Origin of the sequence: Halorubrum yunnanense, from assembly GCF_026586675.1 — an archaeon.
GTDB classification, from domain to species: domain Archaea; phylum Halobacteriota; class Halobacteria; order Halobacteriales; family Haloferacaceae; genus Halorubrum; species Halorubrum yunnanense.
In genome coordinates this window covers 174,203-222,676 of sequence record NZ_JAODIX010000030.1, presented here as the reverse complement: position 1 = coordinate 222,676, position 48,474 = coordinate 174,203, and the positions used below count along the sequence as shown (strand labels likewise).

Sequence of the window (48,474 nt, the reverse complement as noted above, 5' to 3'; positions counted from 1 at the left end):
TCGCACGGTCGCTCGCGGGCCTTCGGCCCGCTCACGGCGCGCGCCACCGCCATCCTTTTAAATCGGTTCTGATGATCGCTCCGCTCTCTCTGCGCTCCGCTCTCTCTGCGCTCCGCTCTCTCTGCGCTCCGCTCTCTCTGCGCTCCGCTCTCTCTGCGCTTGCGACGGCCGCTTTGGAATCTAAGCTTTCGACCCGTGTGGACCCCCGATCGCGAAGTAGAAAACCGCCTAAGGGTGGGACACGTAGTAACGAGTATGCCAACGAGAACAGCCCATCTGAACGTCACGGGGATGTCCTGCGCCAACTGCTCGGCGACGATCGAGGACGCCCTCACCGACCTCGAGGGGGTGATCTCGGCGAACGCCAACTACGCCACCGACGAGGGGTCGGTCGAGTACGACCCCGAGAAGGTGTCGCTCGGCGAGATCTACGCGGCGGTCGAGTCCGCGGGCTACGGGGCGGTCACCGAGACCGTCTCCGTCGCGATCACGGACATGTCCTGCGCGAACTGCGCGGAGACCAACGCCGACGCCCTCGAATCGACGCCCGGCGTGATCGCCGCCGAGGTCAACTACGCGACCGACGAGGCGCAGGTGCGGTACAACCCGGCGGACGCCTCGCGCGCCGACCTCTACGACGCGGTCGAGTCGGCGGGCTACTCGCCGGTCCGAGAGGGGACCGGCGGCGAGGACTCCGAGGAGTCCGACGCGGGCGACGCCGACCAAGACGCCCGCGACGCGGCCCGCGAGGCCGAGATCCGCAAGCAGCTCCGCCTGACCCTCTTCGGGGCGGCGCTCGCGGCGCCGCTGCTGCTGTTCATGGCCGACCACCTGCTGCTCGACGGGGCGCTCTTCCCGGAGACCGTCTTCGGCGTCCGGATCGGGTGGGTGCAGTTCCTGCTCGCGACGCCCGTTCAGGTCGTCCTGGGCCGCCCCTTCTACGAGAACTCCTACAAGGCGCTCGTGACGAACGGGCGCGCCAACATGGACGTGCTGATCGCGCTCGGCTCCACGACCGCGTACGCCTACTCGGTCGCGGTCCTCGCCGGGGTCGTCGCCGGGAGCCTCTACTTCGACACGGCGGCGCTCATCCTCGTGTTCATCACGCTCGGCAACTACCTCGAGGCCCGCTCGAAGGGGCAGGCCGGCGAGGCGCTCCGGAAGCTGCTGGAGATGGAGGCCGATCAGGCCACCCTCGTCGACGACGGGACCGAGCGGGAGGTCCCCGTCGACGAGGTCGAGGTCGGCGACCGGATGAAGGTCCGCCCGGGCGAGAAGGTCCCGACCGACGGCGTCGTCGTCGACGGCCAGAGCGCGGTCGACGAGTCGATGGTGACCGGCGAGTCGGTCCCCGTCGAGAAAGAGGAGGGCGACGAGGTGATCGGCTCGACGATAAACGAGAACGGCGTGCTCGTCGTCGAGGCGACCAAGGTCGGCGCTGACACCGCGCTCCAGGGGATCGTCCGCACGGTCAAAGAGGCGCAGTCGCGCCAGCCCGACATCCAGAACCTCGCCGACCGGATCTCCGCGTACTTCGTCCCGGCGGTCATCGTCAACGCGCTGCTGTGGGCGGCCGTCTGGTTCCTCTTCCCCGAGACGCTCGCCGGCTTCGTGAACGCGCTCCCGCTGTGGGGACTCGTCGCGGGCGGCCCGGCGGTCGCCGGCGGCGCGGTCTCGGTCTCCGAGTTCGCGCTCGTCGTGTTCGCCTCCTCCGTGCTCATCGCCTGCCCCTGCGCCCTCGGGCTGGCGACGCCCGCCGCCACGATGGTCGGCACCACGATCGGCGCCGGGCACGGCGTCCTGTTCAAGGGCGGCGACGTGCTCGAACGCGCGAAGGACGTCGACACCGTCGTCTTCGACAAGACCGGGACGCTCACCGAGGGGGAGATGGAGCTGACCGACGTGGTCGCGTTCGACTCCGACGGCGCCCTCGTCCCGGACGGCGGTGCGGCCCAGCAGCGAGAGTCCGGCGACGACGCCCCCGCGCCTTCGGACGCCGGCCGCGACGCCGAACGCGAGGTGCTCCGGCTCGCTGCGATCGCCGAGCGCGGCAGCGAACACCCCCTCGCCCGCGCTATCGTCGACGGCGCCGAGGAGCGGGGGCTGGAGATCCCCGAGGCGGACGACTTCGAGAACGTCCCCGGCCACGGCGTGCGCGCCGCGGTTGAGGGCGACGAGGTCCTGGTCGGCAACCGCAAGCTGCTGACCGACGAAGGGGTCGACGCCTCGGCGGCGGCCGAGACGATGGAGCGCCTCGAACGAGAGGGGAAGACGGCGATGCTCGTCGCTCGCGTGCCCGCTGGCACGGACGACGGCGAGCTGATCGGCGTCGTCGCCGACGCGGACACGGTCAAGTCCAGCGCCGCCGACGCCGTGGAGGCCCTCCGCGACCGCGGCGTCGACGTGATGATGATCACCGGCGACAACGAGCGCACCGCTCGCGCCGTCGCCGAGCAAGTGGGTATCGACCCCGAGAACGTCCGGGCTGGCGTCCTCCCAGAGGACAAGTCCGCCGCCGTCGAGGAGATTCAGGCGGACGGCCGGCAGGCGATGATGGTCGGCGACGGCGTCAACGACGCGCCGGCGCTCGCGGTCGCGCACGTCGGGACCGCCATCGGGAGCGGGACGGACGTGGCGATCGAGGCCGCGGACGTGACGCTGATGCGCGACGACCCGCTCGACGTGGTGAAGGCGATCCGGATCTCGGACGCCACCCTGCAAAAGATCAAACAGAACCTCGTGTGGGCGCTCGGCTACAACACGCTGATGATCCCGCTCGCCTCGCTCGGCCTGCTCCAGCCCGCACTGGCCGCCGGGGCGATGGCGCTCTCCAGCGTGAGCGTGCTGACGAACAGCCTGCTGTTCCGCCGGTACGAGCCTGACCGCGACTACCGGCTGCTGGGTCGGTTGCGGTAACCGTCGCTCCCGGGGGAATCACTCTCCCTTTTCAGAGGAGGCTCGCGAACCCCTTGTTGGCCCTCACCTCGCGGATAGCTATCTGTTCACTTCGATCGGCCAACCTCGCAAACCAGTTTCAGCGGTATTCGGACCGGTATGGAGGGAACGGCTCGAGAACTCGTCGGTCTGAGTTTTGCTTCCCGAAAGAGATTGTTCTCCCGCCGGCCGACGTTTGATATAGCGTTATAGAATTTATTTATTATGCGGCTACCCACTCGGCGGTCAACGGAAAGACGCGTCACCGGTGGACACGTCGGCTCTCGCTCCCATCTGCGATCGTGTTGCCGTCGATCGACCGGCTTTTTTCCCGGCCCGCCGTCGGATCGGGTATGGCCGACGAGTTTGACCCCGAGAAGTTCGAGGACAAGTACGCTCACTACTTCAACGAGCTCCAGCGGGCGTACAAGAACGCGTTCAACCACATGAACGAGCGCCACGACTCTCAGCTGATCCACGGGATCGACCAGACGATCCTCAACGAGTCCGAGCCGTTCTACGAGGACGGCGAGTTCCACGTCGAACTCCCCGAGAACCCGCGCGACCGGCTGGAGGGCGTGCTCGTCGACGACGAGACGTTCGAAGCGACGCTCGAGGAGTACGTCGACCGGATCGAGGCGGAGCTCCACCGGACGTTTCAGGTCGACCGGCCGGAGTAGCGACCGCCGGTTCCCCGTCCGAGACGCCGGTTCCCGCGGTTCGAGTCCGGTCGAACCAAAGGCATAAGCCCGCCGCCCGCCAACTCACTGGCATGAGCACGGAGACAGCCGACGGGGAAAACGAACTCCGCGAGCGGATTACGAACTTCCTGCGGCGAAACTTCCCACAGATCCAGATGCACGGCGGGAGCGCCGCCATCAACCACCTCGACCGCGAGAACGGCGAGGTCACGATCCAGCTCGGTGGCGCCTGCTCCGGCTGCGGTATCTCACCGATGACGATCCAGGCGATCAAGTCTCGGATGGTCAAAGAGATCCCGGAGATCGAGACCGTTCACGCAGACACGGGCGCGGGTTCGGGCGCTGACGGCGACCTCGGCGGCACCAGCAGCGGCGGCATGTCGCCGTCGTTCCCCGGCGAGACGACCGACGACGACGGCGACGACGAAGGCCCCCAGGCCCCGTTCTGAACCGACGCTCCGGCAGCTCTCGATTTTCCCGTTTTCACTCGTTTCCGACGCCGTAGCGGCGAGCCTCGCGGCTTTCGACGTAACGCCGATCCTCGACAATAAATCTAATATCGCTATATCGATTCCGGCTCGGAGCGGACGAGCACACCGCGACTGAAGCCTTTTTGCCCTCGGCGACCGTGGGCGACTCCTATGCACCACCGGGAAGTCGAGACGACGGCGGAGTACGTCGCCCGATTCGAGACCGGCGCCGACTGGCGCGAGGAGATCGAGGACCTCGCCCGCGCCGAGGACGTCGAGGCGGGCTGGTTCACGGCGCTCGGCGCCGTGCAGGACGCGGACGTCTGGTTCTACGACCAGGACGACACAGAGTACGAGTCGGTGACCTTCGACGAGCCGCTGGAGGTCGCCGCCTGCGTCGGGAACGTCTCGCTGCTCGACGGCGAGGTGTTCGCGCACACCCACGCCGTGCTGTCGCGGCCGAGCGGGCAGGCGCTCGCGGGCCACCTCGACTCCGCGACGGTCTGGGCGGGCGAGTGTCACCTGCGCGCGTTCGACGAGCCGCTGGAGCGGTCCCACGACGAGACGACCGACCTCGACTTATGGCTGTGAGGCGGGTCTCGCGGCGATGAGGCCCGACGACGAGCGTTACTTCGCTCGGATCGAAGACCGGCTCGACGAGGCGCTCGAGCTCGCGGAGACCGCGAAGGGGCAGGGGTACGACCCCGAGCCCGAGGTGGAGATCCCCGTCGCCCGCGACATGGCCGACCGGGTCGAGAACATCCTCGGCATCGACGGCGTCGCGGAGCGCGTCCGCGAGCTGGAAGCCGAGATGTCCCGTGAGGAGGCGGCGCTGGAGCTCGTCACCGACTTCGTCGAGGGGACGGTCGGCGACTACGACTCCCGCGCCGGCAAAGTTGAGGGCGCGGTCCGGACCGCGGTCGCCCTGCTCACGGAGGGAGTCGTCGCCGCGCCGATCGAGGGGATCGACCGCGTCGAGCTGCTGGAGAACGACGACGGCACCGAGTTCGTCAACGTCTACTACGCCGGTCCGATCCGGTCGGCGGGCGGGACCGCGCAGGCGCTGTCCGTGCTCGTCGCCGACTACGCCCGATCGCTTTTGGGCGTCGACGAGTACAAGCCGCGCGACGTGGAGGTCGAGCGCTACGCCGAGGAGATCGCCCTCTACGACACGGAGACCGGGCTCCAGTACACCCCGAAGGATAAGGAGTCGAAGTTCATCGCCGACCACATCCCGATCATGCTCGACGGCGAGGCGACGAGCGACGAGGAGGTCTCCGGCTTCCGGGACCTCGAACGGGTCGACACCAACTCCGCACGCGGCGGGATGTGCCTCGTCGCCGCCGAGGGGATTGCCCTGAAGGCGCCGAAGATCCAGCGGTACACCCGCGACCTCGACGAGGTCGACTGGCCGTGGCTTCAGGACCTCATCGACGGGACCATCGGGAAGGACGGGGCGGCGACGAGCGACGCGCCCGACGACGGCGACGACTCCGGAGACGCGGACGCCGGATCGGGTGACGGCGACGCGGGCGACACCGAGAGCGACGAGGGCAGCGCCGAGTCCGGGACGGACGGCCCCGACGGGCCGCTCCGCGCGGAGCCCTCCCAGAAGTTCCTCCGGGACCTGATCGCGGGCCGCCCGGTGTTCACGCACCCGAGCGAGGCGGGGGGGTTCCGGCTGCGGTACGGTCGCGCGCGAAACCACGGGTTCGCGACCGGCGGGGTTCACCCGGCGACGATGCACCTCGTCGACGACTTCCTCGCGGCCGGCACCCAGATCAAGACCGAGCGCCCGGGGAAGGCCCATGGGGTCGTCCCCGTCGACTCTATCGAGGGGCCGACGGTCCGGCTCGCGAACGGCGAGGTCCGCCGGATCGACGACCCGGAGGAAGCGAAAGCGGTCCGCAACGGCGTCGAGAAGGTGCTTGACCTGGGCGAGTACCTCGTCAACTACGGGGAGTTCGTCGAGAACAACCACCCGCTCGCGCCCGCCTCCTACGTGTACGAGTGGTGGGTCAAGGAGTTCGCGGCCGCCGGCGCCGACGTCCAGGCCCTGCGGGACGACCCCCACGTCGACCTCGAACACCCGGACGTCGACGAGGCGCTCGCGTGGGCGCGCGAGTACGACTGCCCGCTCCACCCGGAGTACACCTACCTCTGGCACGACGTGTCGGTCGCGGCGTTCGAGGCCCTCGCCGAGGCGGTCGCCGACGGCGACGTGGTCGAAGGGGTCCTCGCGATCGAGCGCACGGAGGCGACGCAGTCGGCCCTTGAGTCGCTGCTGGTCGAGCACACCGCCACGCCGGACGCCCTCCGGATCCCGACGTGGCGCCCGCTCGCGCGGTCGCTCGGGATCGACGACGGCCTCCGGCGGACGTGGGACGAGGCCGACCTCTCCGCGGCCGCCCGCGAGTGGGACGACGGCGACAACGCCGTGACGGCCGTCAACGAGGTCGCGCCCTTCCGGGTCCGCGAGCGCGCACCGACCCGGATCGGCAACCGGATGGGCCGCCCCGAGAAGTCGGAGAGCCGCGACCTCTCCCCGGCGGTCCACACCCTCTTCCCGATCAACGAGGCCGGCGGCCCCCAGCGCGACGTCGCCGAGGCCGCGAACGTGATGGATGACACGGGCCATCGCGGCCGGCTGGAGGTCGAGGTCTCGGACCGGGTCTGTCCAGACTGTGGCGAACACACCTACAAGGCGCGGTGTCCGGACTGCGAGGTCCACACCGAGCCGCACTACGAGTGCGGCGACTGCGGCACCGTCTGCGAGCCGGACGAGGCCGGCCGCGTCGAGTGCCCGCGCTGCGAGTGGGAGGTGCGGGCGGCGGCCCACCAGGAGGTCGACGTCAACGACGCGTACCGCTCCGCACTGGCGAACGTCGGCGAGCGCGAGGCGTCCTTCGAGATCCTCAAAGGGGTCCAGGGGCTCACCTCGCGGAACAAAACGCCCGAGCCGATGGAGAAGGGCGTCCTCCGTGCGAAGAACGGCGTCACGTCGTTCAAGGACGGGACCGTCAGGTACGACATGACCGACCTCCCGGTCACCTCCGTCCGGCCCGAGGAGCTCGATGTCACCGCAGATCACCTCCGCGAGATCGGCTACGAGACCGACATCGACGGCGAGCCGCTGCGCCACGACGACCAGCTCGTCGAACTCCGGGTGCAGGACATCGTCCTCTCGGACGGCGCCGCCGAGCACATGCTGCGGACCGCGGACTTCGTCGACGACCTCCTTGAACAGTTCTACGGCCTCCCCCGTTTCTACGAGGTGAACGAGCGCGACGACCTCGTCGGCGAGCTCGTCTTCGGGATGGCGCCCCACACGAGCGCGGCTACTGTCGGGAGAGTGGTCGGATTCACGTCGGCCGCGGTCGGATACGCTCATCCGTACTTTCACGCCGCGAAGCGTCGGAACTGCTTCCATCCGAAGACGGAAATCGAGTATCGAGACGACGCGGGTTGGCACCGCGAGACCATCGAGGAATTCGTCGAGGATCGGCTGGACGATCCGCGGACTGATGACTTCGGAACGCTCGTTGAGGAACTCGACGGCAACGTTGAGGTCCCTTCGATCGACGAACACGGAAACAAGTCGACACAGCCGGTGACTGCCGTCTCGAAACACCTGAGTCAGGACCATCTTGTCCAAGTCGAGACCCAGGACGGACGTTCGATCCGCGTGACGCCCGACCACACGATGCTGCGGGTAGTAGATGAGGAAGTCCAGAAGGTCGCCGCGAATGAGTTGGAGGTCGGCGATACGATTCCGGCGACTTCCCCCCAGCAGAACGTATCGATGGACGCCGCCGCTAGCACGGCGACGGATGGCGGCATCGAGACTGACGAGGTTACGTCGGTTTCGTTCCTCGAGAGCGACGTCGAGTATACTTACAATCTCACCGTCGCCGAGACGCACACGCTTGTGGCGAACGATTTGTCAGTTTCTCAATGTGATGGGGACGAGGATTGCGTCATGCTGCTCATGGACGGCCTTCTCAACTTCTCGAAAGAGTACCTTCCTGACCAACGCGGTGGGAGCGTCTCGGAAAACTCTCGACTCGTTGCTCGCGATCCGCAGGGACGGATCCGATACCTCACGTTCGACGAGTTTTGGAATGAACTCGAATCACCCATCGATGTCGACGGGAAGTTTAAAAAGCGAACATGCGTGCGTGAGGGGTGGCAGACGTACACATTCGACGAGAATCACGAGTCGAGCCTCCAGCCGATCGAGAAGGCGATCAGATACGGTGCTGACGACGACGAGACGCTTCTCAGAGTGGAGACGCAGTTCGGTCGCTCGCTCGATATCACCTCGAACCACAGTCTGTTCCGATACGACGATGGCATCGAAGAAGTGGCTGGTGACGACCTCGATGTCGGCGATCTCATTCTTGCACCGCAGCAGCTCGACGTCGAGACGCAGGCGGGAACGGTGGTCGATGTGGCCGAGTGTGTCGACGATCCGTACGTGTTCATCGACGACTCGGTCGAATCGTACCTCCGTGAGGTGTGGGACGAATCGGCCTGGGGGAGCGACGCGCGCGCTGCCTTCGACGGCGGACTCTCCTACCGCCTCTCGAAAGAGAAAGTCGCGCTCCGAACGCTCCGCGATATCGAGGGGGTATCACGAAACTGGCGTGCCGAGTTGAATCCACAGATCGGTCGAAAGGGTTCCTCAAGGGGAATCTCACGTCACATTCCGATGAATGACGACTTCTCGTGGCTCCTTGGACTGTTCGCCGCTGAGGGCTCGACGTCGTCCGTTCGACCGACGATCACCAATGCCGACGAGGAGATCGTTCGACGGACCGAGCGCATCATCAAAGACACGCTCGGCGTCGATCCGTCGGTACGATGGTCGAACAAGGCGTACGAAATTGGGTTCCCGGCCGTGTTCGAGGACGTCCTGTTTGAACTGGGATTCCGCGAGGAAGAATCGTCTGACTCGAGTGAGAAGGTCGTTCCCGAACCGATTCGACGCGGTGACCGATCGACGGTACAATCGTTCCTCCGTGGATTCATCGCCGGAGACGGGAGTGAAACGACCGATGACAACCAGACGACGATCGCGTTCCACACGACGAGTGAGGATCTTAAAGACGGGATCGTGTTCCTACTGCATCGACTCGGCGTCGTCGCTAACGTCTCGACACGCGATCGGGAACCGCCTCGGCAACGGATCTACACCGTCACCGTCTCTGGCGGTGCCTCGGACAATCCGCTTCGACGCGTCCTCGACGGCGAAGATCCGTACCAGCCGAAGAGCCTCACGGTCGGTATCCCCGGAGAACTCTTCGAAATTCGGCAGATGGAGATCCCAGACATCACCGATATCGTTCCGAAATATCTCAAGCGGCGTGAAAACATCAGTCTCGAAAAGCTCGAGTCGATCGTCGAGACGCTCGACGAACACGACCTCCCCACCGCCGCGCGTGAGAAGCTCGACGCGATCCGTCCGCTTGTCGACGGTGACCTCTCGTATCTCCGAGTTACCAATATCGATCGCGTCGACTACGACGGCCATCTCTACGACTTGCAAGTCGGCGGAGAACCGGTCTTCACAGCGAATTGGCTGTACGCTCACAACTCGATGGACGCGCCCCTCGTGATGTCCTCGCGGATCGACCCCTCCGAGATCGACGACGAGGCGCACAACATGGACATCGCGCGAGAGTACCCGCGGGAGTTCTACGAGGCGACGCTGGAGATGGCCGATCCGGAGTCGGTCGAGGACCTGATTCAGCTCGGCGAGGACACGCTCGGGACCGACGAGGAGTACCACGGCTTCGACCACACCCACGACACGACGGACATCGCGATGGGGCCGGACCTGTCGGCGTACAAGACGCTCGGGGACATGATGGAGAAGATGGACGCGCAGCTGGAGCTGGCCCGGAAGCTCCGCGCGGTCGACGAGACCGACGTGGCCGAGCGCGTCATCGAGTACCACTTCCTGCCGGACATCATCGGGAACCTCCGGGCGTTCTCGCGGCAGGAGACGCGGTGTCTCGACTGCGGGGAGAAGTACCGCCGGATGCCTCTCTCGGGCGACTGCCGCGAGTGCGGCGGCCGGGTGAACCTCACGGTCCACCAAGGGTCGGTGAACAAGTACGTCGACACGGCGATCGAGGTCGCGGACCGGTTCGGCTGTCGGCCCTACACGAAACAGCGGCTGAAGGTGTTAGAGGAGTCGCTCGAATCGATCTTCGAGGACGACACGAACAAGCAGTCCGGCATCGCGGACTTCATGTGACGCGTCGCGGCCGTAGTGCGCGTGCCGCCGCGGGGTGTGCCGCGACGGCGTGACCGGTCCGGCCGGGCAGGGGATCCCGGCGACGGACCGAGGTGGGATCTGACAGGCTCCTCCGAGTGACTTCCAAGCGGGTGTGCCTCTCGTCGAACGAGCCGGCTGGAAGTCATCCCCACTTGCGTCCTCGCGCTTTTGACCGTTCGGCATGATATATCATGCCATTAAAATAGCGACCGCCGCGGCGGTCGCTCCCTCACTCCTCGGCTCGCGCCGCCTCGACCACTCGCACGAACTCCCGGGCGGTCTCGGTGATCTCGTCGTAATCGCCGCGCTCGGCGGCGTCGTAGTCCACGAGCGCGCCGCCGGCGCCGACCGCGAACGCGCCGGCCTCGACGTAGTCGCCGGCGTTGTCGGGGGCGACGCCGCCGGTCGGCATCATCGGGATCTGGCCGAGCGGGCCCTTCATCGCGCCGAGGTGCGCCGGACCGACGGTCTTCGCGGGGAACACCTTCACGAAGTCGGCGCCGGCCTCGTAGCCGCGGACCGCCTCGGTCGGCGTCATCACGCCGGGCGCGGTGACGGCGCCGTAGCGGTTGCAGGTCTCGATCACGTCCTCGTGGAGGCTCGGCGAGACGACGAACTCGGCGCCGGCCATCAGGGTCGCCCGGGCGGTCTCGCTGTCGAGGACGGTGCCGGTGCCGACCACGACCTCGTCGCCGAACGAGCCCGTCACTTCCTCGAGTTTCCCGGCGACGTCGGGCGTGTCCGCGGTGATCTCGACGGCGGTGACCCCTCCCTCGCGGAGCGCCTCCGTGATCCCGATGAGTTGGTCGGCCTCGACCCCGCGCAGCACCGCGACGACGCCGGTGTCGGCGAGCCGCGAAAGCGTCTCGTTCATACGCGACGGTTCCCGAGCGGCTACTTAAATCCGTCCGGAGCCGCCGTGGTACGTGTCACCGTGGCTTAAATCGGATCGTGCGACCGATCGGCACAAAATCGCCGGCGATCCCGGGTAATCCCCGGTGAAACGGCCGCGGCGAAACACTACCCTTTTGACCCTGCTATCGGTAACAAACGGTATAATGGGCCGACGCAAGAAGATCGTTCAAGAGTGTGAACGGCTGATGGACTCTCCGGAGAACATCCGGAACATCGCCATCGCCGCCCACGTCGACCACGGCAAGACGACGCTCTCCGACAACCTGCTGGCCGGTGCCGGCATGATCTCCCAAGACACCGCGGGCGAGCAGCTCGCGATGGACACGAAGGAGGACGAGCAGGAGCGCGGCATCACCATCGACGCGGCGAACGTCTCGATGACCCACGAGTACGAGGACACAAACCACCTCGTCAACCTCATCGACACCCCGGGCCACGTGGACTTCGGGGGCGACGTCACCCGCGCCATGCGCGCGGTCGACGGCGCCTTAGTGGTCGTCGACGCCGTCGAGGGCGCGATGCCCCAGACCGAGACGGTGCTCCGGCAGGCGCTCCGGGAGGGCGTGAAGCCGGCGCTGTTCATCAACAAGGTCGACCGCCTCATCTCGGAGCTCCAAGAGGGGCCTCAGGAGATGCAGGAGCGACTGCTGTCGGTTATCTCCGACGTCAACGAGCTCATCCGCGGGATGGCCGAGAACATGGACGACATCCCCGAGGACTGGACCGTCTCCGTTGAGGACGGCACGGTCGGCTTCGGCTCCGCGCTGTACAAGTGGGGCGTCTCGATGCCGTCGATGCAGCGGACCGGCATGGACTTCGGCGACATCATGGAGCTCGAACAGAACGACGGGCGCGAGGAGCTCCACGAGCGGACGCCGCTCTCGGACGTCGTGCTCGACATGGTCTGCGAGCACTTCCCGAACCCGGTCGACGCCCAGCCCCGCCGCGTCCCGCGCATCTGGCGCGGCGACCCGGAGAGCGAGCTGGCCGACACGATGCGGATGGTCAACGAGGACGGCGAGGTCGTGTTCATGGTCACCGACATCTCCATGGACCCGCACGCGGGCGAGATCGCGACGGGCCGCGTCTTCTCCGGGACCTTGGAGAAGGGCCAGGAGCTGTACGTCTCCGGGACGGCCGGCAAAAACCGGATCCAGAGCGTCGGGCTCTTCATGGGGTCCGAGCGCGAGGAGGTGGATCGCGTCCCGGCGGGGAACATCGCCTCGGTCACCGGACTGCGTGACGCCATCGCCGGCTCCACGGTCTCCTCCGTGGAGATGACGCCGTTCGAGTCGATCGAACACATCTCCGAGCCGGTCATTACGAAGTCCGTCGAGGCGCAGAGCATGGACGACCTGCCGAAGCTCATCGAGACGCTCCAGCAGGTCGCCAAGGAGGACCCGACGATCCAGATCGAGATCAACGAGGACACGGGCGAGCACCTCATCAGCGGGCAGGGCGAGCTCCACCTCGAAGTGATTACCCAGCGGATCCGCGACAACCAGGGCATCCCGGTCATCACCGGCGAGCCGATCGTCGTCTTCCGCGAGCAGCCCCAGGAGGCCTCCCGCGAGGTCGAAGGGCAGTCGCCGAACCGCCACAACAAGTTCTACATCACCGTCGAGCCGATGTCGCAGGACATCGTCGACGCCATCCAGCTCGGCGAGGTCTCGATGGACATGCCCGAACTGGAACGCCGCGAGGCGCTTCAGGAGGCCGGCATGGACAAGGACACCTCGCAGAACGTCGAGGACATCCACCGGACGAACATCCTCATCGACGACACGAAGGGTATCCAGCACCTCAACGAGACGATGGAACTCGTCTTGGAGGGGCTACAGGACGCGCTCGACGACGGGCCGCTCGCCGCCGAGCCGGTGCAGGGGTCGCTGTTCCGCCTGCACGACGCGAAGCTCCACGAGGACACCATCCACCGCGGTCCCGCGCAGGTCATTCCCGCGACCCGCGACGCGGTCCACCGCTCGCTGATCGACGGCGAGGTCCGACTGCTGGAGCCGATCCAGGACGTCCGGATCGACGTGCCCTCGGAGCACATGGGCGCGGCGTCCGGCGAGATCCAGGGCCGCCGTGGCCGCGTCGACGACATGTACCAGGAGGGCGACCTCATGGTCGTCGAGGGCATCGCGCCCGTCGAGGAGATGATCGGCTTCTCCTCCGACATCCGCTCGGCCACCGAGGGCCGCGCCTCGTGGAACACCGAGAACGCGGGCTTCCGGGTCCTCGTCGACAACCTCCAGCGCGAGAAGATCATGGAGATCCGCGAGCGCAAGGGGATGAAGCTCGAACTGCCGCAGTCGATCGACTACTTCTGAGTCGACGACGCGGTCCGCGGTCTGCCGCGCCGTAGCGCCGCCTCTCGCGTTTTCTCTCTATCTCCTCCCCTTGATCCTCCCCACTAGCTCCCGTGCCATTGGTTCACACGCCGGGGAGCGAGGCAACGCCTGCCATCGCCGAAGGCTTATACCGGATCCCCCGACTCCTTTCGGGTATGCAGACGGGCACGATTCCCGCTCGGCGCATCGCGACGGAGCCAGCAAGCGACCGCTCCGCCCCGCCGACAGGACCGTGCCGAACCGCGACGACGGCGTCGGTCGAATCGGCCCCGACCTCGGTGTCGGCCGCCCTCGACGTCGACGCGGTCGGCCTCGTGGAGGTGGCGGCGTGAGCGACGCGCCCGACGGGATCGACGGTCGGTCCGACAACGTCGACGACCCCACTCCCGACGGCGGCCACGCCGCGGCGACGCCGTCGACGCACACGGTGCGGCTCGAGCTCGTCGACGAGCCCGGGCAGCTGCTCGCCGCGCTCCACCCGATCGCCGACAACGGCGGGAACCTCCTCTCGATCTACCACGAGCGCGGGAACAAGACCCCGCGCGGTCGGATCCCGGTCGAGGTCGACTTCGAGGCGACCCAGGACCGCTTCGAGGAGATCGTCGACGCGCTCCGGACTGAGGGCGTGAACGTGATGCAGGCTGGGACGGAGCGGTACGCCGAGGAGGTGACGCTGCTCCTGTTCGGCCACCTCATCGACACCGACCTCTCCGACACGCTCTCCCGGATCGAGGCGTGCGAGTCGGCGTCGGTCGCCGACGTGTCGCTGGCGGCGCCGCAGGGCACCGAGGAGGTGTCGAGCGCGCGGCTCCGTCTGGAGGCCCGCGCCGGCGAGACGGAGACCGCGCTCGCGGCCGTCCGGGAGCTGGCCGACGAGAAGGAACTGCGTCTCGTCGAGCCGCTCACGGGGGTGGAGGCGTGAGACTCGCCGTCATCGGCGCGGGCGCGGTCGGGCGTTCCGTCGTCGAGCTCGCGGGCGAGCACGGCCACGAGGTCGTCGCGGTCGCTGACTCCTCCTCGGCGGTCGTCGCTGACGGGGCGAACGGGCCAGACGGCCGGACCCCCGGCGTCGACCCCGACGCGGTGGTGGCTCGGAAAGCGGAGCGGGGGATTGTCGGCGACGGCGACCCCGAGGACGCGCTGGCGGCCGACTACGACGTCCTGGTCGAGGCGACGCCGACGACGCTGGGCGACGCCGATCCCGGCTTCTCGCACGTGACTCGCGCGCTGGAGCGCGACCGCCACGCCGTGCTCGCGAACAAGGGGCCGGTCGCGGAGCGGTTCGGCGACCTGCGGGCGGCCGTCGCCGACAGCGCGGGCGAGATCCGGTTCGAGGCGACCGTCGGCGGCGCCATCCCCGCGGTCTCGACCGTCGAGGACATCGAGCCGGGCCACGTCACGGCGGTCCGCGGCGTGCTCAACGGGACGGCGAACTTCATCCTCACTCGGATGGCCGCCGAGGGACTCGACTACGACCACGTGCTCGCCGAAGCGCAGGACCTCGGCGTCGCCGAGGCCGACCCCTCCTTCGACGTCGACGGGACCGACGCGGCGCTGAAGTGCGTCATCCTCGCGAACGTGCTCTCGTTCGGCGCGGTCGACGACCCGGCCGACGCCCGGGAGTTCACGCTCGACGACGCCGACGTCGAGGGGATCCGCGACGTGCCGGGCTCGACGCTCCGGCTCGCCGCCGAGGACGGCAGGACCGTCCGCCTCATCGGTGAGGCGACCGGCGAGACGGTCCGAGTCGCCCCGCGGCTCGTCCCCGAGAACGGGACGCTCGCGGTCTCCGGGACGCAGAACATCGTCCAGATCGAGACGACCCACGCCGGCCGGCTCAACATCTCGGGCCGCGGCGCCGGCGGGCCCGAGACCGCGAGCGCGGTGCTCGGCGACGTCGGCCGGCTGAAGTAGGTCGCCCCGCTCTCGGAGCGCGCGACTGCCACCTCGGCCGTGCGGCGCGATGGCGTGCCCCGCGTTGTCGAGAATCGCCCGACTGCGGCGCGATACTCTGTGGTCCGTATCGAAACCGTTTTAGTGGAATCGACCGAAACTTACTCACAGAGCGCCTTAGCGCGTGATTACCCCATGAGTGACAAACCGCACCAGAATCTGGCCATCATCGGCCACGTCGACCACGGCAAGAGTACGCTCGTGGGTCGCCTCCTCTTCGAGACGGGGAGCGTCCCCGAGCACGTAATCGAGCAGCACCGCGAGGAAGCCGAAGAGAAGGGCAAGGGCGGCTTCGAGTTCGCCTACGTGATGGACAACCTCGCCGAGGAGCGCGAGCGCGGCGTCACGATCGACATCGCCCACCAGGAGTTCGACACGGACACTTACTACTTCACCATCGTCGACTGCCCGGGCCACCGTGACTTCGTGAAGAACATGATCACGGGCGCCTCGCAGGCCGACAACGCAGTGCTCGTCGTCGCGGCCGACGACGGCGTCGCGCCCCAGACCCGAGAGCACGTGTTCCTGGCCCGCACGCTGGGCATCAACGAGCTCATCATCGGCGTCAACAAGATGGACCTGGTCGACTACCAGGAGTCCTCCTACAAGGAGGTTATCGGCGAGGTCGAGGACCTGCTCAACCAGGTCCGCTTCGCGACGGACGACACGACGTTCGTGCCCATCTCGGCGTTCGAGGGCGACAACGTCTCCGAGGCGTCCGAGAACACCCCGTGGTACGACGGGCCCACCCTGCTGGAGTCGCTCAACGACCTCCCGGAGACCGAGCCGCCGACGGACGCGCCGCTCCGGCTCCCCATCCAGGACGTCTACACCATCTCCGGCATCGGGACCGTCCCCGTAGGACGCGTCGAGACCGGTATCCTCAACACCGGCGACAACGTCTCCTTCCAGCCGTCCGACGTGGGCGGCGAGGTGAAGACGATCGAGATGCACCACGAGGAGGTGCCCGAGGCCGGCCCCGGCGACAACGTCGGATTCAACGTCCGCGGGCTCGGTAAGGACGACATCCGCCGCGGCGACGTTGTCGGTCCCGCCGAGGACCCGCCGAGCGTCGCCGAGACGTTCCAGGCGCAGGTCGTCGTCATGCAGCACCCGTCGGTCATCACGGCCGGCTACACGCCCGTCTTCCACGCCCACACGGCGCAGGTCGCCTGTACGATCGAGTCGATCGACCAGAAGATCGACCCCGCGTCGGGCGAGGTCGCCGAGGAGAACCCGGACTTCATCAAATCCGGCGACGCCGCGGTCGTCACCGTGCGCCCCCAGAAGCCGCTCAGCATCGAGCCGTCGAGCCAGATCCCGGAGCTCGGCAGCTTCGCCATCCGCGACATGGGTCAGACCATCGCGGCCGGCAAGGTGCTCGAAGTCAACGAGCGATAATCGATGCAGCAGGCACGCGTCCGCCTCGCCGGCACGAGCCCCGAGGACCTCGACGACATCTGCGACGACGTCCGCGAGATCGCGGACTCGACGGGGGTCGCCCTGTCGGGCCCGATCCCGCTGCCGACGAAGACGCTCGAGATCCCGTCGCGAAAGTCCCCGGACGGTGAGGGGACGGCGACGTGGGAGCACTGGGAGATGCGCGTCCACAAGCGTCTGATCGACATCGACGCCGACGAACGCGCCCTCCGCCAGCTCATGCGCGTCCAAGTGCCGAACGACGTCAGCATCGAGATCGTTCTGGAAGACTAAGCGCTAGGGCGCATCCCGCTCTCTTTGTTTTATTTACCGTCGCCAGCGGCGGCGCCGTCGCTCCGTTTTCACCGAACGTCCAGTACCCCCACGCGTCCCGCGAGGAGCCCGCTGAACGCGCCGGTCGCGTGGGCGATCAGGGCGACGCCCGGCGCCGCGGTCGTCGCGGTGAGCGCGACGGCGGCGAGCCCGAACAGCGCGAACTGCGCGCGCGGCGGGAGCTGCAGGCGGTCGAACAGCGTCGCGGTCACGACGTTGCCCGCGAGCAGGTAGCCGCCGAGCGCGAAGACCGCACCGCTCAGCCCCAACACGGCGGTTGGAGGACCGATGAGCCCGCCAAGCGTCACCTGCGCGGTCCCGGCGAGCGCTCCGGTCGCCACCACGAACGCGTGGAAGCGGAACCGGCTGGTCCGGCGTTCGACGAGCGGGCCGACGAGGAGCAGCGCGAGCCCGTTCGCCAGCAGGTGGCCGATCGACCCGTGCGCGTACACGCTGGTGACGACCGTCCACGGAGCGACGGACAGCGGGGTCGCCAGCGCGAAGGCTCCCGCGAGGCCGACGAGGCGCAGCGCACCCTGCGCGACCCCGACGAGCGACGCGACCGCGAGCGTTTCGAGGGTGGCACGCATCGCGTGACCGTTCGCGTCGGACCGACTTAAGCGCGGCCGGGTCACCGAGTCTCGGCAGTCGACTCCGGCGATCAGATGACGTCGTCGGGGGCGTGGGCGGCCGCCATCCGCTCGGCCTCAGCGGCGTACCGCTCGCGCTCGGCCGGATCGTCGACGCTCCCGACGTTCGCCGGCTCGGCGTCGACCGCGGCGGTGGTGTCCCGGACGTCGGAGAAGGAGGTGAGCGCGCGCTCCTTCCGGAAGTAGCGCTCGCCGTCGGGCGTGGCGTAGGTGAGGATCACCATGTTCTGCTCGTCGTCGGAGTAGGTGCGCTCGACGAGCCACATTCGGACGGTGTCGGCCATACGTGATATTTCGATAGACGCGCGAAAACGACTTTCGGCGGTTCGCGTCCGCCGAGAGCGCGGTGAACCGGTCCCCCGGCGGCGGTCCCCCCGGTGGCCGAACCGTCAGCGTTATATGTTTTAGGGCGACCTAAATCAACGTATGACCGTCGAACGGCGCCACGAACGCCCGCGTACCGATGCGACGGCCGGGCGGCTCCGACCGCTTCGGTGCGGAGGTCGACAGCTGTGACGGGGACCGACCTCGGGGCCCGGCTCCGCGCCGGGCTCTCGCGGGAGCGGCTCACCGCTCTCGGGACGCTCGTCGTCCTCGGCCTCGGCGCGGCGTACCTCGCCCGGGGCCTCGACACGGACGCGGTCCTCGCGGCCGTGACGGCGGCCGACCCGGCGCTTCTGACCGTCGCGCTCGGCGGCTACCTGCTCTCGTGGCCGGTCAGGGGGCGGCGGTACGGCGACGTACTCGCGGCCATGGACCGCCGCTGCCGGACCGGCTTCCTCACCGCGACCGTCTTCGCCAGCCAGACCGCGAACCTCGTCGTCCCGGCCCGCGCCGGCGACGGGGTCCGCGCGTACCTGCTCAAGGACCGGCGGGACGTGCCGTACCCGACAGGCGTCGCCTCGCTCGCGGTCGAGCGCGCGTTCGACCTCGTGGCCATCGGCGCGCTCGGGGGTGTCGCGCTCGCGTTCCTGCTCCTGACCGGTCGGTCGCCAGAGTCGGGCGAGTCGGTGGGCGCCGTCGCGCCGTCGACCGCGCTCGCGGCCGCGTCCGGCATCGCCGCCGTCGCCGTCGTCCTCTCGGTCGCGACCGTCGCGGTCGCCCGGAGCGACCGGCGATTCGGACCCGGGCTCTGGGCTCGGGTCGCGGGCCTCGGGCCGGACCGCTCCCGACTCGCGCGAGTCGTCGACGCCGCCGTCCGGTTCGGCGCGTCCGTCAGGGTCGTCGCCGCCGATCCGCGTCGCCTCGGAGCGGTGTTCCTCTGGAGCGTCCTGATCTGGGCGCTCGACGTCCTCACCGCCGTGCTCGTGCTCGCCGCGCTCACCGGCGGGGTCGGGGGGGCCGTCCCGACTCCGACGCTGCTCGTCGTCGGGACGCTCGCGGTCAGCGTCGGCAACCTCGCGAAGGTGCTCCCGCTCTCGCAGGGCGGCATCGGGCTGTACGAGGCGGCGTTCACCGGCCTCGTCGCGAGCGCGACGGGGCTCCCGGTCGAGACGGCGCTCGCGGCGGCGATCCTCGACCACGCGCTGAAGAACGCGGTCACGCTCGCCGGCGGCGGGGTCGCCGCGCTCGCGCTCGGAGTTTCGCCGACCGCCGGTCCCGCGGGGGACGGCGAGTCGACTCCCCCGGTGCAGGCCGACGGGGGGACCGTCGCCGGCGACGCCGGTGCGAGGGGCGCGGCCGGCGATACGGCGCCGAACGCCGCCGGAGAGAGCGAGTCGCCGCACTCCGGACCGTCAGACTTTCAGGCCAACCTAAAAACGTTGGAGTATGGAAGAACGCCGCCCAGACGCCGCAAGTGGGGACATCTGCGTGATCGTCCCCACGATCCGCGAATACGAGTGCCTGCGCGAGTACGTCGCGAACGCCCGGGAACACGGGTTCGACGTCTCCCGGCTCCACTTCGTGCTCGTCACCGAGGACTTCTGCGACGTCGACGAGATGCGCGCCATGCTCGACGACCTCGACGTCTCCGGCGAGGTCTTCGACGGCACCCGCCGCGAGGAGTGGTACGAGGCCAACGGGGTCGCAGAGTACGGCCACGTCGTCCCGGCCGCGAGCCACGCCGAGACGAGCTTCGGGCTCCTCTACATGTGGGCCGACGACGCCTTCGAGTACGGCCTCTTCATCGACGACGACACGCTCCCGCACGACGGCGAGGACTACTTCGGGCGCCACATGGAGAACCTCGCGTTCGAGGGGGCGATCGAATCGGTCAGCTCCGACGAGCAGTGGGTCAACGTCCTCTACCGGAACGCCGACGAGCACGGGCTCTACCCGCGCGGGTACCCCTACTCGGCGATGGACGAGACGGTTGAGACGGGCACCGCCGAGATCGAGGCCGGTGAGGTCGTCGCCTCGCAGGGGCTGTGGACGAATGTCCCCGACCTCGACGCGGTCCGGATCCTGATGGACGGCGACCTGGAGGGGCAGGCGCAGACGCGGACGACCGCCGACGACTTCGGCGACGACTTCGTCGCCGGCCGGGGCAACTACCTCACCGTCTGCTCGATGAACCTCGCGTTCCGCCGCGAGGTGATCCCCGCGTTCTACCAGCTCCCGATGGACGACAACGAGTGGGACGTGGGCCGGTTCGACGACATCTGGTCGGGACTCTTCCTCAAGCGCGCCTGCGACGTGCTGGACAAGCGGATCTACAACGGCGGCCCGCTGTGTGAACACAACAAGGCCCCGCGGTCGACGTTCGACGACCTCGCGAACGAGGTGGCGGGGCTGGAGCTGAACGAGCACGTCTGGGAGGTGATCGACGAGGCGGGGGCCGACGCGGACTCGTTCGAGGCGGCGTTCGCGTCGATGGCCGACGCGCTCGCGGCGGGCGACTTCTCCGAGTGGAACAACGGCGCGTTCCTCAACCACTGCGGCGAGTACATGCGCGACTGGCTCGACTGCCTCGACGCGATCCGCCGAACGCCGGCCCTCGCGGACGACTGAACCGACACGGTTAAAAGTATTTAGGCAAGCCTAAAACACATGACTCACCACCTGCCAGACGACGTGGATCGGCGGCGGTTCCTCGCGGCCACCGGCGCGCTCGGCCTCGCCGGGATCGCGGGCTGTACGGGCGACGAAACGAGCGACGGCGGCGACGGCACGGAATCGGTCGGACAGATCGGTTCCGGCCGCGCGGGGCGGGAGCTCCCGGGCGGTACCCGCATCGCCGAGATGCCCGACCTGGAGGGTGAGCTCACGGTGTACTCCGGGCGCGGCGAGTTCCTCGTCGGCGAGCTCGTCGAGTACATCGAAGGCCAGTACGACGGCTTCGAGCTGACGGTCCGGTACGCCGACTCCACCGACCTCGTCAACCAGATCGCCAACGAGGGCGACGGCTCGCCGGCCGACGTGTTCTACTCGGTGAACGCCGGGTCGCTCGGCGCGCTCGCCAACGGGGGGCGCACCCGAGAGCTCTCCTCGGAGCTCACCGACATGGTCCGCGAGGAGTTCCACACCGAGCAGTGGGTCGGGACGTCGGGCCGCGCCCGCACTGTCCCGTACAACACTGAGGCGTTCTCCGAGGACGACCTCCCGGACGACATCATGGCGTACCCGGAGGAGTTCGCCGGCAGCCTCGGCTGGGCGCCCTCCTACGGCTCCTGTCAGGCGTTCGTCACCGCGATGCGGCTCATCGAGGGCGACGAGGCGACGCTGGACTGGTTGGAGTCGGTCGCCGAGGCCGGAATCAGCAGCTACCCCGACGAGTTCGCCGCCTGTCAGGCGATCGCCGACGGGGAGATCGACGCGGCGTTCACGAACCACTACTACATCCAGCGCGTCCTCGACGGCAACCCGGAGGCGACGCTCGGCACCGCGTTCACCGAGGGCGACGCGGGCGCGGTGTTCAACGTCGCCGGCGCCGCGGTCGTCGACACGGCGAGCGACCCCACGCTCGCCGAGAACTTCGTCCGCCACCTGCTGTCGGCCGAGGCGCAGGACTACTTCGCCCGGACGACGTTCGAGTACCCGCTCATCCCGGACGTGGAGCCGATCGGCGACCTGCCCTCGATCGACGAGCTCGACGTCCCCGACATCGACCTGACGCAGCTGTCCGACCTGGAACCGACGATCGACCTCATGCGCGAGGCCGGCGTCGAGGTGTAGGTCCGCCTCGCAGACACCCGTGTCGCCCCCTTCGGCTCTCCGCCGTTTCCGCCGGCTCGCTCGTCGATCCGCGCGTCGACTCGCGAGCCGCGGCCGAGCCCGGATCGCCCGCGCGGACCGCCTGACGCTGGCGGCCGCCCTCGTCGCCGTCGCGGCCGGCGTCTTCACCTTCGCCGTCGCCGCGACGCTGTTCCGCTACCACTCGGTCAACCACGACGAGGGGGTGTACCTCACGCAGGCCGCGCTGCTGCTCTCCGGCCAGCTGGAGTTCCACGCCGGCGCGCTGGCCGACGCCGTCCACCCGTGGTTCTTCGTCGAGGACGACGGTCGACTCTACCCGAAGTACAACCCCGTTCCCGCCGCGATGTACGCGGTCTCTTTGGCGTTATTCGGCGAGCCGCGGGTGACGCTCGCGGTCGTCGCCGCCGGCAACGCGACGCTCGTCTACCTGCTCGGGTTGACCGTCTTCGATCGGCGGGTCGGCCTCGCGGCCGCCGTCTGCTTCGCCGCCTCACCGATGGCGCTGGTCACCTCCGCGGTGTTCCTCCCGTACGCGCCGACGACGTTCCTGAACCTGCTGTTTGCGGTCGCGTACCTCCGAGGCGTCCGCGATCGATCGCTCCCGCTCGCCGGGCTCGCGGGCGTCGCGATCGGGCTCGCCTTCTTCGCCCGGCCGTTCACGGCGGTGCTGTTCGCGGCGCCCTTCATTCTACACGCGCTCGGTCGGGTGGTTGTCGCGGTCCGGGACGCGGGGGTTCCGCCGTTCCCGCTCCCCGCCCCGGTCCGCCGCCACGGGCTCACCGCGCTTCTCGGGATCTTCTTCGTCGCCGTCACCCTCGCGTACAACCTCCGGCTGACCGGCGCGCCCCTCACCTTCCCGTACGAGGCGTTCGCACCGATGGATGGTCCCGGATTCGGCGAGCGCCGGATTCTCGGCCACAGCGAGGAGTACACCGTCGAGCTGGCGCTCCGATCGAACGGGTACGCGCTGTGGTACCTCGTCACGCGATGGGTGGTCGCAGGCCCGCTCGGCGCACTGCTCGCGCTCGCTGGCGGCGGGCTGGCCGCGGGGCGGTGGCTGTCGGGGCGGCGCGCGTTCGGGGTGAGAGACGGCGGCGACGACCGTGACGACGCGGCCGGCCGCCGCTTCGAACGCACGGCCGGCCGCCGCTTCGAACGCACGGCCGGCCTCCTGCTCGGCGGGGTCGTCGTCTCCGTCGTCGTCGGGAACCTCTTCTTCTGGGGGACGAACAACCTCCTCGGGACGCTGTCGGACCCGACTGACGGGCTGGTCGCGGGCTTCGGGCCGTTCTACCACTTCGACCTCCTCGTCCCGCTGTCGCTGTTCGGCGGCGTCGCCGTCGCCGCCGGCGGCCGGGGGCTCTCCCGGCTCCGGGACGGGCTCTCCTCTCGGGTCACGCCGGACACGGCGCGGGCGGTCGTCGTCGCGGTGGCGGCGCTCGCGATTCTCGGCGGGGCGCTCGGCGCGGCGGCCGCGGCCGAGGCGCCCCTCGACCGTCACTCGGCGCACGCCGACAAGTACGAGACGGCCTACGAGCCGATCGAGTCGGCCCAGTTCGACGACGATCTCGTGTTCGTCCCCACGCCGTACGGCGAGTGGCTCAACCACCCGTTCCAAGTGTTCCGGAACGAGCCCGGACTGGACGGTCCGGTCGTGTACGCGCTCGACCGCGACCCGGCCGAGGACTTCGCGGTGATCGACACGTACCCTGATCGCGACCTCCGGCGATACGCGTACCGAGGCGTCTGGACGCCGGACCCGAATCGGCGCGTCACCCCCAAGCTCGAATCGCTCGCGGTTCGGGAGGGAGAGCGAGTCGACGCGGCGACGACCGTGGGGGTGCCGGCCCGCGTTCAGCGGGCGGTCGTTCGACTGGAGACCACGCGCGGGGAGCCGGTAGGCGGCGCCGAGACGGTCCGCGCCGAGTACGACGTGCGCGACCCTGACGGCTCGCTCGCGGTCGGTTGGTCGCTGACGCCCGACGGCGCGCGCTTGGACGGCGCGCCGAACGCGACCGTCCCGATCGACCCCGCGGGCGACGAGGTGATCGTGACGGTGACCCTCGTCGACGCCGCGGGCTCGACGTTCACCTATCGGCAGGAGGCGACGGTCCGTGAGCCGGATGGGAGTGTCGAGGTCGTCTGGCCGCCGGAGCGCTCGGTCTGCCGGCTCGTGACGGAGTGCGGGACTGAGGGGACGTACATTCCCGGCGATTCGGGGGTCCACCCGGAGTGGGTCGCCTTCGAGACGAACGCCGAGGCGAACGACCTTACTGAATAGCGGTGAACTGCTGGCGGATGTTTGTGAACTACCCTACCCTACTCGCGCTGATGCGCTCGCTGAGGGTGGGGCTTCCTGCTTCCACGACGCGCTTTGCAGATACGGACGTATCCACAGGGAGCGCAGTCTCCACAGGCGTTAACGAATCGCTGTGAGATTCGTTCACACACCAGAAATCTTCGATTTCTGGGGACGTTGATTCGGAGTGTCCCACTCCTAATTGCTCGGTGGGACCACTCCCTGGGACAACGCACGCTTCTTGTCGCGTTTGAACGCTGTCCGTGTCCGTCAGCTTCGCAAGGAACGAGCCGTTCCGAACGGAACGACGAGTGAGTCGAAGCCAACAGGTCCGAACGCCCATCTTGATCGTTTGTTCAGCGGTCGACGATATAAATGCCTGCGTGGGCCTGTGGCCTGCAACCGTATCGCTGTGTGAGTAGGTGATGACGGCGCTGTATCGCCACCCTACTCCGCTCCCTTCGGTCGCTCCGTTGAGGGTGGGGACTTAGCGCCTACATTCAGCTAAATAGCCGTTGACCGCGGATCGACGGTGAACACCTCCAAAGCTCCAGTCGCTCGCTTATAAATGATTGATTGCGGATCGACGGTGAACACCTCCAAAGCCCCAGTCGCTCGCTTATAAATGATTGATTGCGGATCGACGGTGAACACCTCCAAAGCCCCAGTCGCTCGCTTATAAATGATTGATTGCGGATCGACGGTGAACACCTCCAAAGCCCCAGCCGGGAGGCGGGCGCACGCTTGCTGCGCTCCTCGTCACTCGCTACGCTCGTTCCTGCGGTGCTTGCGTCGCCTGCGCCCGCCTCCCGGCTGCCCCTTTGAGTCCCACCCCGACCGCACAGCAACCCCACCCCACACCTCCCCAGCCTCGCGGCTCCCTACGGTCGCCGCGTCCCTCGCGCGTGCTGCTCGCGGCCTATCGGCCGCTCACAGGCACGCGCCACCGCGTTTATTTATAAACGGTCGTCGCTGCTGCAGTTCTATTTAAATACCACGTCGCTTCCGGCGGTTCGCGGTGCCGGGGGAAAGAACCTGTTCCCCGTTATCCGGGCCGTCTCGCGCTCAGATCCGCCGCAGCCGCTCTTCGAGGCAGACCGTCACGATGGACTTCGCGATGGCGGCGCCGCCCTCGATCGGGTCGAGCTTCGTCTCGCCGAGGCGCTCGGCGTAGTCGATGGGACGCTCGCGCACGTCGTGACCACGCATGAGGGGACGGATGAGCAGCTCCGCGGAGAGACCGGTGTTCTCGGTCCACTCGATGTCCTCGACGACCTCGCGGCGGTACGCGCGCATCCCGGTGGTGGTGTCGTGGACGCGCTCGCCCATCAGGAGGGAGGCGAGCGCCGCGAACGCGTGGTTGCCGAGGCGGTTGAACGCGGGCATCGCCGTCGCGCCGTGGTAGAGGCGGTCGCCGCTGACGACGTCGGCGCCGTCGTTGATCGCCTCGAGGAACTCCGGCAGCCGCTCCATCGGATAGGTGTCGTCGCAGTCGGTCGTGACGACGATCGGGCGGTCGGGGGCGAGGATCGCCTCGCGGACGGCGACGCCGTACCCCTGCGGCTCCTGCTCGATGACGCGCGCGCCGTGTTCCCGGGCGATCTCCGGGGTCCGGTCCGACGAGCCGTCGACGCAGACGACCTCGGCCCGGCCGCCGGTGACCTCGTCGACGTCCCCGAGGACCGTCCCGATCGCTTCTTCCTCGTTGTACGTCCCCATCACGACGCTGACGTCGTCGAAGGTGTAGTGTTCGGTCTCTCGGTCGGCCGCGTCGACCGCTTCCTCGTCCGTCTCGCTGACCTCTTCGGCCGACCCGTTCGCGCTGAGTGATCCGCTCATTACCTCGTACGGGTCGCCCCACCCACTTGAGTTTTTAGGTTTGCCTAAAACAAACTCAGAGCCGGCGCTCGACGTCGTCGGCGACGCGAAGCGCCAGCGCCGCGATCGTGAGCGTCGGGTTCATCGCACCGCTTGTGGGGAAGACGGAACTGGACGCAATCCAGCAGTTGTCGAGGTCGTGGGTCCGACAGTCGGCGTCGACGACGCCCCCATCGGGGTCCGCGCTCATCCGGGTCGTGCCCATGTGGTGGTAGGCGGGCCCGGTCGCGTCGGGGCCGGCGACCCACTCGATCTCCGCGCCGAGCTCTTCGAGGATCGACCGCTGAATCTCGTTGGCGCGCTCGATCGTCCGGAGCGCCCGATCGTCGATGCTCCAGTGAATATCGGGGACGGGGTTGCCGTGGTCGTCGGTTCGGTCGGGATCGAGCCCGACGTAGCTGTCCGCCCGCGGGAGCTGCTCGACGAGCCCGCCCATCGCCACGTGAGTGCCGTAGCCGTCACGGAGCCGCCCCAAGAGCTCGTCTCCCCAATCGTCGCCGGTCAGCGCCTCCTCGACCGGCGAGGGGCCGGCGTAGTTGAAGAACTCCAGCTTAAACGGGGCGGTCTCCGCGTCGGCCTCGTCGTAGAACTGGTCGCACGCGCTGGTGTAGAAGCCGACGTGATTCTGTCGGGTCGGCTCGTCGAGAGTCCCGCCGACGCCCGCGAACAGGTGGTCCATGAAGAACCGCCCGACCGTCCCGCTGGAGTTCGCGAGTCCGTCGGGGTACCGGTCCGACTCGGAGAGGAGGAGGAGCCGAGCCGTTTCCACGCCGCCGCAGGCGACGACGAAGGCGTCGGCCTCCTGTCTGTGTTCCGTCCCGTCCGGCGTCGCGTACACCGCGGCGGTGACGCGGTCGGCGTCGTGCTCCAGCCGCTGGACCGGCGCGCGGTCGATGACGGTCGCGCCCTCTCCTTCCGCGCGGTCGACGTGGACGGTCGCGTCGTACTTCGCGCCCGCCGGGCAGACCGGCTGGCAGGTGCCGTAGCCGACGCAGGCCGAGCGGTCGTCGTACGGCTCCGAGTTGCGCGCGTTCGGCACCGAGTGCATGTCGATCCCCAGCTCCTCGCAGGCCTCCGCGAACAGCGAGTCGCTGTAGGAGGGCTCGAACGCCGGCATCGGGTGCGGCTCCTCTCGAGGGGGCGCGTAGGGGTTGTCCGACGCGCCGGCGACGCCCAGCTCGCGCTCGGCCTCCGCGTAGTACGGCCGGAGGTCGGCGTAGTCGATCGGCCAGTCCGCGCCGACGCCCCGCTCCGTCTCGGAGTCGAAGTCGGCCTCGTGAAGCCGCATCACCATCCCCTGCCAGTGGAGCGTCGACCCGCCGACCCCTTTGACGCGAGCGTGGTTCAGCGGGTAGAACCGCTCGCCGGAGCTGGCGTGCGCGTCGCGCTCCCCCCCGACGTCCCAGACGTCGGGTCGGTCGTAGCCCGGGCGGATCGCCCGCTCCTGGCGCGCGAGGCGGTCGTCGGGGTCGAACCGGGGGCCAGCGTCGAGGACGACCACGTCGCGGTCGGCGGTCAGCCGGTCGGCGACGAGCGCGCCCGCGGGGCCGGCGCCGACCACGCAGACGTCCGCGTTCGCGACGGAAGTCCGGTCGGGGCTCCCCGCGCTCATCGCGGTCCCCGCCGGTAGCTCTCCGTCCCGCCAGGGTGGCCCTGCGGGTTCTCCAGTCCGACCAGCTCGCCGCCCGTCGGCGAGGCGTACAGCGCCAGCAGCAGCTCGTTGACGACGTAGTAGCGCGCCCGCTCCGCGAGGGTCCCGTCCGAGTCCTCCTCGGCGGTGTCGGCGCCGACCTCCCGGAGGAGCCGGTCGCACTCGCTCTCGGAGAGCTCCGTGATTGGGCCCCCGTACCACGAGCGGGCCGCGTCGTCGAGCTCCCCGACCGCGATTCGGATCCCCTTGGCGTGGGCCGACCCGTCGAGCCGCCCGTCGAGGAAGCGGTCGACGAACGCCCCGACGCCGTCGACCTCGCTCGGGTAGAGGACCGCCGCGACCGCGGTCATCGACGCGCGGACGGCGACATCGTCGAGGGCCGCGTCGTCCTCGTTGTCCCCGTCGCCGGCGGCCGCCTCGTCGCCGTCTTCCGGGTCGTCGGCCCGCTGCCGAGCCGCGAGGGCGACCCCACCGGCCCCCCCGACGGCCGCCAGCGCGGCCGTCGCGTCGCGCCGCGTCAGTTCCATGTTCGGTTTAGGCCCCCCTAAACTATTATATCCGTCGGACCCGATTGACGAACCGGATCGGAACTGCTAACGGTCGGTGCCGCCTCCCTCCGAAACGTACCTCGCCTCCCGGACTATGAGCCTGACACGCCGGATCCGCGATTTCCTGACCGACGGCGACGATCGCCTCCCGCTAGGGCTGACCCTGCTGTCCGCGGCCATCGCCGCGACGATGGTGTTCCCGCTCGCGTGGCTGGTGATCGAGGCGGTCACCGTCGAGCGGGCGCGGGCGCTCGAACTGCTGTTCAGTTCCGGCACCGCGGAGGTGCTGGTCAACAGCCTGCTGCTGATGGCCGGCGTCACCGCCTTCTCGATCCTGTTGGGGGTCCCGCTGGCGTACCTCACCGCCCGAACCGACCTCCCATTCCGGCGGTTCTGGTCCGTCGTCGCCGCGCTCCCGCTCGTCGTGCCGAGCTACGTCGGCGCGTTCGCGTTCGTCTCCGCGTTCGGTCCGCAGGGCGAGTTCCACGACGTGCTCGCGCCGCTGGGGGTCGAACACGTGCCGGAGATCTACGGCCTCCCGGGCACGATCCTCGTTATTACCCTATACACGTACCCGTACGTCTACCTGACCACCCGCGCCGCCCTCCTATCCTTCGACACGACGCTGATCGAGGCGGCCCGGACGCTGAACCACGGTCGGATCGAGGCGTTCCGCCGGGTGACCCTCCCCGTGATCCGGCCGGCGATCGCCGCCGGGTCGCTGCTGGCGGCGCTGTACGCGGTCTCCGACTTCGGGACACCGTCGATCATGCGGCTCCCGGTGTTCACCCGCCAGATCTACGTCGAGTACAACGCGTTCGGCCCCGACTACGCCGCGCTGCTCTCCCTCCAACTGCTCGCGGTCGTCCTCGTCGTGCTCGCCTTGGAGTGGCTGGTCCGGTCGGACCGAGACGTCTCGGGCGACGATGCGGGCACCAGCGACCGGCTCGTGCGCCTCGGCCGCTGGCGGTGGCCGGCGACGCTGCTCCCCGCGTCGGTGTCGGCGGTCGCGCTCCTCGTCCCGCTCTGGATCCTCCTGTTGTGGCTCCTCCGGTCCGAGGCCGGGCGGCGCCCCTCGATGGCGTTCGAGCCGATCCAGGTGGTCAACTCGGTGTCGGTCGCGGCGGCCGCCGCGGTCGCCGCCGCGCTGGCGGCGATCCCCGTCGCGTACTTCGCCGCGAACCACGACTCCCCGCTGGCGGCGCTGTTCGAGCGGACCACCTACGTCGGCTTCGCCGTCCCCGGGATCGTGCTGGCGCTCGCCCTGGTCTACTTCGGCTCCGGGTACCTCCCGTGGATCTACCAGACGCTCCCGCTGCTGGTGTTCGCGTACGTCGTCCGGTTCCTCCCGCAGGTCGTCGGGTCGACGCGGACCGCGATCCTCGGCGTCGACCCCAAGCTCGTTGAGGCCGGGCGGACGCTCGGCGAGTCCTCGATGGGCACGTTCCGGCGCGTGACGTTCCCGCTCACCCGGTCCGGCATTGTCGCCGGCGCCGCTCTCGTCTTCCTCACGACGATGAAGGAGCTCCCGGTCACGCTCATCCTCCGCCCGTCCGGCTTCGAGACGATCGTCACGCAGATCTGGCGCGCGCAGGCGGACGCCCTCTACCAGTACGCGGTCGTCCCCACGCTCATCCTGCTGGTCATCTCCGGACTCTCGATGGTCGTCATCCTCGCGCAGGAGGGCGGTCGAGAGGGGCTGTGAGGCCGGCTGACCGCGGGACCGGGACCGGCGACGTCGGATCGACCGACGCGTACTTACCGCCCCGAGCCGACTCCCGCGTATGCTCGACGACTCGAACGTGCTCGTCACGGGCGGTGCGGGACTCGTCGGAAGCCACCTCGCGGCCCGCCTTCTCGACCGCGGCGCGACCGTCCGCGTCGCCGACGACCTCTCGAAGGGCGACCGCGCCCGCGTCCCCGACGGCGCCGACTTCGTCGAGGCCGACCTGACCGACCCCGGCGACGTCGCCGAGGCGGTCACGGGCGACCTCGACGTCGTCTTCCACTTCGCGGCGTACACCGACACGAACTACGACGACGACCGGGGGCTGTTCGAGGCGAACACGGCGATGACGTACAACGTCTTGGAGCGCATGCACGAGGTCGGAGTCGACCGGCTCGCGTTCACCTCTTCCTCGACGGTGTACGGTGAGGCGCCCCGCCCGACGCCAGAGGATTACGGCCCGCTGGAGCCGATCTCCATCTACGGCTCCTCGAAGCTCGCCGACGAGGCGCTGATCTCGACGCACGCCCACTCGTACGGGGTCCGGTCGTGGGTGTTCCGCTTCGCGAACATCGTCGGCCCGCACCAGCGCGGCAACGTGATCCCCGACTTCATCCAGAAGCTCGACGACGACCCGAGCGAGCTCGAGATCCTCGGCGACGGCCGGCAAGAGAAGTCGTACATGCACGTCTCGGAGTGCGTCGACGCCATCCAGTACGTCGTCGACAACGCCGACGACGACCTGAACGTCCTCAACCTCGGGACGCGGACGACGACGTCGGTGACCGACATCGCCGACATCGTGAGCGAGGAACTCGGCGTCGACCCGGAGTACAACTACACCGGCGGCGACCGCGGTTGGACCGGCGACGTGCCGAAGATGCGCCTCTCCATCGAGCGGCTCGTCGACCTCGGCTGGGAGCCGTCGATCGAGAGCGACGAGGCCGTCCGGCGGAGCGCGTGCGAGTTGATCGATGAGATCGTGGAGTAGAGGCTTCCGCCGAGGCGCCCCATAACCCTTCTTACGCGAGCGCCCCTGTGGGCGTATATGCAGTTGCACTGGCATCGTCGCAACCTTCGTCCCCATCCGAATCCGGCGCTTTCGGCCGCCCTCACCGCTGCCGAGCGAGAGGGTTGCCGTGTCGTTTCGCTGTTCGTGCTGGACGATGCTATCTTGTCGCGTGCCAATGGATTGGGCGTCGCGTTCATGCTCGGCTCGCTGCGCGCGCTTCGAGACTGGTACCGGGACCGCGGTAGCGACCTCGTGATACAGCGCGGAGATCCGACCGACGTCGTCGGTCACATCGCCGAGACCGTCGGCGCTGAACGGATCGTGTGGAACAGGGACCACTCGCGACTGGCCCGCCAGCGTGACCGTGCGGTTCGGCGCGCTCTCACTCGCGCCGGAGTCGCCTACGCGTCCGTTCCGAGCGGACGGCCGACCGAGCCGACACCCTCCGCCACACCACCTTCGGATCCGGCGGCTCGTCTGGCCGCCCCGGACGCACTGCGTATCGAGAACGAAGCGGTGCCACGACTCGCAGACCTCGGCGACGACGCGTACGACTCCGCTCCCCTCAGTTTCGGCACCGAATCCGCTCGAAAGCGATTACGAGCCCTGTCGGACGGAACGACCTATCGTCAGTGCGACGAACAGAGACACCGTCAGTTAGCGCGACACGATGAACGGCTGCGCCCCGCGGCTCATTTATATACCGGTGCCGGTTCGCTGAACATCTTCGACCCCCCGCCGCGTCGGCCGTCCTTCGCTTCGCTTCGGGCGACTGATCCTCTCGCGCGCCGCTTCGGAAGGCCCTTTTAACTCCCCCGTCGAACGGACGGTATGTTCAGACAGTTCCGGTCGGAGGTGGCCGACGCGCTCGGCGACGCGCTCGCGTCGCTCGACCTCCCGACCGACGACCTCGGCATCGAACGCCCGCCCGACGACATGGACGCGACGCTCGCCTCCAGCGTCGCCTTCCGCCTCGCGGGCGAGGTCGGCGCCGCCCCGCCGAGCGTGGCCGCGGACGTCGCGGAGGCCGTCGATGTCGCGGGCTACGACTACCTCGCCGCCGTCGACACCGCCGGGCCGTACGTTAACTTCCACGCCGGCGAGCGCTACCTCGCCGACACGCTTGACGCGGCCGCCGCCGACCCCGACTACGGCACGCTCCCCGACCGCGACGCCTCAGTCGTCGTCGAGCACACGAGCGCGAACCCGACCGGCCCGGTCCACGTCGGCCGCGCGCGCAACCCGATTGTCGGCGACGCGGTCGCGAACCTCATGGAGTACGCGGGCTACGACGTCGACCGCCACTACTACGTCAACGACGCGGGCCGCCAGATGGCGGTGTTCACGTGGGCGTACGAGCGGTTCGACGAGTCTGACCTCGACACCGACCCCGCTCGCGATCGCGCCGAGTACGACCTCGTGCGCTACTACCGGAAGGGGAACGCCTTCTTAGAGGAGGCCGACCCCGCCGAGGTCGACGCCGCGGAGGAGGGGATTTCCGCGATCCTGCAGGGGCTCGAGGCCGGCGACGAGGAGACGTACGAGCGCGTCGGCGAGGTCGTCGACACCGTCCTCGGCGGGATGAAGGAGTGCCTCGCGCGGCTCCCCGCCGAGTTCGACGAGTTCGTCAAGGAGACGCGGTTCATGCGCGACGCCTCCACCGACGAGGTCGCCGCGCGGCTCAAGGAGACTGACCAGGCCGTCTACGAGGAGGACGCTTGGCAGCTGGAGCTCGACGAGTGGGGGATAGAGAAGAACCTCGTCTTCCTGCGCTCGGACGACACCAGCCTCTACACCACCCGCGACCTGGCCCACCACGAGTGGAAGTTCGCGAACTACGACCGCGCCGTTACCGTCCTCGGCGAGGACCACAAGCTGCAGGCCGACCAGCTCGGCGCGACCCTGGAGCTGCTCGGCAACGACACCGACCGGCTCGGCCACGTCATCTACTCGTACGTGAACCTCCCCGACGGGAAGATGTCCACCCGGCGGGGGACCGGCGTGATGCTCGACGACCTGCTCGACGAGGCGATCGACCGTGCCCGCGAGGCGGTCGAGAGCCGGATGGACGACCGGATCCGCGACGACGACCTCACCGCCGAGGACGTCGAGCGCATCGCCCATCAGGTCGGCATCGGCGCGGTCCGGTACGACATCGTCTCGAAGCAGCCCGCGAAGGCGATCACCTTCGAGTGGGAGGACGCGCTCGACTTCGAGGCCCAGTCGGCCCCCTTCGTCCAGTACGTCCACGCGCGCTGCGCCGGCATCCTCTCCGAGGCCGCCGCCGCCGGCGTGGAGGTGCCGGGCGTCACGGCGGACGCGGACGGAGTCGTCGACGTCGACGCCCTCGACGTCGACGGGGCGGTCTTCGAGACCGAGGCGGCGCGCGAGCTCCTCCGCGAGGTCGCCCGCTTCCCCGCCGTCATCGAGACCGCCGCCGACGACCTGGAGCCGCACACGATCGCGACGTTCACCCGGGAGTTCGCCGACGCGTACAACGCCTTCTACCGGGAGTGTCCGGTCGTGACCGCCGACGACGAGGAGCTGCGGGCCGCCCGCGTCGCGCTCGTCGCGGCCGCGAAGCACACGATGGCGAACGCGCTCGACGTGCTCGGGGTCGAGGCGCCCGAGTCGATGTAGGGTACCGCCGCCTCTGTTCCGGCGACGCGGGAGTCAGCGCAACTGATTTTGTCTCGAACATCCCATGAAAAAATGCCATGTTGGAACTCTACCAGTCGGAAGGCTGCCCGCACAGCGCGACGGTCCGCGAGAAGCTCTCCGAGCTCGGCGCCTCCTACGTCACGCACAACCCGCGGCTCCCCGGCAACGTCGGCGGCGACGTGACCAATGAGGTGACTCATGACCGGCTCACCGCGGACGGCGAGGATCAGATCCCGTACCTGGTCGATACGGACCGCGGCGTCACGATGTACGACAGCGACCGGATCGTCGCCTACCTCGACGAGTACTACGCCTGACCGCGACGGTTCCCCGACCGACGGCCGGTCGCCCCCGCGGCCGAGACGGGTCGCCCCGTCAGGTCAAAGCTTACTTACACGCACGCCGCCGTAGTTCGGATAATGAGTAGCGACGCCCAAGCGGCGAGCGAGGACCGGCGGAAGTACGAGTTCCGCAAGGTCATCGAGGAGCTCCGCGACTTCGAGGGCTCCGGCACGCAGCTCGTCACCATCTACATCCCCGAGGATCGGCAGGTCTCCGACGTGGTCGCCCACGTCACGCAGGAGCACAGCGAGGCGTCCAACATCAAGTCCAAGCAGACCCGGACGGCCGTTCAGGACGCGCTCACCTCGATCAAAGACCGGCTCCGGTACTACGACACCTACCCGCCCGAGAACGGGATCGTCATCTTCTCCGGGGCGATCGACGCCGGCGGCGGTCAGACCGACATGGTCACCCGAACCCTGGAGTCGCCCCCGCAGCCCATCGAGTCGTTCCGCTACCACTGCGACTCCGCGTTCCTCACCGAGCCGCTCGAACACATGCTGGAGGACAGCGGGCTGTTCGGGCTCATCGTCCTCGACCGCCGCGAGGCCAACGTCGGCTGGCTGAAGGGCAAGCGAGTCGAGCCCGTCAAGTCTGCCTCCTCGCTCGTCCCCGGCAAACAGCGGAAGGGGGGCCAGTCCGCACAGCGGTTCGCCCGCCTCCGCCTCGAAGCGATCGACAACTTCTATCAGGAAGTCGCGGGGATGGCCGACGACCTGTTCGTCGACAAGCGCCACGAGCTCGACGGCATCCTCGTCGGCGGCCCCTCCCCGACGAAAGACGAGTTCCTCGACGGCGACTACCTCCACCACGAGCTCCGGGACAAGGTGCTCGGCAAGTTCGACGTGGCCTACACCGACGAGTCCGGGCTGAAGGACCTCGTCGACAACGCCAGCGAAGCGCTCGCCGACCAGGAGATCGTCGAGGACAAACGGCACATGGACGAGTTCTTCGAGAAGCTCAACACCGGCGAGGAGGCGACGTACGGGTTCGAGCAGACCCGCCGGAACCTGATCATGGGCTCGGTGGACCGACTGCTCATCTCCGAGGACCTCCGCTCCGACGTCGTCGTCTACGAGTGTCCGAACGGCCACGAGGAGTACGAGGTGATCGACTCGCGGCACTCGACCCCGGACCACGAGTGCGCCGAGTGCGGCGAGGCGGCCGACGTCGACGAGCGCGACGACGTCATCGAACACCTGATGAACATCGCCGAGCAGCGCGGGACGGACACGAAGTTCATCTCCACGGACTTCGAGAAGGGCGAGCAGCTGATGGACGCGTTCGGCGGCATCGCGGGTATCTTACGGTACTCGACGGGCGTATAAGGCGACGCGGACGCCCTACACGTCCGTTACCAACGCTGTTGACAACCGGATGTCAGAACGGCCGGCCTACTGTATACCGGGCCCGACCTCGGCATGCAATCGTCACTTTGGTGTGTGAGCCCGTTGGTTGGCAGATGTAATTCATAACGGGCGTCTCCGGCGTCTCACCTCGCAAGCGTCTCCCGATATCTGTCCGAGACGAACACGACGAACGCGACACAGATCGCGACGAGGACGACCCAGCGGTCCGACGAGACATACCATCCCGGCGTTGGCAAACGCGGGAAGGGGACCGGGAACGCGTATGAACTCGAAATCATATACCCGTCGGCGTATCGCTGCGGTAGATCAATCACCATGTGTGAGAGCGCGCCACCCAGAAGCGACAGAAAGGCGCGCCACCGCTGAGAGCCCGTCCCCAACAGGAATGCACCGATCCCTGACAGCAGTATCACGCCACCGACCGTGTGAATACCCCACCACGCAAAGGGGACCCCGACGAGGTACGTCAGAAGCTCATCTGAGGCGATTAGTTCAATTCGGTTGAGATCCGGGAGGATCGACCCGATCATCGCAACTGCAATCCATCGCTGATCGATCCATCCGGTAAACCAACTCATGACCGTGAATAGAACGTACCCGAAGAGCACGTGTGTGACCCACTCAGCCATCAGGGCTCACCTCGTTTCTCAAACCGGAACGCCCGCCAGTCGGGAGACCAGTACCGGAAGAAGTGGACGATAGCGAGCAGTGCGCCGAAGAGTGATGTCGAGAGTACGTACAGCCAGTCCTCTCTGTTCTTGTAATCGGCGACCACTCGCTCTGCGATAAGCACGGTCGAACCCTGTGTTATAGTTCCGTACGCTTGGATCGATGCCCCTCTCTCGAGACCTGAAACCCCTGATTGAGTCGGCGTTCGGACTGTTATCTCATGTGTCTTCTCTACTTTGTCCGGTTCGGGAACGAACCCATCGAAACTCACGCCGACGACCGTCGTGTCCCGAATCTCCACGACGACCTCTCCCCGCTCTCCGCCGACCGTCTCCACCTCTGCGAAAATGAGCACCTCTCTGCCGTCGTACTGAGCCTGGTCCGCAATTACCTCGTCTGCGTTCGGATACGGTCGGAAATCCGTCGCGGCGTACTGCGCGTTTACCCCACACGTCGCGATGAGCAACAGACCAATAATGACGATACGATACCTCGCTTGCATCCGATATAAGCTAGCTTATAGAACTGTCTGTAATAAATCCACTTCTTTGCGTTACGAACTCTCGTCTGATCGATTCGACGGGCCGTTTTACTCCGACTCGACCGGCGCCATCGCGACTTCCAGGCACGCGCAGGCGTCGGTCTCGGGGTCGAAGCAGTCCGGACACTCCGGCTGCCGGTCGATGATCGTGTCGAGTCGGTCGGCGACGGTGTCGTCGATGACGGCCTCCAGCTCGCGGGCCTCCTCGCGGAACTCCTCGACGCCGAGCACGTTCGCGAGGAAGCGCTCGATGATACAGTACGTCTGGAGCGCGTCCCGCGCCCGAATGATCCCGTCGTCGGTAAGCCGGACCCCCTTGTACTTCTCGTGTTCGGCGAGCCCGCGCTCCTCCAGCTTGCCGATCATCTCGTTCGCGCTCGCCGGGCTCACGTCGAGGGCGTCGGCTATCGATCCCGTTGAGGCCGGGCCGTCCTCCTGCTCCTGTACGACGTATATCGTCTTGAGGTACTGGTCTGCGGTGTTCACGGCTCTCCTCCGTCGGGTCTCGTCGTCGGCTCGATACGCCGGTTCATCGTCGCTCCATGACTTCCGTGACCTCGCTGACGCCCTCGGCCTCCTCCTCGCGGATCGTCCGCAACGTCTCCAGGAGGCGCTCTCGGTCGACCGAAAACTCCGCGTCCGACGCCTCAATGGCCTCGACGAGGTCGTCGTAGAACTTGTAGGCCGTCTCCTCGTTACACAGCTGGTCGTACAAGATCCCATCGAAGTCCTCGGGCTTGGTCCGCCCGTAGCGGGCGTCGACCAGCGACTCGATCTCGTCGAAGGGGACGCTGTCGACCCCGAGCCCGGCGATGAGAGACTCCAACCGCTCGCGGTGGTCGGCCGACTCCTCGGCCGCGTCCGCGAGCAGCGCCTCGATCTCGGCGTCGAGTTCGGCGTCGACGCCCCGGTAGTGGTGATGGGCTCGCGCCTCGACTACCTCCTCTAACACGATCCCGATCTGTAACAGCCGAGCGAGCTGGTCGTCGGAGCCGATCCGCTGGCTCACGCTCACGGCCACCACCCGTCACCGCTCGATACGCCCGTTCGCATACAGTCGCACTCGGGCGTAGTCCGACTTAAGAAGTTCCCCTCCAGCCGGGACTCGTCGCCGCGGAGAAACGAGAGATCCGACGGTCAGCCCTCCGAAGCGGACTCGACGCCGCCGCTTACTGGAGCCGCTGGAGAACGAGCTCCTCGACGTCGTCGCGGAACTCGTCGACCGCGATCTCCTCTAACACGGGCACGAAGAAGCCCTCGACGAGCATGTTCCGCGCCGTGCGGGGGCCGATCGTGCGGCTTTCCAGGTAGAACAGGTCCTCGGCGTCGACCTGCCCGACTGTCGCGGAGTGGGAGGCCTCGGTGTCGTGGTTGTGGATGATCAGCTTCGGCGACGCGTCGGCCTCGGCGTCGTCCGACAGCATCAGCGTGTTCTCACGCTGGTAGCTGGACGTGTTCCACGCGTCCTCGCCGACGTCCTGAACACCCTCGTAGACCGAGCGAGCCACGTCGTCGAGCACCCCGCGCGTGACGAGGTCGGCCGTCGTGTGCTCGGCGCGGTGCCAGATGCGGGCGTTGATGTCGAAGTGCTGGTCTTCGGTGCCGAAGAACGTCCCGACGATCTGGCTCTCGGAGCCGTCGCCTTCGAGTTCGGTCTCGACATCGGAGCGCGTGAGCTTCGAGCCGAAGTTGCTCTCGATCCAGTCGACCGTCGCGTACGCGTCGGTCACGCCGCGCTTCAGCGAGTAGGTGTACGAGTCGTCGTCGAGGTTCTGGAGCGAGCCGAACTGGACGTTCGCGTTCTCGCCCGCGGCGATCTCGACGAGGTTCGAGAAGTACCGGTCGCCGTCGACCTCGCTATCGCCCGACTCGATCGACTCGAGGATCGTCACTGACGACGACTCCTCGGCGACGACGAGTGTCTGGCTGAACAGCGAGCGGGAGTTCATCTCCGCGCGGACCGTCACGTCCTCGACGTCGACGCCCTCGGGGACGTAGACGAACGTGCCGGTGGTAAACAGCGCGACCGACAGGGCCGTGAGGTAGTTGTGCTCGGGATCGAGCACCGAGCCGAAGTTCGCCTCGATGACGTCGCCGTACTCGTCGAACGCCTCGGTGAAGGGGAGGACGACGACCTCGTCGTCGCCGGCCGTCCGCTCCGTGGCGTCGGACTGGTTCAGCGGGTCGACGAGCGCCTCGAAGTCGAGGGCCTCCAGGTCGGTCCAGCGGCGTCCGGGGGTCTGGATGACGTCGGGCAGATCGGCCGTCTCCAGCGCGGCGAGCGCGTTCAGACGGGTCTCGAGGAGCCACTCGGGCTCGTCGCGTTCGTCGGCGATGCGTCGTACCGTGTCCTCTGAGAGGCTCTCGATTGCTTGCGTGCTCATGTTATCCGAGCGAGCCCTCCATCTCGAGCTCGACGAGTCGGTTCAACTCGACGGCGTACTCGATGGGCAGCTCCTCCGTGATGGGCTCGATGAAGCCCGAAACGATCATCTGCTTGGCGTCGTCGTCGTCGAGGCCGCGCGACTGCAGGTAGAAGATGTCCTCGTCGCCGATCTTCCCGACGGTCGCCTCGTGGGCGACGTCGACCTTCGACTCGTTGATCTCCATGTACGGCATCGTGTCCGACGTCGACTCGTTATCGAACATCAGCGCGTCGCACTCGACGGCGGTCGAGGAGTTCTCGGCGCCGTCAGCGATGTGGACGAGCCCGCGGTAGTTCGTGCGGCCGCCGTCCTTCGCGATCGACTTCGACTCGACGGTCGACTTGGTGTCCGGCGCGTTGTGGTACACCTTCGCGCCCGTGTCGATGTCTTGGCCCTCGCCCGCGAAGGCGATGGTGATGTGGTTGTCGGAGGCGCCGCGCCCCTTCAGGATCGTCGAGGGGTACAGCATCGTCGCCTTCGACCCCATCGACCCCGAGATCCACTCCATGCGCCCGCCTTTCTCGGCGATGGCGCGCTTGGTGTTCAGGTTGTACGTGTTCTTCGACCAGTTCTGGACGGTCGAGTACTGGACGTGGGCGTCCTCGTCGACGAACACTTCGACGCCGCCACAGTGGAGGTTGAACTTCGAGTACTTCGGCGCGGAACAGCCCTCGATGTAGTGGACCTCCGAGCCCTCCTCGGCGATGATGAGCGTGTGCTCGAACTGGCCCATCCCCTCGGAGTTCATCCGGAAGTACGCCTGCACCGGCATGTCGACGGTGGTGTTCTCCGGCACGTAGACGAACGAGCCGCCAGACCAGATGGCGCCGTGAAGCGCAGCGAACTTGTTGTCGCTCGGCGGGACGCACTTCGTCATGAAGTGCTCGCGGACGAGCTCTTCGTGCTCCTGAACGGCCTCGTCCATGTTACAGAAGACGACGCCCTTCTCCTCCCACCGCTCCTGCATGTTCTGGTAGACGACCTCCGACTCGTACTGGGCGCCGACGCCGGAGAGCGCGTTCTTCTCGGCCTCCGGGATGCCCAGCTTGTCGAAGGTGTCTTTGATATTGTCCGGCAGCTCCGTCCAGTCGTCGACGCCGGCGCGGACGTCGACGTCGGGTCGGATGTACGGGATGATCTCGTCGACGTCGACCTCGCTCAGGTCCGGCTGCCCGGGCCAGTCGGTCGGCATCGGCATCTCCTGGAACTGCTCGAGCGCGCGCAGGCGGCGCTCCAGCATCCACTCCGGTTCGTCCTTGTCCTCCGAGATGACGCGGACCGTCTCCTCGGTGAGGCCCTTCTCGGTCTGGAAAGCGGACTTCTCCTCTTTCTTGAACTCGAAGCGGGCCTCGGTGTCTGTCTCTTTGAGGTCGTCTTGTTGTGAACTCATGGTAATATGTTACGTGTTCCCCGGTTTATTCTTGTTGCGTGACCATTTGTGGTTACGCCGCCTCGAACGCGTCCTCGCGGACCCAGTCGTACCCCTTGTCCTCGAGCTTCTCGGCGAGCTCCGCGCCGCCGCTCTTGACGACTTCGCCGTCGAGCATCACGTGGACGTGGTCGGGCTCGACATAGTCGAGGATGCGCTGGTAGTGGGTGATCTGGAGGACGCCTGTGCCCTGCTCGTCGCGGAGCGCGTTGATCCCCTTCGCGACGTCCTGGAGCCGGTCGATGTCGAGCCCGGAGTCGATCTCGTCGAGCACTGCGACCGCGGGCTCTAACATCGCGGCCTGCAAGACCTCGTTCTGTTTCTTCTCGCCGCCGGAGAAACCGGCGTTGAGGTAGCGCTGCATGAACTTCTCGTCCATGTCGAGCAGCTCCATCTTCTCCGAGAGGATCTGCTGGAACTCGGCGACGCCGATTTCGCCGTCGTCGGCGGCACCCTCCATCGGGGACGTCTCGTACCCCTCGTCGTCGTCGTCCGTGTCGGCCTCCTCGGCGTCGTCGTCCGCGTCGGCCTCCTCGGCGTCCTCGTCCTCGAACAGCTCCTCGCGCTCGTCCGCCTTCGCGTTGAGCGCCTGTCGGAGGAAGTTCGTCATGGTGACCCCTTCGATCTCGGCCGGGTACTGGAAGCCCAGGAAGATGCCGAGCGCGGCGCGCTCATTCGGCTCCAGCTCCAGCAGCTCCCAGTGGTAGTCTTCGTCGTCGAGGTCGACGTCGACGTCGGCGACCTCCGCCTCGTCGAGGTGGAGGAGGATCTCCCCGCCGGTGACATCGTACGCCGGGTGGCCGGCGATGACCTTCGCGAGCGTCGACTTCCCGGAGCCGTTCGGGCCCATCAGCGCGTGGATGTCTCCGGACTCGACGGTCAGGTCGACTCCCTGCAGAATGCGTTCGCCGCCCTCTTCCGCCACTCGTGCGTGAAGATCGTTGATTTCGAGAGTAGCCATATGTATTCTCGTTTGCCTCGTGGTTCAGTAGTAGTGGTTGAGGAGGTTAATGGTTACGCATCTCCCCGTCAAAACTCTCGAAGCCGTCAAGAAATTTTTCGACGATCGAAAACTGCTTTCTCTGGTGCGAGTCTCTTACATAAACGAACCGAGTCCAGTCTGTTCCTGTCCGGTCTTGACTTCCTCCCAAGACATCCCGAGCGCCTCGATCACGCGCTCGATGGGGCCTTTCAGCGTCTTGTCCAGCATCTTCTCCCAGTCGACCGCGAACTCGTCGGGGACTTGGTCGGCGTACTCGAAGCAGATCACGTCCGGATCGCGCTTGAACTCCCCGTACAGGTGGTCCCGCTGCGGGTCGAGCCCCTCCTCTTCTTCCATCCGTGTCCAGAAGTCGGGGTGGACCTTCTCGATGTACAGCCGCTTCGGCTTCGACCCGCTCCCGAAGTTGGTCCCGAGCAGGAGGTTCGCGTACTTCGCGCCCCGGACCTGCGCGGTCGGGGTCTCGTAGGCGTCCAGCTTCTTGCCGATCCCGCCCGGGATCCCGATCTCGTCGAGATCCATGTCGCCGTCGAGCACGCGCGCAATGACGTCGACGAGGTACGCCTTCACCTCTTCCATGTCCTCGTCGATGTCGTCGCCCGTGACGATCGTCTCGATGACGTTCTGCTGGACCTCCTTCGTGATGCCGGCGATGTCGGAGCGCTTGTACTCGAAGCCGGTGATGTCGATATCGTCGACGTCCTTGCCCTCTTTCCAGATAATGTGGCCGGCGTACCGCTTCTTTTTGCCGGCCTGGAAGAACCGCCGATAGAGCTTCTCGAACTCGATCTGGAAGCGGTGGAACTCGGCGTTGAGCTCGTCGCGCGCGAAGTCGTCGTAGCGCTCGTTGATGTGGTCCTCTATCTCGAAGGAGGTCTCGATCGCCTCCTCTTTGTCCGCCTCTTGGCCGAGGGACAGCATGACTGAATCGGTGTTGTGGAGAACGACTCCGCCGACGCCGTCGACGAAGTTCTCGTTCTCTGCGACGCTGAGATCGTACACGTACCCGTCGTGATCCACCTCCTCGACTACTGGATCCCGTCCGCTCCGGTAGTAATCACACGTTCGAATCGTGTAGCTTTCTTTGCCTTCCCTGTATTTCAGCGAGTGTTTCTCCCCGCGCTGGGTGAGAAGCGTCGAGAGGCCCGCCGCGAGTTCTCGGCTCGTCGTCTCGAAGTCGAAGTTTCGCTCGCAGTACTCGGCCGAGTACCGTGGGAATTCGCGTGAGCCGTCGCCCTCTACGAGTACGTCGACGAAGAGCTGTTGGAGATCTTCGGGGAGATTGAACACGAACCCCGGAATACGCTTCCCACGCGACGTTTGCCCAGCGAACTCACGGAAGAACACCGCAGAGAGTTCGTTCATCATCTGGAGCTTGTGGGTGCCGTCGTCGTACGTTACCGACTGATCCCCGTCGTCGGTTCCGTACTCGACGGTCCGCTCGTCGGACGTGTCCGACGTGATGACGCCCGCGGTCGCCCCGTCAAACAGACGCTGGTAGTCCTCGCGAAGCCCTTCCAGCCACTCCGTTCTGGATTCGGCGATACTCGCGCCGAACTTGGAATCGGTCGTTTCGATCGTCGAGGCACTCCCCTCAGTAACGTACGCGCCGAGCAACCGCACGAGCGCCCGTCCGTCTTCGGAGTCCAAATCGACGTATCGCTGTACCTTGATGCTCTTCTCTATCGCATCGTGATGCCTGTGGCCGAACCAGACCCAGTCGTCGTTTGCGTGGACTCGCTTCACCTTCGTCTCCGCGTTCTCGCTGCCGACGCTTCGACCGTCTTCGTACTCGCGCGTGTACCCCTCTAACACGTCGTACACGTCGATCCTCTCCACCGTTTCGACCTCGGGGAGACCGGGTACCCGAAGCGGCTCTTCGACGTCTTCCGGCTTCGTTTCGACGAGGCTGCCGTTTTCTTCGACGACGTACGAATGGTCTCTGGTCGTCGTGGACTCACCGAACTTATGCTGGAGGTTGACGACCGGCTCATCGGTCTCGTGCCGGATCACCTGCTCGATCGGCTGCCACTCCGGTTCACCGTCCTCGGTCACCGAAAGCGCCTTCCACCCGTCAACGCGACCCCGTTCCTTCTCGACCGACACCGAAGCGACAGGCCCGCCGTCGGCGGTAACAATCAGATCCCCGCTCGCAGTCGCGTCCGAGCGCTCGAAGAGATCGGCAATCGGCAAGATTCGAACGATACCCTCGGGATCGCGCACGACGACGGGTCTGTCGCCCGTGACGCTGTCGCCGTACGCAACGTCGTGGCCGAGCTCATTTGCGGCCTCCTCGGTGAAGTCGATAACTTCTCGACCGGTCGCTGTGACGGCTGCTGCGCCCTCTTTGTCGTAGAGCCGGAACCGATCCCACCCCGTAACGCCGTAGAGTGATTGCCCGACAAACTGGAACTTCCCGTTCCGTCCCGCGAGGAGCGTGTGATTATCTTCGACGGTCACGCAGTAGACTCCGTCTTCGGCCTCGCTCCGCGTTCCGCTCCGATGCATCCGAAGCGTGTTCTTCGCGTCTTCCGTGACGTAAATCCGCCAGCTCCCGCTGTCGTGGTTATAGTTCGCGGTGAGCCCGAGGTGGGCACACAGTCGAAGCACGTCGTCCCGTAACTCCTCGCTCGACGTCGTGTACCGCCACGATCCGGTCTGTCGGTCTCCGTCGCCGTCGATCAGCGTTTCCAAGAACGCGCGCTTCTGTGTCGCGTTCGCCTGGAAGACCCGATCCGGGATCCGCTTCTCGAAGCTCCCGTCACCACAGCGGTCTCGAAGGAGATTCCCGAGCAACTCCGACGTGAACTGATAGCTTCGGTCGTCGACGTAGTAGTGTATCCCCATCCGATCGAGTAGTTGGCCGATCGTCTCGTGGTCGGAAGCGCCGCCGTCGGCGACGGCGTCCTGTGCGATCTTCACCGTCGTCGCGGAGCCACGAAAATTGTCTCCGAACCGCTTCTCCTTGGACGTGTACACGTTTCCTTCTGTGACGTACCACGCGAGCAGTTCGAGGAAGTCGTCGCCGTCGTAGGTCCGTGGAACCCACTTCCGGTCGGACTCGCGGTGGACGTAGCTCGTCTCACACACCGACTCGACGTACTCGCGGTGTTCCTCAAACTCCTCGGCGGTGAAGACGTAACCGGTCTGCCCGAGATCAGCCTTCGGGACGCGCCGCGGCGTCCAGCCGAGCTCGGCGGTGAACGTGTGACCGTGGACTTCCGGACGGACCCACACCTCGTACTCCCCGTCGATCAGCTCCGTTAAGTCTACTTCATCGATCCGCTCCCCTGCGGGACCGTCCCAATCGTGTGGAAGTTCGTAGTTCGTTGCGCGGTCGAGATCACCAGCCTCGACGAAACTGTACCCGTCTTCGGTGATCCCGTTCGTCTCGTTTTTCCGGACGAGCATCCGGTGATTCGGCGTCACGCGGAAGTCGGTCTCCGACGTCTCGATGTCGACGAGTTTGCCGCGGTATTCCGGATACGCGTGGGTCTCCTCGACGGGCTTGACTTCCATCTCCTCGGAGTCCGGATCGAGCGAGTACACCTCGTCGCCGACGTCGAGCCCTGTGATCGACCGCACCCCGGTCGGCGTCAACACGTCCGTGTCCGGCGTGAAGCAGTTCATAATAACCTTGACAGCTCCCTGCTGACGGTCGTACTGCTCGTACGGCTCGGTGCCGGGGTCGTGGTCGTTCCGGAGCGCCTTCTTCTCCTCGCGTTCGGAGAGCAGTTCGTCGACCATCTCGCGCATGATTCCGTCCGGCTCCTTCCGGAAGTGCGTCCCGTTGGGCGCGACGTACGTCTCGTCGTCGTACTCCGCGGGGTCGACTTTCGTCTCCGGGCCGGCGTTGATGGTTACCATGCACATCGGGTAGAGACTTTTCAAGTCTTGGACAGTTACCATCTCCTTGACGCCGGTGATGGGGTCGAAGACGGCGCCACCCTCGAACTCCTCGGACTCCTGTTGGCCCTTGGTGGGGAGCGCGAACTTCCCGAACGCCTTGTGGAGGACGTACATGTCGACGGTGTCGCCGGGGGTCGGCGCGTCCTCGATCTTGCAGCCGACGAAGGTGCGCACCTCGTCCCAGAAGGCGATCACGTCCTGCTTCCGGTCGATCTCGACGCACAGCTCCACGTCGCGGATGCTGTACTCCAGCAAGCGCTCGGGGTCCTGCTCCCAGAGGTCGCCGATGTCGCCCGTGTAGCGCTCCTTGCCGACGCCGAGCTCGCGCTCCCCGACGGCGTCGAGCCGGTACGACTCCAGCTCGGTGAACATCGTCCGCTTGTAGGCGTACAGCAGGTCGAAGACGACCCGCCCCTTCACGTCCGGGCCGCCCCAGCCGGAGCGCCACACCTCACCGATGCGGGAGAGCCGGTCGACGGAGAGATCGTACTGACTCCCGTCGTCGAGTAACTCCATCCGATCGAGGAGGTACGGTGCGTCGAAATCTTCGAAATTCCACCCCGTCATAAGATCTACGTCGGTTTCCTGGATGTACTCGACGAACGCGTCGAGCATCGCGGCCTCCTCCTCGAACGTGCGCACCCTAAAATCGAGCTCCTCGGCGTCCCCCACGATCCCTTCGTAGTCGGGCAGGTCCTCGGGCGGCGGCACCTCGGCCTCGGGGGCGTCGTACAGCCAGACGACGTACTCGTCGTCGTAGGAGTCGTGACTGGTGAGACAGATGATCGGCTCCTCGCCGTCCTCGGGGAAGCCGCGCCGGTCGTCCACCTCGATGTCGAAGGTGTTCACGCGCATCTCGGCGTCGACCTCGGTCGGTTCGAGCATCCCCTCGTGGACCTGTATCGTTCCCTCCCCGTCGTCGAGGCGCCGCTCCTCGACGCGGATTCCGCCGTTGATCCCGTTGTCGATCAGGAAGCGGTTCGGGAAGAGGATGTCCGCCTCGAAGCTCGTCTCGAAGTCGTCGCGGATGTTCCCCACGTCGCGGGGCGTTCGGGTGACGATCCGGGTGAGCGGCTCGCCGCGGATGCTCTCGTACGGCTCGCCGTCCGGACCTCCCTCTCGAGTCCCGATCACCACGTCGTACGCCTCGACCGGGTCGCGGTCGAGGTCGGCCGTGGGGACGTAGAAGTACGGCTCGACGCCGAGCACGCGGAGGTGTTCGACGACGTCGTGTTCGGCGTCTTCGACGTTCTCCGCCGGCCGCCGGCCGAACACGTGGACGACGGGGTACTCGTCGCTGCCGTACCCCTCGACGGCGTAGTCGATCTGGGTGATCATCAGGTCGACGGTCCCGGTCGACTCCGGGAACTTCGCCTCGTCGACGTCGACGACGTCGCTGACCCGCCCCCGTCCGCCGCCGGCGACGACGGCCGCCTCCTGCGCGGCGAGGTCCTCCCGTTCGGTTTCTGTGCCGCCGTCTCTCCCGTCGTCCGCGTCACCGGTCGACGAGAAGTCCGACAGCCCCGACTGAGTCATACCCGTCTTTCGGCGGCACCCGGCTAAAAAACTCGGCTTTCGGGTTCGGCGAGGAGTCCCGGCACGGAAAGGCATTTAATGTGTGATGACTTACCACGGTCTATGTCTTCGAACCCACGTTCGGAATCCCAGGCGGCTCGCCCGGCCGGTCGCGACGCGGTCGACGCCGAGGTGGAGGTGTACGAGGACGACGGGAACGTGGTGTTGTTCGACGCCGCGAACCCCCTCGCGTGGGTCGAAGCGAGCCGAACGGTCCGGCTCGCCGACGCGCTCTGAGTCGACGGGCTCCTTCCGTCGGAGACGAACCTCCAGCGCGTCCCTCGAGCCGGGGCGGAACCCCTTTCCACCGTGCCCGCGTAGGACCGCACGTGTTCAGCCTCGACGAGGACGACGAGGGCGAGGTCTCCTTCGGCGAGAGCTCCGACGCCGAGCGGGAGATGACCCCGGAGGTCCCGAAGGCGCCCTCGGTGAAGACGTTCGACGACGGCGGCGACTTCGAGGGCGCGAGCGACGTCGACTCCGGTACGCTTCGGGCGTTCGTCGTCGCCGTCATCTACGCCAACGCCGCGGTCCTCCTTGTCGCGCTCGGCCCGATGGTGTGGTTCTTCGAGGGGTGGTCGCGAATCGGGCCGATCCTCCTCGTCGCCGGGCTCCTCGCCGGCGTTCGGACCTATCAGACGTACCGGGCTTGGAAGCGCTCGCGGGACGAGGCGCCCCCGGACGAGCCCGGTGCGGCCGGCGGCGACGCCGACCCTGACGCGCCCCCGGAAACGTAATGTTTCGCGGACACGCTTTCTCACCCATGCAGACGGTCCGCGACGCTGACGGCGACACGTACCTCCTCGTGAAGCGCTCCGCGGAGTCGAGCCGGGTCCGAGACCCGGCCACGGGTGAGGAACGCTACGTCGACAACGACGAGCTCCGAGTCGTCGACGGGGAGTCACCGCTCGCGACCGCGGCCTCCGGGGTCCCCGAGCCGCTCCGCCGGACGATACGCGCGGTCCACGACGACCGGTCGCTCGGGCTGCTCGCGGTCGTCGCCGACGACGGGCCGCTCTCCGTCGTCGAACTGCTCGACACGGCCGACATGTGCGAGTCCGACCTCCACGGAGCGGTCACCGAACTCCGCGCGGCCGGCCTGATCAGCGAGGTCGACGTCGCGGGGCGGCGCGGCTACGAGGCGACCTCGGTCGCGGTCGACGCGCTGGGGCTGTTGCGGGACGGATCGCAGGACGAGTAACCTATTTATAAGCGCGACCCGCGGCGGCTCGCGGCTGTTCGCGTCCGTGTCCTCGATCGGTCGAGCGTACGCCTCGCCCCTCTCCAGC

At 67.3% G+C, this 48,474-nt stretch carries 37 protein-coding genes and 2 pseudogenes; 24 read left to right on the top strand and 15 right to left on the bottom strand.

Going from position 1 to position 48,474, the window contains the following annotated elements; all coding sequences use genetic code 11:
- Nucleotides 1-255 precede the first annotated feature (255 nt).
- The 5 genes from N5096_RS08240 to polC all read left to right on the top strand — a co-directional run bounded on the left by N5096_RS08240 (nucleotide 256) and on the right by polC (nucleotide 10,367).
- Nucleotides 256-2,916 (top strand): heavy metal translocating P-type ATPase, encoded by a 2,661-nt coding sequence (locus tag N5096_RS08240; protein ID WP_267663889.1) that lies wholly within the window; start codon nucleotides 256-258, stop codon nucleotides 2,914-2,916.
- Between the two features lie 371 nt (nucleotides 2,917-3,287).
- Complete coding sequence (locus tag N5096_RS08235; RefSeq protein ID WP_267663888.1) at nucleotides 3,288-3,614, top strand: DUF5783 family protein; 327 nt, start codon at nucleotides 3,288-3,290, stop codon at nucleotides 3,612-3,614.
- A 92-nt stretch (nucleotides 3,615-3,706) separates the two neighbouring features.
- On the top strand, nucleotides 3,707-4,084 hold the full coding sequence (locus N5096_RS08230) for a NifU family protein (protein WP_267663886.1): 378 nt from the start codon (nucleotides 3,707-3,709) through the stop codon (nucleotides 4,082-4,084).
- A 192-nt stretch (nucleotides 4,085-4,276) separates the two neighbouring features.
- Nucleotides 4,277-4,696 carry a PPC domain-containing DNA-binding protein gene (locus N5096_RS08225; RefSeq protein ID WP_267663882.1) on the top strand — a complete coding sequence of 140 codons (420 nt, stop codon included), beginning with the start codon at nucleotides 4,277-4,279 and terminating at the stop codon, nucleotides 4,694-4,696.
- 16 nt (nucleotides 4,697-4,712) lie between these two features.
- On the top strand, nucleotides 4,713-10,367 hold the full coding sequence (gene polC, locus N5096_RS08220; RefSeq protein WP_267663881.1) for a DNA polymerase II large subunit: 5,655 nt from the start codon (nucleotides 4,713-4,715) through the stop codon (nucleotides 10,365-10,367).
- Between the two features lie 250 nt (nucleotides 10,368-10,617).
- Here the strand turns inward: polC and N5096_RS08215 are convergent, their stop codons facing one another.
- Nucleotides 10,618-11,262 carry a bifunctional 4-hydroxy-2-oxoglutarate aldolase/2-dehydro-3-deoxy-phosphogluconate aldolase gene (locus N5096_RS08215; protein WP_267663880.1) on the bottom strand — a complete coding sequence of 215 codons (645 nt, stop codon included), beginning with the start codon at nucleotides 11,260-11,262 and terminating at the stop codon, nucleotides 10,618-10,620.
- Between the two features lie 184 nt (nucleotides 11,263-11,446).
- Between N5096_RS08215 and N5096_RS08210 the strand changes: the two genes are divergently transcribed.
- The 6 genes from N5096_RS08210 (at nucleotide 11,447) to rpsJ (ending at nucleotide 17,323) form a co-directional block, all read left to right on the top strand.
- Complete coding sequence (locus N5096_RS08210; protein ID WP_267663879.1) at nucleotides 11,447-13,636, top strand: elongation factor EF-2; 2,190 nt, start codon at nucleotides 11,447-11,449, stop codon at nucleotides 13,634-13,636.
- 176 nt (nucleotides 13,637-13,812) lie between these two features.
- The gene (locus tag N5096_RS08205) at nucleotides 13,813-13,989 is read left to right on the top strand and encodes a hypothetical protein (protein ID WP_267663878.1); all 177 of its coding nucleotides are present in this window, start codon (nucleotides 13,813-13,815) and stop codon (nucleotides 13,987-13,989) included.
- The gene (locus N5096_RS08200; RefSeq protein ID WP_267663877.1) at nucleotides 13,986-14,579 is read left to right on the top strand and encodes an amino acid-binding protein; all 594 of its coding nucleotides are present in this window, start codon (nucleotides 13,986-13,988) and stop codon (nucleotides 14,577-14,579) included. Before N5096_RS08205 ends, N5096_RS08200 begins: the two co-directional genes overlap by 4 nt.
- Entirely contained in the window at nucleotides 14,576-15,571 is a 996-nt protein-coding gene (locus N5096_RS08195; protein ID WP_267663876.1) for a homoserine dehydrogenase, read from the top strand. Before N5096_RS08200 ends, N5096_RS08195 begins: the two co-directional genes overlap by 4 nt.
- A gap of 174 nt (nucleotides 15,572-15,745) precedes the next feature.
- Nucleotides 15,746-17,011, top strand: a complete 1,266-nt coding sequence (gene tuf / locus N5096_RS08190) for a translation elongation factor EF-1 subunit alpha (protein ID WP_267663875.1) — start codon at nucleotides 15,746-15,748, stop codon at nucleotides 17,009-17,011.
- Between the two features lie 3 nt (nucleotides 17,012-17,014).
- Nucleotides 17,015-17,323, top strand: coding sequence for a 30S ribosomal protein S10 (gene rpsJ, locus N5096_RS08185; protein WP_004048854.1), 309 nt, complete (start codon nucleotides 17,015-17,017; stop codon nucleotides 17,321-17,323).
- Between the two features lie 68 nt (nucleotides 17,324-17,391).
- Here rpsJ and N5096_RS08180 read toward each other — a convergent pair whose 3' ends face one another.
- Nucleotides 17,392-17,952 carry a rhomboid family intramembrane serine protease gene (locus N5096_RS08180; protein WP_267663867.1) on the bottom strand — a complete coding sequence of 187 codons (561 nt, stop codon included), beginning with the start codon at nucleotides 17,950-17,952 and terminating at the stop codon, nucleotides 17,392-17,394.
- A 71-nt stretch (nucleotides 17,953-18,023) separates the two neighbouring features.
- The gene (locus tag N5096_RS08175; RefSeq protein ID WP_267663866.1) at nucleotides 18,024-18,296 is read right to left on the bottom strand and encodes a DUF7967 family protein; all 273 of its coding nucleotides are present in this window, start codon (nucleotides 18,294-18,296) and stop codon (nucleotides 18,024-18,026) included.
- Between the two features lie 210 nt (nucleotides 18,297-18,506).
- On the opposite strand from N5096_RS08175, the pseudogene N5096_RS08170 reads away from it, so the two are divergent.
- The 4 genes and pseudogenes from N5096_RS08170 to N5096_RS08155 all read left to right on the top strand — a co-directional run.
- A pseudogene (locus N5096_RS08170) lies at nucleotides 18,507-19,613 on the top strand (lysylphosphatidylglycerol synthase transmembrane domain-containing protein); the annotation flags it as partial.
- Between the two features lie 169 nt (nucleotides 19,614-19,782).
- Complete coding sequence (locus N5096_RS08165) at nucleotides 19,783-20,964, top strand: alpha-1 4-glucan-protein synthase (RefSeq protein WP_267663865.1); 1,182 nt, start codon at nucleotides 19,783-19,785, stop codon at nucleotides 20,962-20,964.
- A 39-nt stretch (nucleotides 20,965-21,003) separates the two neighbouring features.
- Complete coding sequence (locus tag N5096_RS08160; protein ID WP_267663864.1) at nucleotides 21,004-22,128, top strand: extracellular solute-binding protein; 1,125 nt, start codon at nucleotides 21,004-21,006, stop codon at nucleotides 22,126-22,128.
- A gap of 19 nt (nucleotides 22,129-22,147) precedes the next feature.
- Nucleotides 22,148-24,430, top strand: a complete 2,283-nt coding sequence (locus N5096_RS08155; protein WP_267663863.1) for a DUF7846 domain-containing protein — start codon at nucleotides 22,148-22,150, stop codon at nucleotides 24,428-24,430.
- A 28-nt stretch (nucleotides 24,431-24,458) separates the two neighbouring features.
- On the opposite strand, the pseudogene N5096_RS16515 reads toward N5096_RS08155, so the two are convergent.
- From N5096_RS16515 to N5096_RS08140, 4 genes and pseudogenes are all read right to left on the bottom strand, one after another.
- Nucleotides 24,459-24,650: pseudogene (locus N5096_RS16515) on the bottom strand (RNA-guided endonuclease TnpB family protein); the annotation flags it as partial.
- 863 nt (nucleotides 24,651-25,513) lie between these two features.
- On the bottom strand, nucleotides 25,514-26,167 hold the full coding sequence (locus N5096_RS08150; RefSeq protein WP_379790178.1) for a dolichyl-phosphate hexose transferase: 654 nt from the start codon (nucleotides 26,165-26,167) through the stop codon (nucleotides 25,514-25,516).
- 175 nt (nucleotides 26,168-26,342) lie between these two features.
- Nucleotides 26,343-27,938: a GMC family oxidoreductase gene (locus N5096_RS08145; RefSeq protein WP_267663860.1), complete on the bottom strand. Its 1,596-nt coding sequence runs from the start codon at nucleotides 27,936-27,938 to the stop codon at nucleotides 26,343-26,345.
- A complete protein-coding gene (locus N5096_RS08140) occupies nucleotides 27,935-28,504 on the bottom strand; it encodes a gluconate 2-dehydrogenase subunit 3 family protein (protein WP_267663859.1) in 570 nt (189 codons plus the stop codon). The genes N5096_RS08145 and N5096_RS08140 overlap by 4 nt, the downstream gene beginning before the upstream one ends.
- Nucleotides 28,505-28,619: 115 nt before the next feature.
- Here N5096_RS08140 and N5096_RS08135 point away from each other — a divergent pair, with 115 nt between their 5' ends.
- From N5096_RS08135 to prf1, 6 genes are all read left to right on the top strand, one after another.
- Nucleotides 28,620-30,230, top strand: coding sequence for an ABC transporter permease (locus tag N5096_RS08135; RefSeq protein ID WP_267663858.1), 1,611 nt, complete (start codon nucleotides 28,620-28,622; stop codon nucleotides 30,228-30,230).
- Between the two features lie 79 nt (nucleotides 30,231-30,309).
- Nucleotides 30,310-31,242 carry an NAD-dependent epimerase/dehydratase family protein gene (locus tag N5096_RS08130; protein WP_267663857.1) on the top strand — a complete coding sequence of 311 codons (933 nt, stop codon included), beginning with the start codon at nucleotides 30,310-30,312 and terminating at the stop codon, nucleotides 31,240-31,242.
- A 57-nt stretch (nucleotides 31,243-31,299) separates the two neighbouring features.
- A complete protein-coding gene (locus N5096_RS08125; protein WP_267663856.1) occupies nucleotides 31,300-32,073 on the top strand; it encodes a deoxyribodipyrimidine photo-lyase in 774 nt (257 codons plus the stop codon).
- 21 nt (nucleotides 32,074-32,094) lie between these two features.
- Nucleotides 32,095-33,903 (top strand): arginine--tRNA ligase, encoded by a 1,809-nt coding sequence (gene argS / locus N5096_RS08120; protein WP_267663854.1) that lies wholly within the window; start codon nucleotides 32,095-32,097, stop codon nucleotides 33,901-33,903.
- A gap of 77 nt (nucleotides 33,904-33,980) precedes the next feature.
- Nucleotides 33,981-34,241 (top strand): glutathione S-transferase N-terminal domain-containing protein, encoded by a 261-nt coding sequence (locus N5096_RS08115; protein WP_267663852.1) that lies wholly within the window; start codon nucleotides 33,981-33,983, stop codon nucleotides 34,239-34,241.
- 102 nt (nucleotides 34,242-34,343) lie between these two features.
- Nucleotides 34,344-35,594, top strand: a complete 1,251-nt coding sequence (gene prf1 / locus N5096_RS08110; protein WP_267663851.1) for a peptide chain release factor aRF-1 — start codon at nucleotides 34,344-34,346, stop codon at nucleotides 35,592-35,594.
- A 164-nt stretch (nucleotides 35,595-35,758) separates the two neighbouring features.
- On the opposite strand, the gene N5096_RS08105 is transcribed toward prf1, so the two are convergent.
- The 8 genes from N5096_RS08105 to N5096_RS08070 all read right to left on the bottom strand — a co-directional run bounded on the left by N5096_RS08105 (nucleotide 35,759) and on the right by N5096_RS08070 (nucleotide 47,146).
- On the bottom strand, nucleotides 35,759-36,265 hold the full coding sequence (locus N5096_RS08105; protein ID WP_267663850.1) for a metal-dependent hydrolase: 507 nt from the start codon (nucleotides 36,263-36,265) through the stop codon (nucleotides 35,759-35,761).
- Nucleotides 36,265-36,771 carry an OB-like fold-containing membrane protein gene (locus tag N5096_RS08100; protein ID WP_267663849.1) on the bottom strand — a complete coding sequence of 169 codons (507 nt, stop codon included), beginning with the start codon at nucleotides 36,769-36,771 and terminating at the stop codon, nucleotides 36,265-36,267. The genes N5096_RS08105 and N5096_RS08100 overlap by 1 nt, the downstream gene beginning before the upstream one ends.
- Before the next feature lie 123 nt (nucleotides 36,772-36,894).
- On the bottom strand, nucleotides 36,895-37,332 hold the full coding sequence (locus N5096_RS08095) for a metal-dependent transcriptional regulator (protein ID WP_267663847.1): 438 nt from the start codon (nucleotides 37,330-37,332) through the stop codon (nucleotides 36,895-36,897).
- Nucleotides 37,333-37,375: 43 nt separating this feature from the next.
- Nucleotides 37,376-37,861 (bottom strand): ferritin-like domain-containing protein, encoded by a 486-nt coding sequence (locus N5096_RS08090; protein ID WP_267663846.1) that lies wholly within the window; start codon nucleotides 37,859-37,861, stop codon nucleotides 37,376-37,378.
- A gap of 154 nt (nucleotides 37,862-38,015) precedes the next feature.
- Entirely contained in the window at nucleotides 38,016-39,230 is a 1,215-nt protein-coding gene (sufD, locus tag N5096_RS08085) for a Fe-S cluster assembly protein SufD (protein ID WP_267663845.1), read from the bottom strand.
- A gap of 1 nt (nucleotide 39,231) precedes the next feature.
- The gene (gene sufB, locus N5096_RS08080) at nucleotides 39,232-40,662 is read right to left on the bottom strand and encodes a Fe-S cluster assembly protein SufB (RefSeq protein ID WP_267663844.1); all 1,431 of its coding nucleotides are present in this window, start codon (nucleotides 40,660-40,662) and stop codon (nucleotides 39,232-39,234) included.
- Nucleotides 40,663-40,714: 52 nt separating this feature from the next.
- The gene (locus tag N5096_RS08075; protein ID WP_267663843.1) at nucleotides 40,715-41,662 is read right to left on the bottom strand and encodes an ABC transporter ATP-binding protein; all 948 of its coding nucleotides are present in this window, start codon (nucleotides 41,660-41,662) and stop codon (nucleotides 40,715-40,717) included.
- 135 nt (nucleotides 41,663-41,797) lie between these two features.
- The gene (locus N5096_RS08070) at nucleotides 41,798-47,146 is read right to left on the bottom strand and encodes a DNA polymerase domain-containing protein (RefSeq protein WP_267663842.1); all 5,349 of its coding nucleotides are present in this window, start codon (nucleotides 47,144-47,146) and stop codon (nucleotides 41,798-41,800) included.
- A gap of 102 nt (nucleotides 47,147-47,248) precedes the next feature.
- Here N5096_RS08070 and N5096_RS08065 point away from each other — a divergent pair, with 102 nt between their 5' ends.
- The 3 genes from N5096_RS08065 to N5096_RS08055 all read left to right on the top strand — a co-directional run bounded on the left by N5096_RS08065 (nucleotide 47,249) and on the right by N5096_RS08055 (nucleotide 48,386).
- Nucleotides 47,249-47,422 (top strand): DUF7331 family protein, encoded by a 174-nt coding sequence (locus N5096_RS08065; protein ID WP_267663841.1) that lies wholly within the window; start codon nucleotides 47,249-47,251, stop codon nucleotides 47,420-47,422.
- 92 nt (nucleotides 47,423-47,514) lie between these two features.
- Nucleotides 47,515-47,922 carry a DUF7322 domain-containing protein gene (locus N5096_RS08060; protein ID WP_267663840.1) on the top strand — a complete coding sequence of 136 codons (408 nt, stop codon included), beginning with the start codon at nucleotides 47,515-47,517 and terminating at the stop codon, nucleotides 47,920-47,922.
- 26 nt (nucleotides 47,923-47,948) lie between these two features.
- Nucleotides 47,949-48,386, top strand: coding sequence for a DUF7346 family protein (locus N5096_RS08055; protein WP_267663839.1), 438 nt, complete (start codon nucleotides 47,949-47,951; stop codon nucleotides 48,384-48,386).
- The last annotated feature ends 88 nt before the right edge of the window (nucleotides 48,387-48,474 follow it).

Excerpts from the sequence above, each read along its gene's own strand:
- N5096_RS08240 (WP_267663889.1), top strand. The coding sequence starts at position 256 with ATGCCAACGAGAACAGCCCATCTGAACGTCACGGGGATGTCCTGCGCC.
- N5096_RS08235 (WP_267663888.1), top strand. The coding sequence starts at position 3,288 with ATGGCCGACGAGTTTGACCCCGAGAAGTTCGAGGACAAGTACGCTCAC.
- N5096_RS08230 (WP_267663886.1), top strand. The coding sequence starts at position 3,707 with ATGAGCACGGAGACAGCCGACGGGGAAAACGAACTCCGCGAGCGGATT.
- N5096_RS08225 (WP_267663882.1), top strand. The coding sequence starts at position 4,277 with ATGCACCACCGGGAAGTCGAGACGACGGCGGAGTACGTCGCCCGATTC.
- polC (WP_267663881.1), top strand. The coding sequence starts at position 4,713 with ATGAGGCCCGACGACGAGCGTTACTTCGCTCGGATCGAAGACCGGCTC.
- N5096_RS08215 (WP_267663880.1), bottom strand. The coding sequence starts at position 11,262 with ATGAACGAGACGCTTTCGCGGCTCGCCGACACCGGCGTCGTCGCGGTG.
- N5096_RS08210 (WP_267663879.1), top strand. The coding sequence starts at position 11,447 with ATGGGCCGACGCAAGAAGATCGTTCAAGAGTGTGAACGGCTGATGGAC.
- N5096_RS08205 (WP_267663878.1), top strand. The coding sequence starts at position 13,813 with ATGCAGACGGGCACGATTCCCGCTCGGCGCATCGCGACGGAGCCAGCA.
- tuf (WP_267663875.1), top strand. The coding sequence starts at position 15,746 with ATGAGTGACAAACCGCACCAGAATCTGGCCATCATCGGCCACGTCGAC.
- rpsJ (WP_004048854.1), top strand. The coding sequence starts at position 17,015 with ATGCAGCAGGCACGCGTCCGCCTCGCCGGCACGAGCCCCGAGGACCTC.
- N5096_RS08180 (WP_267663867.1), bottom strand. The coding sequence starts at position 17,952 with ATGCGTGCCACCCTCGAAACGCTCGCGGTCGCGTCGCTCGTCGGGGTC.
- N5096_RS08175 (WP_267663866.1), bottom strand. The coding sequence starts at position 18,296 with ATGGCCGACACCGTCCGAATGTGGCTCGTCGAGCGCACCTACTCCGAC.
- N5096_RS08165 (WP_267663865.1), top strand. The coding sequence starts at position 19,783 with ATGGAAGAACGCCGCCCAGACGCCGCAAGTGGGGACATCTGCGTGATC.
- N5096_RS08160 (WP_267663864.1), top strand. The coding sequence starts at position 21,004 with ATGACTCACCACCTGCCAGACGACGTGGATCGGCGGCGGTTCCTCGCG.
- N5096_RS08150 (WP_379790178.1), bottom strand. The coding sequence starts at position 26,167 with ATGGGGACGTACAACGAGGAAGAAGCGATCGGGACGGTCCTCGGGGAC.
- N5096_RS08145 (WP_267663860.1), bottom strand. The coding sequence starts at position 27,938 with ATGAGCGCGGGGAGCCCCGACCGGACTTCCGTCGCGAACGCGGACGTC.
- N5096_RS08140 (WP_267663859.1), bottom strand. The coding sequence starts at position 28,504 with ATGGAACTGACGCGGCGCGACGCGACGGCCGCGCTGGCGGCCGTCGGG.
- N5096_RS08135 (WP_267663858.1), top strand. The coding sequence starts at position 28,620 with ATGAGCCTGACACGCCGGATCCGCGATTTCCTGACCGACGGCGACGAT.
- N5096_RS08130 (WP_267663857.1), top strand. The coding sequence starts at position 30,310 with ATGCTCGACGACTCGAACGTGCTCGTCACGGGCGGTGCGGGACTCGTC.
- N5096_RS08125 (WP_267663856.1), top strand. The coding sequence starts at position 31,300 with ATGCAGTTGCACTGGCATCGTCGCAACCTTCGTCCCCATCCGAATCCG.
- argS (WP_267663854.1), top strand. The coding sequence starts at position 32,095 with ATGTTCAGACAGTTCCGGTCGGAGGTGGCCGACGCGCTCGGCGACGCG.
- N5096_RS08115 (WP_267663852.1), top strand. The coding sequence starts at position 33,981 with ATGTTGGAACTCTACCAGTCGGAAGGCTGCCCGCACAGCGCGACGGTC.
- prf1 (WP_267663851.1), top strand. The coding sequence starts at position 34,344 with ATGAGTAGCGACGCCCAAGCGGCGAGCGAGGACCGGCGGAAGTACGAG.
- N5096_RS08105 (WP_267663850.1), bottom strand. The coding sequence starts at position 36,265 with ATGGCTGAGTGGGTCACACACGTGCTCTTCGGGTACGTTCTATTCACG.
- sufD (WP_267663845.1), bottom strand. The coding sequence starts at position 39,230 with ATGAGCACGCAAGCAATCGAGAGCCTCTCAGAGGACACGGTACGACGC.
- sufB (WP_267663844.1), bottom strand. The coding sequence starts at position 40,662 with ATGAGTTCACAACAAGACGACCTCAAAGAGACAGACACCGAGGCCCGC.
- N5096_RS08075 (WP_267663843.1), bottom strand. The coding sequence starts at position 41,662 with ATGGCTACTCTCGAAATCAACGATCTTCACGCACGAGTGGCGGAAGAG.
- N5096_RS08070 (WP_267663842.1), bottom strand. The coding sequence starts at position 47,146 with ATGACTCAGTCGGGGCTGTCGGACTTCTCGTCGACCGGTGACGCGGAC.
- N5096_RS08065 (WP_267663841.1), top strand. The coding sequence starts at position 47,249 with ATGTCTTCGAACCCACGTTCGGAATCCCAGGCGGCTCGCCCGGCCGGT.
- N5096_RS08055 (WP_267663839.1), top strand. The coding sequence starts at position 47,949 with ATGCAGACGGTCCGCGACGCTGACGGCGACACGTACCTCCTCGTGAAG.